The sequence below is a fragment of the Nocardia sp. NPDC127606 genome (assembly GCF_042671725.1).
GTDB lineage: Bacteria > Actinomycetota > Actinomycetes > Mycobacteriales > Mycobacteriaceae > Nocardia.
Window position 1 is genome coordinate 225,001 of sequence record NZ_JBHXWQ010000003.1, and the last position, 56,824, is coordinate 281,824.

At 68.3% G+C, this 56,824-nt stretch carries 51 protein-coding genes, 1 tRNA gene and 1 pseudogene (2 of these 53 running past the window's edge); 28 read left to right on the forward strand and 25 right to left on the reverse strand.

What is annotated here, in order from left to right; all coding sequences use genetic code 11:
- On the forward strand, positions 1-619 hold the 3' portion of the coding sequence (locus ACFVJ5_RS16725; protein ID WP_379220997.1) for a fatty acid desaturase family protein. Its footprint begins 398 nt before the window's first position; 619 of the gene's 1,017 nt are visible here — the last part of the coding sequence; its start codon lies off the left edge, out of view; the stop codon is at positions 617-619.
- Between the two features lie 3 nt (positions 620-622).
- On the opposite strand, the gene ACFVJ5_RS16730 is transcribed toward ACFVJ5_RS16725, so the two are convergent.
- Positions 623-1,141, reverse strand: coding sequence for a winged helix-turn-helix transcriptional regulator (locus ACFVJ5_RS16730; RefSeq protein ID WP_379220999.1), 519 nt, complete (start codon positions 1,139-1,141; stop codon positions 623-625).
- Between the two features lie 60 nt (positions 1,142-1,201).
- Here ACFVJ5_RS16730 and ACFVJ5_RS16735 point away from each other — a divergent pair, with 60 nt between their 5' ends.
- Complete coding sequence (locus ACFVJ5_RS16735) at positions 1,202-1,846, forward strand: dihydrofolate reductase family protein (protein WP_379221001.1); 645 nt, start codon at positions 1,202-1,204, stop codon at positions 1,844-1,846.
- A 37-nt stretch (positions 1,847-1,883) separates the two neighbouring features.
- Positions 1,884-2,579, forward strand: coding sequence for a class I SAM-dependent methyltransferase (locus ACFVJ5_RS16740; RefSeq protein ID WP_379221003.1), 696 nt, complete (start codon positions 1,884-1,886; stop codon positions 2,577-2,579).
- 89 nt (positions 2,580-2,668) lie between these two features.
- On the opposite strand, the gene ACFVJ5_RS16745 is transcribed toward ACFVJ5_RS16740, so the two are convergent.
- The 5 genes from ACFVJ5_RS16745 to ACFVJ5_RS16765 all read right to left on the reverse strand — a co-directional run bounded on the left by ACFVJ5_RS16745 (position 2,669) and on the right by ACFVJ5_RS16765 (position 9,893).
- Complete coding sequence (locus ACFVJ5_RS16745) at positions 2,669-4,159, reverse strand: DUF4246 domain-containing protein (RefSeq protein ID WP_379221005.1); 1,491 nt, start codon at positions 4,157-4,159, stop codon at positions 2,669-2,671.
- A gap of 77 nt (positions 4,160-4,236) precedes the next feature.
- Positions 4,237-6,756 carry a polynucleotide kinase-phosphatase gene (locus ACFVJ5_RS16750; RefSeq protein WP_379221007.1) on the reverse strand — a complete coding sequence of 840 codons (2,520 nt, stop codon included), beginning with the start codon at positions 6,754-6,756 and terminating at the stop codon, positions 4,237-4,239.
- Positions 6,757-8,154 carry a 3' terminal RNA ribose 2'-O-methyltransferase Hen1 gene (locus tag ACFVJ5_RS16755; protein ID WP_379221009.1) on the reverse strand — a complete coding sequence of 466 codons (1,398 nt, stop codon included), beginning with the start codon at positions 8,152-8,154 and terminating at the stop codon, positions 6,757-6,759.
- Positions 8,155-8,202: 48 nt separating this feature from the next.
- Positions 8,203-9,546 carry a permease prefix domain 1-containing protein gene (locus ACFVJ5_RS16760; protein WP_379221011.1) on the reverse strand — a complete coding sequence of 448 codons (1,344 nt, stop codon included), beginning with the start codon at positions 9,544-9,546 and terminating at the stop codon, positions 8,203-8,205.
- The gene (locus ACFVJ5_RS16765; protein WP_378651747.1) at positions 9,537-9,893 is read right to left on the reverse strand and encodes a PadR family transcriptional regulator; all 357 of its coding nucleotides are present in this window, start codon (positions 9,891-9,893) and stop codon (positions 9,537-9,539) included. The genes ACFVJ5_RS16760 and ACFVJ5_RS16765 overlap by 10 nt, the downstream gene beginning before the upstream one ends.
- A 175-nt stretch (positions 9,894-10,068) precedes the next feature.
- On the opposite strand from ACFVJ5_RS16765, the gene ACFVJ5_RS16770 reads away from it, so the two are divergent.
- On the forward strand, positions 10,069-10,776 hold the full coding sequence (locus ACFVJ5_RS16770; protein ID WP_379221013.1) for an LppP/LprE family lipoprotein: 708 nt from the start codon (positions 10,069-10,071) through the stop codon (positions 10,774-10,776).
- 30 nt (positions 10,777-10,806) lie between these two features.
- Here the strand turns inward: ACFVJ5_RS16770 and ACFVJ5_RS16775 are convergent, their stop codons facing one another.
- Positions 10,807-11,979, reverse strand: a complete 1,173-nt coding sequence (locus ACFVJ5_RS16775) for a metallophosphoesterase (protein WP_379221015.1) — start codon at positions 11,977-11,979, stop codon at positions 10,807-10,809.
- A gap of 258 nt (positions 11,980-12,237) precedes the next feature.
- On the opposite strand from ACFVJ5_RS16775, the gene ACFVJ5_RS16780 reads away from it, so the two are divergent.
- Positions 12,238-13,326, forward strand: coding sequence for an alpha/beta hydrolase (locus tag ACFVJ5_RS16780; RefSeq protein ID WP_379221016.1), 1,089 nt, complete (start codon positions 12,238-12,240; stop codon positions 13,324-13,326).
- A 63-nt stretch (positions 13,327-13,389) separates the two neighbouring features.
- Here the strand turns inward: ACFVJ5_RS16780 and ACFVJ5_RS16785 are convergent, their stop codons facing one another.
- Genes ACFVJ5_RS16785 through ACFVJ5_RS16795 form a run of 3 tightly spaced genes read right to left on the reverse strand, consistent with a single transcriptional unit; the run spans position 13,390 to position 19,171 of the window.
- The gene (locus ACFVJ5_RS16785) at positions 13,390-17,379 is read right to left on the reverse strand and encodes an arabinosyltransferase domain-containing protein (RefSeq protein ID WP_379221018.1); all 3,990 of its coding nucleotides are present in this window, start codon (positions 17,377-17,379) and stop codon (positions 13,390-13,392) included.
- Between the two features lie 11 nt (positions 17,380-17,390).
- Positions 17,391-18,299 carry a serine hydrolase gene (locus ACFVJ5_RS16790; protein ID WP_379221020.1) on the reverse strand — a complete coding sequence of 303 codons (909 nt, stop codon included), beginning with the start codon at positions 18,297-18,299 and terminating at the stop codon, positions 17,391-17,393.
- Entirely contained in the window at positions 18,296-19,171 is an 876-nt protein-coding gene (locus ACFVJ5_RS16795; RefSeq protein WP_379221021.1) for a LysR family transcriptional regulator, read from the reverse strand. The genes ACFVJ5_RS16790 and ACFVJ5_RS16795 overlap by 4 nt, the downstream gene beginning before the upstream one ends.
- 168 nt (positions 19,172-19,339) lie before the next feature.
- On the opposite strand from ACFVJ5_RS16795, the gene bla reads away from it, so the two are divergent.
- Positions 19,340-20,257, forward strand: coding sequence for a class A beta-lactamase (gene bla / locus ACFVJ5_RS16800; RefSeq protein WP_379221023.1), 918 nt, complete (start codon positions 19,340-19,342; stop codon positions 20,255-20,257).
- On the opposite strand, the gene ACFVJ5_RS16805 is transcribed toward bla, so the two are convergent.
- Complete coding sequence (locus tag ACFVJ5_RS16805) at positions 20,250-20,858, reverse strand: TetR/AcrR family transcriptional regulator (RefSeq protein WP_379221025.1); 609 nt, start codon at positions 20,856-20,858, stop codon at positions 20,250-20,252. The two genes, bla and ACFVJ5_RS16805, sit on opposite strands and share 8 nt — an antisense overlap.
- Positions 20,859-20,893: 35 nt before the next feature.
- On the opposite strand from ACFVJ5_RS16805, the gene ACFVJ5_RS16810 reads away from it, so the two are divergent.
- Positions 20,894-21,301, forward strand: a complete 408-nt coding sequence (locus ACFVJ5_RS16810; protein WP_056812467.1) for a RidA family protein — start codon at positions 20,894-20,896, stop codon at positions 21,299-21,301.
- 3 nt (positions 21,302-21,304) lie between these two features.
- Here ACFVJ5_RS16810 and ACFVJ5_RS16815 read toward each other — a convergent pair whose 3' ends face one another.
- Positions 21,305-22,219, reverse strand: a complete 915-nt coding sequence (locus tag ACFVJ5_RS16815; protein ID WP_379221027.1) for an AraC family transcriptional regulator — start codon at positions 22,217-22,219, stop codon at positions 21,305-21,307.
- A 118-nt stretch (positions 22,220-22,337) separates the two neighbouring features.
- Between ACFVJ5_RS16815 and ACFVJ5_RS16820 the strand changes: the two genes are divergently transcribed.
- The 8 genes from ACFVJ5_RS16820 to ACFVJ5_RS16855 all read left to right on the forward strand — a co-directional run bounded on the left by ACFVJ5_RS16820 (position 22,338) and on the right by ACFVJ5_RS16855 (position 29,947).
- Positions 22,338-23,336 carry a saccharopine dehydrogenase NADP-binding domain-containing protein gene (locus tag ACFVJ5_RS16820; RefSeq protein WP_379221029.1) on the forward strand — a complete coding sequence of 333 codons (999 nt, stop codon included), beginning with the start codon at positions 22,338-22,340 and terminating at the stop codon, positions 23,334-23,336.
- 2 nt (positions 23,337-23,338) lie between these two features.
- Complete coding sequence (locus ACFVJ5_RS16825) at positions 23,339-24,544, forward strand: SGNH/GDSL hydrolase family protein (RefSeq protein ID WP_379221882.1); 1,206 nt, start codon at positions 23,339-23,341, stop codon at positions 24,542-24,544.
- 198 nt (positions 24,545-24,742) lie between these two features.
- Positions 24,743-26,137, forward strand: coding sequence for a sensor histidine kinase (locus tag ACFVJ5_RS16830; RefSeq protein WP_379221031.1), 1,395 nt, complete (start codon positions 24,743-24,745; stop codon positions 26,135-26,137).
- A complete protein-coding gene (locus ACFVJ5_RS16835) occupies positions 26,134-26,544 on the forward strand; it encodes a roadblock/LC7 domain-containing protein (RefSeq protein ID WP_378633077.1) in 411 nt (136 codons plus the stop codon). The genes ACFVJ5_RS16830 and ACFVJ5_RS16835 overlap by 4 nt, the downstream gene beginning before the upstream one ends.
- Entirely contained in the window at positions 26,541-26,885 is a 345-nt protein-coding gene (locus ACFVJ5_RS16840) for a DUF742 domain-containing protein (protein ID WP_378633080.1), read from the forward strand. The genes ACFVJ5_RS16835 and ACFVJ5_RS16840 overlap by 4 nt, the downstream gene beginning before the upstream one ends.
- A gap of 4 nt (positions 26,886-26,889) precedes the next feature.
- A complete protein-coding gene (locus tag ACFVJ5_RS16845; protein ID WP_379221033.1) occupies positions 26,890-27,477 on the forward strand; it encodes an ATP/GTP-binding protein in 588 nt (195 codons plus the stop codon).
- Entirely contained in the window at positions 27,477-28,730 is a 1,254-nt protein-coding gene (locus tag ACFVJ5_RS16850; RefSeq protein ID WP_379221035.1) for a cytochrome P450, read from the forward strand. The genes ACFVJ5_RS16845 and ACFVJ5_RS16850 overlap by 1 nt, the downstream gene beginning before the upstream one ends.
- Positions 28,727-29,947, forward strand: coding sequence for a cytochrome P450 (locus tag ACFVJ5_RS16855; RefSeq protein WP_379221037.1), 1,221 nt, complete (start codon positions 28,727-28,729; stop codon positions 29,945-29,947). Before ACFVJ5_RS16850 ends, ACFVJ5_RS16855 begins: the two co-directional genes overlap by 4 nt.
- Positions 29,948-30,001: 54 nt before the next feature.
- Here ACFVJ5_RS16855 and ACFVJ5_RS16860 read toward each other — a convergent pair whose 3' ends face one another.
- From ACFVJ5_RS16860 to ACFVJ5_RS16870, 3 genes are all read right to left on the reverse strand, one after another.
- The gene (locus ACFVJ5_RS16860; protein WP_379221039.1) at positions 30,002-31,147 is read right to left on the reverse strand and encodes an acyl-CoA dehydrogenase family protein; all 1,146 of its coding nucleotides are present in this window, start codon (positions 31,145-31,147) and stop codon (positions 30,002-30,004) included.
- 17 nt (positions 31,148-31,164) lie between these two features.
- Positions 31,165-31,770: a QsdR family transcriptional regulator gene (locus ACFVJ5_RS16865; RefSeq protein WP_379221040.1), complete on the reverse strand. Its 606-nt coding sequence runs from the start codon at positions 31,768-31,770 to the stop codon at positions 31,165-31,167.
- A gap of 125 nt (positions 31,771-31,895) precedes the next feature.
- Positions 31,896-31,968: transfer RNA gene (locus ACFVJ5_RS16870), tRNA-Glu, on the reverse strand.
- A gap of 114 nt (positions 31,969-32,082) precedes the next feature.
- Here ACFVJ5_RS16870 and ACFVJ5_RS16875 point away from each other — a divergent pair.
- A complete protein-coding gene (locus tag ACFVJ5_RS16875) occupies positions 32,083-33,036 on the forward strand; it encodes a DNA polymerase domain-containing protein (RefSeq protein WP_379221042.1) in 954 nt (317 codons plus the stop codon).
- A gap of 50 nt (positions 33,037-33,086) precedes the next feature.
- On the opposite strand, the gene ACFVJ5_RS16880 is transcribed toward ACFVJ5_RS16875, so the two are convergent.
- A complete protein-coding gene (locus ACFVJ5_RS16880) occupies positions 33,087-33,647 on the reverse strand; it encodes a heme-binding protein (protein WP_379221044.1) in 561 nt (186 codons plus the stop codon).
- Positions 33,648-33,901: 254 nt separating this feature from the next.
- On the opposite strand from ACFVJ5_RS16880, the gene ACFVJ5_RS16885 reads away from it, so the two are divergent.
- The gene (locus ACFVJ5_RS16885; protein ID WP_379221045.1) at positions 33,902-35,068 is read left to right on the forward strand and encodes a sensor histidine kinase; all 1,167 of its coding nucleotides are present in this window, start codon (positions 33,902-33,904) and stop codon (positions 35,066-35,068) included.
- Positions 35,069-35,113: 45 nt separating this feature from the next.
- Entirely contained in the window at positions 35,114-35,746 is a 633-nt protein-coding gene (locus ACFVJ5_RS16890; RefSeq protein ID WP_379221047.1) for a response regulator, read from the forward strand.
- A 26-nt stretch (positions 35,747-35,772) separates the two neighbouring features.
- On the opposite strand, the gene ACFVJ5_RS16895 is transcribed toward ACFVJ5_RS16890, so the two are convergent.
- Positions 35,773-36,267 carry a DM13 domain-containing protein gene (locus tag ACFVJ5_RS16895; RefSeq protein ID WP_379221049.1) on the reverse strand — a complete coding sequence of 165 codons (495 nt, stop codon included), beginning with the start codon at positions 36,265-36,267 and terminating at the stop codon, positions 35,773-35,775.
- A 396-nt stretch (positions 36,268-36,663) separates the two neighbouring features.
- On the opposite strand from ACFVJ5_RS16895, the pseudogene ACFVJ5_RS16900 reads away from it, so the two are divergent.
- A pseudogene (locus ACFVJ5_RS16900) lies at positions 36,664-36,990 on the forward strand (transglycosylase family protein); the annotation flags it as partial.
- A 43-nt stretch (positions 36,991-37,033) separates the two neighbouring features.
- Here ACFVJ5_RS16900 and ACFVJ5_RS16905 read toward each other — a convergent pair.
- Entirely contained in the window at positions 37,034-38,308 is a 1,275-nt protein-coding gene (locus ACFVJ5_RS16905) for a PucR family transcriptional regulator (RefSeq protein ID WP_379221051.1), read from the reverse strand.
- Between the two features lie 192 nt (positions 38,309-38,500).
- On the opposite strand from ACFVJ5_RS16905, the gene ACFVJ5_RS16910 reads away from it, so the two are divergent.
- Together ACFVJ5_RS16910 and ACFVJ5_RS16915 are read left to right on the forward strand one after the other, a co-directional pair.
- Positions 38,501-39,649 (forward strand): esterase/lipase family protein, encoded by a 1,149-nt coding sequence (locus tag ACFVJ5_RS16910; RefSeq protein WP_379221053.1) that lies wholly within the window; start codon positions 38,501-38,503, stop codon positions 39,647-39,649.
- Positions 39,646-40,998 carry a lipase family protein gene (locus ACFVJ5_RS16915; protein ID WP_379221055.1) on the forward strand — a complete coding sequence of 451 codons (1,353 nt, stop codon included), beginning with the start codon at positions 39,646-39,648 and terminating at the stop codon, positions 40,996-40,998. The genes ACFVJ5_RS16910 and ACFVJ5_RS16915 overlap by 4 nt, the downstream gene beginning before the upstream one ends.
- Positions 40,999-41,529: 531 nt before the next feature.
- Here the strand turns inward: ACFVJ5_RS16915 and ACFVJ5_RS16920 are convergent.
- The 3 genes from ACFVJ5_RS16920 to ACFVJ5_RS16930 form a co-directional block, all read right to left on the reverse strand.
- Positions 41,530-42,210, reverse strand: a complete 681-nt coding sequence (locus tag ACFVJ5_RS16920; RefSeq protein ID WP_379221056.1) for a hypothetical protein — start codon at positions 42,208-42,210, stop codon at positions 41,530-41,532.
- Positions 42,210-42,860, reverse strand: a complete 651-nt coding sequence (locus tag ACFVJ5_RS16925; protein ID WP_379221058.1) for a hypothetical protein — start codon at positions 42,858-42,860, stop codon at positions 42,210-42,212. The genes ACFVJ5_RS16920 and ACFVJ5_RS16925 overlap by 1 nt, the downstream gene beginning before the upstream one ends.
- A gap of 214 nt (positions 42,861-43,074) precedes the next feature.
- The gene (locus ACFVJ5_RS16930; protein WP_379221059.1) at positions 43,075-43,572 is read right to left on the reverse strand and encodes a hypothetical protein; all 498 of its coding nucleotides are present in this window, start codon (positions 43,570-43,572) and stop codon (positions 43,075-43,077) included.
- Positions 43,573-43,670: 98 nt separating this feature from the next.
- On the opposite strand from ACFVJ5_RS16930, the gene ACFVJ5_RS16935 reads away from it, so the two are divergent.
- Positions 43,671-47,030: a WD40 repeat domain-containing protein gene (locus ACFVJ5_RS16935; protein WP_379221061.1), complete on the forward strand. Its 3,360-nt coding sequence runs from the start codon at positions 43,671-43,673 to the stop codon at positions 47,028-47,030.
- A gap of 511 nt (positions 47,031-47,541) precedes the next feature.
- Here the strand turns inward: ACFVJ5_RS16935 and ACFVJ5_RS16940 are convergent.
- Entirely contained in the window at positions 47,542-48,510 is a 969-nt protein-coding gene (locus tag ACFVJ5_RS16940) for a cation diffusion facilitator family transporter (protein ID WP_379221063.1), read from the reverse strand.
- A gap of 215 nt (positions 48,511-48,725) precedes the next feature.
- Between ACFVJ5_RS16940 and ACFVJ5_RS16945 the strand changes: the two genes are divergently transcribed.
- The 3 genes from ACFVJ5_RS16945 to ACFVJ5_RS16955 all read left to right on the forward strand — a co-directional run bounded on the left by ACFVJ5_RS16945 (position 48,726) and on the right by ACFVJ5_RS16955 (position 52,079).
- Positions 48,726-49,820, forward strand: a complete 1,095-nt coding sequence (locus ACFVJ5_RS16945) for a sensor histidine kinase (protein WP_379221065.1) — start codon at positions 48,726-48,728, stop codon at positions 49,818-49,820.
- A complete protein-coding gene (locus ACFVJ5_RS16950) occupies positions 49,817-50,497 on the forward strand; it encodes a response regulator (RefSeq protein ID WP_379221067.1) in 681 nt (226 codons plus the stop codon). Before ACFVJ5_RS16945 ends, ACFVJ5_RS16950 begins: the two co-directional genes overlap by 4 nt.
- 76 nt (positions 50,498-50,573) lie before the next feature.
- Positions 50,574-52,079 (forward strand): nitrilase-related carbon-nitrogen hydrolase, encoded by a 1,506-nt coding sequence (locus ACFVJ5_RS16955; RefSeq protein ID WP_379221068.1) that lies wholly within the window; start codon positions 50,574-50,576, stop codon positions 52,077-52,079.
- On the opposite strand, the gene ACFVJ5_RS16960 is transcribed toward ACFVJ5_RS16955, so the two are convergent.
- Positions 52,070-52,405: a hypothetical protein gene (locus tag ACFVJ5_RS16960; protein WP_379221070.1), complete on the reverse strand. Its 336-nt coding sequence runs from the start codon at positions 52,403-52,405 to the stop codon at positions 52,070-52,072. The genes ACFVJ5_RS16955 and ACFVJ5_RS16960 overlap by 10 nt on opposite strands.
- 244 nt (positions 52,406-52,649) lie before the next feature.
- Between ACFVJ5_RS16960 and ACFVJ5_RS16965 the strand changes: the two genes are divergently transcribed.
- From ACFVJ5_RS16965 to ACFVJ5_RS16975, 3 genes are all read left to right on the forward strand, one after another.
- Positions 52,650-53,186: an RNA polymerase sigma factor gene (locus tag ACFVJ5_RS16965; RefSeq protein ID WP_379221072.1), complete on the forward strand. Its 537-nt coding sequence runs from the start codon at positions 52,650-52,652 to the stop codon at positions 53,184-53,186.
- 187 nt (positions 53,187-53,373) lie between these two features.
- Positions 53,374-55,026 (forward strand): N-acetylmuramoyl-L-alanine amidase, encoded by a 1,653-nt coding sequence (locus ACFVJ5_RS16970; RefSeq protein WP_379221074.1) that lies wholly within the window; start codon positions 53,374-53,376, stop codon positions 55,024-55,026.
- Positions 55,027-55,154: 128 nt separating this feature from the next.
- The gene (locus tag ACFVJ5_RS16975) at positions 55,155-56,186 is read left to right on the forward strand and encodes a CobW family GTP-binding protein (protein ID WP_379221076.1); all 1,032 of its coding nucleotides are present in this window, start codon (positions 55,155-55,157) and stop codon (positions 56,184-56,186) included.
- A 2-nt stretch (positions 56,187-56,188) separates the two neighbouring features.
- On the opposite strand, the gene ACFVJ5_RS16980 is transcribed toward ACFVJ5_RS16975, so the two are convergent.
- Together ACFVJ5_RS16980 and moaCB are read right to left on the reverse strand one after the other, a co-directional pair.
- Entirely contained in the window at positions 56,189-56,620 is a 432-nt protein-coding gene (locus tag ACFVJ5_RS16980; protein WP_379221078.1) for a molybdenum cofactor biosynthesis protein MoaE, read from the reverse strand.
- Positions 56,613-56,824, reverse strand: the final stretch of a protein-coding gene (moaCB, locus tag ACFVJ5_RS16985; protein ID WP_379221080.1) for a bifunctional molybdenum cofactor biosynthesis protein MoaC/MoaB. It continues 802 nt past the right edge of the window; only the last 212 of its 1,014 coding nucleotides appear in the window; its start codon lies beyond the right edge, outside the window — the gene reads right to left on this strand; the stop codon is at positions 56,613-56,615. The genes ACFVJ5_RS16980 and moaCB overlap by 8 nt, the downstream gene beginning before the upstream one ends.

The following is a 56,824-nucleotide window of genomic DNA, read 5'->3' on the forward strand; positions in this document are numbered from 1 at the left end:
CGCGATGGGTGTGCTCGCGTTCTCCGGTGACCGTGCGCGGGCCGGAAAGGGTTGGCGGCGCTTCATTTTCCGCTACCAGGCGTGGCTGTTCTTCCCGCTGCTGCTGCTGGAAGGCGGCAGCCTGCACTGGAAGAGCATCGTCGCGGTGTTCCGCTGGCCGATCCCGAACCGGGTCTGGGAGGGTGCGCTGCTGGCCGCCCACTTCATCGGCTTGCTCTCGGCGGCGTTTCTGGTGTTGTCGCCGGGTAAGGCGTTGGTGTTCATCGCCGTTCAGCAGGGTCTGTTCGGTTTGTACATGGGCTCCACCTTCGCGCCCAACCACAAGGGCATGGAAGTTCTGCCGGATGGCGACAACACCGACTTCCTGCGTCGCCAGGTGCTCACCTCGCGCAATGTGCGCGGCAGCTTCCTCGTCGACACCGCGATGGGTGGGCTGAACTATCAGATCGAGCACCACCTGTTCCCGTCGATGCCGCGCGCCAACCTGCGCCACGCTCAGCCGATGGTCGCCCAGTTCTGCGCCGAGATCGACGTTCCCTACTGCGAGACCGGCTTGTTCGAGTCGTACCGCCAGGCGATGGCTCACCTGAACGAAGTCGGCCGCCAGGCGGCCCGCTGACGCTTACTCGCCGGCCGCCGCGAGGTAGGCGGCGGTGAGTTCTGCGAGCACCCCGTCGTCGGGGAGCGGCGCGCCATGGAGATGGGTGGCGCGCAGTTCATCCATGAATCGCTCCCACATCGGGGGCCCGCCTTCGGCGAGTAACTCCGCGCGCACCGTCAGTTCGGGCGCCGTGTGCAACCATCGCGCGCCCCACGCGCCCAGTGCGGCCAGCACCGGAACGAGCTGAACCGCGGCCTCGGTGAGGTGGTATTCGACCTTCTGCCGGTGACTGGGGTCGTCGTCGCGAGTAAGCAGACCCGCGGCGACGAGTTTGGCGAGCCGCGCGGCCAGGATGTTCGAGGCGATGCCCTCGATGGATCCGGTGAGTAGTTCCCGGAAGTGCGTGTGCCCGCCGAACATGATGTCGCGCAGGATGATCAGGCTCCAGCGGTCGCCGAGGAGCTCGACCGTCAGGTTGATGGGGCAGCCCGACTTGCCGGGCGGCACCGGCAATTTCTCCTGGGCAACTGGTTGCGACATAGGATCAGTCTAGGATACGTTCATCACTGCTTGCACATTGCAATCAGAAAGGGCACCTCGATGGCTCAGATGGTCCGCGTTCAGAACTTCAGCATTTCCAGCGACGGGTACGGAGCGGGGGAGGGGCAGAGTCTGGCACGCCCCTTCGGTCACGCCGACCCCTCTGACTTCATGTTCTGGGCCGGCGCCACCGCGCACTGGCCCAACCGCACCGATCCCGGCGGCACCTACGGCCTCGACGACTACATCACCCGCGACTACGCCTTCAACATCGGCGCGGAAATCATGGGCCGCAACAAGTTCGGTCCACAGCGCGGACCGTGGGAGAACTACGACTGGCAGGGTTGGTGGGGCGACAACCCGCCGTTCCGCACTCCGGTCTTCGTTCTCACCCACCACGAGCGCCCGTCGTTCACCCTGGCCGACACCACTTTCCACTTCATCGACGCCACCCCGAAGGACGCGCTCGCCCAGGCTCTGGACGCCGCCGACGGCAAGGATGTACGCATCGGCGGCGGCGTCGCCACAGTCCGCGAATTCCTCGCCGCCGACCTCATCGACGCGATGCACATCGTTGTCGCACCGGTGGAAATCGGTGCGGGCGAACGACTGTGGGAAAGCCCCGACGAATACGACGACCGCTTCCACCACGAGCAGGTCCTCAGCCCCAGCGGAGTCGTCCACCACTTCTTCTGGCGTCGCTGAAGTATCGCGTGACCTGCGCGGCAGGGATAATTGTGTGGTGCCAACAGATCCCGTCCTGCTCGACGATCTGACGCTGGAACAGTCCTCGGTAGTCGCGAACAACGCGATGAACCGCGGCCGAGGACTGTCCGGGGTGAACAGCTATGCCCGCGAACTCGGATTCGACCCCTACGAGGTACTCGCCGAGCGCTTGCGCGCCGATCCCACTGCCAGGGTCACCTGGATCGACGTCTGCTGCGGCTCCGGCCGCGCCCTGCTCGAAGCAGAGGAACGATTCGACCGAGAATTCCCGACCGCCGACGTGGCCATCATCGGCCTCGACCTCGTCGACTTCTTCCTGAACAAACCCCGCACCCCACGCCTGCGCCTGCTCACCACCTCGGCGACAGCGTGGCGTCCACCACGCGAGGCCGACCTCGTCACCTGCGTCCACGGCCTGCACTACATCGGCGACAAACTAGCGCTGATCGAGTCGATGACATCCTGGATGACGCCCTCCGGCCACTTCGCCGCCGACTTCGACCCCTCCGAAATCCGCTGTCCGGACGGTTCCCCGGCGACGACCGCCGTAGTCGACGCGGTGCGCGCGGCAGGACTGACCTACCACCGCCGCCGTCACCAGGTGCGTGGACACGGCCGCCCGACCTTCGCCGCCACCTTCCTCGGCGCCGACCCGACCGCGGGTCCCGGGTATACCGGTCAGCCGGCGGTGGTGTCGTACTACGAGTGGTGAACCGGGATCGTCAGTTCTGGCACACCGGAATGGCGGTCAGGTGGCGGACGTCGGTGGGCCCCGCTACCGGGAAGTACAGCGCATCGAGATCAATGCTCGCAGAGGGAGAATTCGCGCTCGTAGAGCTCGTTGTTGTGTTCGTCGACGAAGAACTTGCGCTCTCGCATCAGTTCCGCGCGGAAGGCGTCGGCCTGTGCCGCTGTCATCGTCGACGTCGGGGACCAGGGTTGTTGGGGTGGGATGTCGGAGGTCGAGACGATGGTCATCGAAGGGTCGACCAGGAAGAAGGCCAGGATCTTGCGGTGACCGGTTCGGGTCGGGTCCTGGAGCCGGAACGGTGCGACGCGATGCTGGAGGATGTTCGGGAACGCCACGCAGCGACCAGCTTTGGCCTGGACCGATCCCAGGTCTTGGTTGAGTGCGTCCTCGTCGGCGAGACCGAAGACCTCGCGCATCCCGGTTTCGTCGTTCTGGTCGTATTCCGGGTCGTCGATCGCCGCACGGAAACCGAGCCGGCTGTCGGTGATGTTCTCGTTGTCCCAGTAGTAGATTCCGGTGGCGACGATGCGTTCGTTGAGCATTGCTTCGACATGCCACGAACCGCCCGGATATTCCGGCTTCTCGGGTGTGAGGTAAATGGTGGCGAGTTTCACGATGACCTGCAACCTGCGCCCGGTGAGGTCGACGCGATCGCTGTCGTCGACAGGTGTGGGCGGCTGAAAAGCGGGAGCGTCGGGGATGGTCGGTCGGCGGTTTTCCCACCATTCGTCCCAGGCGGCGTCGAAGGCTTCCTGCGCTTCGTCGCTCTCATCGGTCGGCTCGGTGGGTTCGGAGTCTTCGTACCAGGCGAAGGGGTTGACCTCTATCCGCACCGGTCGTGGACGGCGCAGGTCGGTCAGCACATTGGCCAGCAGCGGGAGCATGCGGGCGAACAGTTCCGGCAAGACGGATTCGAGTGCGTGATGGCGAGCCGGGTCGACGTTGTTGACATAAGAACGGAAGGCGACGTCGCCGGCGTCGGTGACGTCGACATCGGTGGGCAGCCATTGAAACTTCTGCGAGTACGCGTACCTGGCATCGTTGTTCGCTGGGCTGGGCCATGGTGCGTCATCGGGCCGGCTGACGCCGCGGACCAGGCAGTACAGCGAGGGATGGACGAGATTGCGTACCTGACCGTTCGACCCGGGATGCCAATCGTGTTCTGCCGCTGGAACATCCTCGTACGCCCGAGCCGCCGCGCGCAGGCGAGCCCGTAGCGCGTCGTCGATCAGGGTGTCCGATTGCCACACGCCATCGACAGTGGACACCTCGATTCCGGTCTCCTCGTCGCGCAATCCGGCGTAGTACGCGAGTTCATCGAGCACATAGCGGATTTGCGCTTCCGTCATTCCGGACTCGGCGGCTTCCCGGGTCCATCGGGCGACGATGTCGGAGTCCAGCATCTTCTGATGCCACTGTGATTTCTCCCGAACAGCGGCGCTCAATCGCATCATCTCCAGCTCGCGCACCGTTCTGACCGGTGCGACAGCCACCAGATGAGCGGCACGAAAGGGCAACGGAAACGGGGCGAGCTGGGTCAATTCTCTATTCTCTCAACAGTTCTGGCGAGCCACACGGTGCGAATACCGGAGACGACACTATTGGACGCCGAAAAGGTTCAGAGGCGAGGGTCGGTCGGTACGGATTCCATGGCCAGGATGGCGAAGACCAATTCGTGGACGCGCCACAGCGGTTCGCCCGCGGCGACGGCGTCCAGGGCGGCCAGGCCGAGCGTGTGTTCGCGGAGGGCGAGGGTGCGTTTGCGGCTGAGGGTGCGGTCGCGCAGACGGGTGAGGTGTTCCGGGGTGGTGTAGTCGGGGCCGTAGATGATGCGGAGGTATTCGCGGCCTCGGCATTTGATGCCGGGCTGGACGAGTTTGCCTTTGCCGCGGTGGGTGAGGCCGGCATAGGGCTTGATGACCATGCCTTCACCACCTGCCGCGGTCATCTCGAGCCACCAGGTGGTGGCTTCGGCTTCGGCGGCAGGGTCGGACAGGTCGACGATTCGGCGGCCGGTAGGGCGGAAGGTCACGGGGTCGGCCGCGACCAAGCGGTCGCTGATGTCGAGGTGCCAGCCGTGGTCGCGGTCGGCGTAGCAGGCGCCTTCGGAGGCGAGGAGGGCGAACGGGGCGATCTGGACGCCGTCGAGTCCTGTTGTCGGCCAGCAGTATCGGCGGTAGGCGTGGGTGAAACCGGCCGCGTTCTCGGCGCGGGCGGCGGTGCGGGCACGCAGTTCGCCGAGGTCGAGTCCACGGGCCAGTCCGGCGTCGAGTGCCGCGACCGCGGCGGGCAGCGCCGACCGTGCGGCGGCGCCCGCGGCCGCGTACTGGGTGCGGATCAGCCCGGCGGCCTTGGCGGACCAGGGCAGCAGTTCGCAGTCCAGGAGCAGCCACTCCGAGTCGAGTTCGTCGAAAAGCGGTGCGGCCGCGGCACGGACGCGGTCCAGGAGGGCCTCGGTGAGGGTCGGATCGTTGAAGAACGACCGGCCGGTGCGGGTGTAGATCGCACCGGAGCATCTGTCGCCGACTCCGAAACGAGCCGCTGCCCGGTCACGGCACACGAGCACCACGGCCCGCGACCCCATGTGCTTCTCCTCGCACACCACCTTGTCCACGCCCGCCGCGCGATAGTCGGCGAACGCCTCGGTGGGATATTCGAGATACCCCTCGACCGTCGATGTCGAGGGCGGGGACATGGTCGGCGGCAACCACAGCAACAGCCGAGGATCGATCGCGAACCGGCTCATCACCTCCAGCGCGGCCGCCGAGTTCTCGGCATCGACGATCACCGTGCCGTGCTCGGTGCGGATGTGCCTGCGCCCGGTGACATCGGCGAGGTCGAGCGTCTCGTTGTCGCGCGCGGATTCGGCATCGGCGAGCGGCCGGATCGGCTCGTAATACATCCGCTCGGCCTGCACCGCGACGAATGTCTTCTCGGGGTAGCGCAGCGCCGTCAGCTCGCCGCCGAACACCGCGCCCGTGTCGAGGCACACGGTGTTGTTGATCCATTCCACCTTCGGCGTCGGTACGTGCCCGTAGACGACCATTGCCGCACCGCGATAGTCCCGCGCCCACGGATAGCGCACCGGCAAGCCGTATTCGTCTGTCTCGCCGGTGGATTCGCCGTAGAGACAGAAGTCGCGAACGCGCCCGGACGCGCGTCCGTGGTATGCCTCTTTGAGTCCGGCGTGCGCGACCACCAGCCGCCCACCGTCCAGCCGCAGGTGACTCACGAGGTCGTGGATCCACTGCGTCGCGGACTCGATGAACTCCGGTGTCTCGCTGTCCAATTGCTCGAGCGTCTCGGCGAGGCCGTGGGACACCGTGACGTTCTTGCCCCGCAACTTCTTGAGCAGCTTCTGCTCGTGATTGCCCGGCACGCACAGCGCGTTTCCGCTCGCGGTCATGCCCATCACCAACCGCAGCACGCCCGGTGAATCGGGCCCGCGGTCGACGAGGTCGCCGACGAAGACCGCCTGACGTCCCTCCGGGTGGGTGGCATCGACAGCACGTCCGGCCTCGTCGCGAACCAGCGTCCACCCGAGTTCGCCCAGCAGCGTTTCCAATTCGGCCCGGCAGCCGTGCACATCGCCGATGATGTCGAACGGCCCCGTGAGCTCACGCCGGTCGTTCCACGCCTTCTCGTAGGTGATCGTCACCTCGGCCGGATCACTGACGACGTGCACCTTGCGAAAACCCTCGCGACCGAGCTCGCGTAGGGAACGCCGCAGGTCCTGACTCTGCCGCTTCAGCACGTTGCGCCCGAAGTCGCGATCGGTGCGGCCCTGAGTACGTTCCCACGCCACAGCTTCGGGCGTATCGATGACGATCGCGACCGGCAGCACATCGAAAGACCGTGCCAGCGCGACCAATTCGGCCCGCGCGTGCTTCTGCACATTGGTGGCGTCGATGACGACGCGTCGACCGGCGCGCAGCCGGATCCCGGCGATGTGGCCGAGCGCGTCGAAGGCGTCCTTCGTCGCGGACTGATCGTTCTCGTCGTCGGCCACCATGCCGCGGAAGAAGTCCGACGACAGCACCTCGGTGGGCTTGAAGTGCTCACGGGCGAAGGTGGATTTGCCGGAACCGGAGATGCCGACCAGGGCGATGAGCGACAGCTCGGGGAGGTCGATGTTCATTTACGCGGCCTTCCGGAACAGCGCGAGCTGGGTGGGGGAGCCGGTCTGCGGGTCGTGGTCGCCGACCGGGCGGATATCGACGGTGTAGCCGAAGGTCTCGGCGACGCGGGCGCACCAGGCGGCGAATTCCGCACGGGTCCACTCGAATCGGTGATCGTCGTGGCGGTGACCGTCGAGGGTCTCGTAGTGCACGTTGTATTCCACGTTCGGCGTCGTCACAATCACCGCGCCGGGCGCGGCATGCCCGAAGACGGCGCGTTCGAGCGCGGGCAACCGGGACTCGTCGACGTGTTCGATCACCTCCATGAGCACCGCCGCGTCGAAACCGCGCAGCCGGTTGTCGTGGTAGGTCAGCGCCGACTGGATCAGCGTGATCCTGGCCCGCTGCCGATCCGACATCCGATCGAACTTCAAGCGCCGCTCCGCCATGGACAGCGCGGCGCTGGAGACATCGGCACCGACGATCTCGGTGAACCGGGCCTCGGCTTGCAGCGCGAGCAGCAAAGCGCCCGGACCACAACCGAGATCGAGGACGCGTGATGCTCCGGTCTCGGCGAGCGCGGCGAGGACCGCCTCCTTGCGGAGCTTCACCAAGGGTGTGCGGCGCTCGGCGGCTTCGACGCGTTCGATCGCATCCCCGGGGATTTCGGTATCGTCGACCACCTCGTCCGCCGAGCGCAGGCGTTCCAGCGCGGACAACATGAGTGTTCGCCGTCCGGCCAGATAGCGTCGTGCGATCAGTTCGCGATCGGGGTGGGCGCCGAGCCAGCCCTCGCCCGCGCGCAACAGCTTGTCGACCTCGTCGGCGTCCACCCAGTAGTGCTTGGCGTCGTCGAGCACCGGCAACAGCACGTAGAGGTGGTTCAGGGCCTCTGCCAGCCGCAGCGTCCCGGTCAAGCGCAGGTGGGTGTAGGGCGAGGGTCCCCAGTCCGGGAACTCCGGATCGAGGAGCGCCGACGTGGTCGACACCGTCCAGCCCAGCGGCGCGAACAGCCTCTCGACGATCTCGGTCCCACCACGGCACGGCACGGCCGGAACTTCGATCTCCAACGGAATCGCCGTCTCCGCCAGCTCTTTACGGTCCCGGCTCGTGCCGTTCAGTGCCGACCGGAACACCTTGCCCAGCGCCACCGACAGCAGGCTCGACGCCACATACGGACGGTCGTTCACATAGCGTTTGAGCGCGGACCCGTTGTGCCCCTTGGACGGTCGCGCCAACTCCACCGGGTCGACCTCCAGCAGCAGGGCGACGGTGCAGCGGTCGGCATCGGCCTGTGGATAGAAGACGTGTGCCGTGCCGCCGGTGGTCGTGAACGACTGCACGCGGTCGGGATGTTTGACCACGAGGTATCCGAGGTCTGTCGCCGGCGTGTGAGTCGTGGAGATCGTCAAGAGCACTTGATGATCCTGTCACGGACCGCCAGCGATTTTCCCCGTGTGCGCAGATCATCGGAAGTCGAACGACGGCGGGATGACGACGATCACGGCGGCCGCCCACACGCCGAATACGGGCAGGTAGTCGGTCTGCCAGCGCTCGAGCGCGGCGAAGGTCTTCCTGCCGCGCACGAAGCCGAGCCCGAGGTGGCCCGACCACACGAGGTTCACCAGCAGCACCACGTTCAGTCCGAGCGCGACCACCTTGTTCGGGGTGGAGCCGAACTCGGCGATCCGGGTGAGCATGGCGGCCAGCATCAGCACGTCGACGACCAGCGCGGTGACCACCAGCACCAGCTGCAGGCGGTCGAAGAAGCCGGGTGGGGTCAGTGGATCGCGGGCGGAGATCGTGTAGAGGAGCAGGCCGAGGACCAGGACGAGGATCAGGTCCATCAGGATGAGCAGATCGCGGTCGATCGCGGTCAGGCTGCGGGTGGTCGCGAGGGCGACGAGCAGCGCGAACAGCATGACGATGGTGAGCGGGGTGAAGACCCGGGTGAGCACCGGGGCGATGTTCTCCACGACATTCTGTTTGGCTTCGACCAGCCACGCGGCGACGATCACCGCGCCCGCGGCGCCGAAGGGCAGCACCCAGTCCTCGATCACCGGCTCGATGTCGAAATCGAGGGTCCCGAACGCGCCGACCGTCAGGCCGATCAGCACGCCGCCGCCGAGCGCCAGCAAGGTCAGGTAGACGAACCACTCCCCGGTGAACCGGATGAAGTCCATCCGCCGCCGCCCGCTGCGCCAGTCACCGCCCGCGTAGGCGAAGCCGACCACCAGCCACAGCAGGATCGGCGCGTGGATCGCGGCGATGATCTCGGTCGCCCCTTCGGGCTCGAACGGATACAGGTTCAGCACGAGTGCGGTGAGCACGACGGGCACGAGCAGCACGGCGGCCACTCGCGCGGAAACCTGGCGCTTCCACGCGAAATATCCTGCGAGGAACGGCAAGACGAGCAGGCTGATGTCGAGACCCAACGCGGGGCCCTCCAGCCAGGTGAAGCCCGCCTTCATCGTGAACGCCGCACCTACGGCGAGTGCGAGAACAACCATCAGCTCTCGATTGCCCGCACCGCCCTCGGACTCCTCCGGCACCAGAACGAGCTGCTTCCACAGTCTTTCGGAATGCTCGAGCGCGAACTCCCGGGAGATCGCGTCCATGCTGCCCATCCGTTTCACGGCGACGAGGAAGGCCTCGTCGCCGGACAAGCCCGCGGTTCGCAGGTTCGAGATCTGTTCGCGCAGATGGTCTTCCATCTCGTCGATGTCGGCGACCGAAATCGCACGATGACGCTGGACGTACCCGCGCCACTGGTCGATGTGGGCCTGCAACTCGGTCGCCATCACGCCCATCCCTTCTCCACCGGCTGGGTGGCGCTGCGCCAGACCTGGTCCAGCGCCTCGGCGACCACGCTCCACTGGGCTTGTCGTTCGGCGAGTGCCGCCCGGCCCGAATCGGTGATCAGGTAGTGCTTGCGTCGACGTCCGCCCTCGGAGACGCGCCACGTCGACGACACGTGTCCGAGCCGTTCCAACCGGTGTAGCAGCGGGTACAGCATCCCGTCGGTCCACTGCATCCGCCCGCGGGAGAGCTGGTTGACCTGCTCGAGGATGGCGTAGCCGTACGACTCGCCTTCGGCCAGAATTCCGAGCACCAGCGGCGTCGCCGAGGCCGCCACCAGGTCTTTGTCTATACGCATCGCACTCCTATACCTAGAAGATCTAGGTAATAACCTAGCAGATCTAGGTATATGGGTGTGGATGTCGCACCCTAGGGTGAGGATTTCGTTGAATCGCCTAACGACCGTGTCGAGGGCCCCGATGAAGTCTGCATGTACGCGCCACAGCGCGTAGGGGACACAGAATCGAGGAACCATGAAGAACGTAGTTCGGATGGGCGCGCTGATCGCCGTCGCCGCGGCACTGGTCACAGGCTGCACCGACGAGAGTGGTTCAGGGACAACCACATCGACCTCCCGCGCGACGGCCGCCTCGTCGACCACCCGCGCACCCGCGCCGGGTACCCAGACCCCGGGGAACCCCGCGCCCGAGGAGACCGCCGCGCCCCAGCCCGGCGCCACCATCGCGCCGGAGCCCGAAACACCGCCGGTCACACAAGCTCCCACGCTGATCCCGGCCCCCGACACCACCTCTCCCGCCCCCGCTGACGACATCAGTGGACCGGGCCGCTGCATAGACCCGGCCTCGACCGGTGTGCAGAACGCCCTCGCGAGCCTTCAGGGAAGCTGGGTCGCCGGACAGGCTTCGACTGATCAGCCGGGGAGCTGTGGTCAGCTGTTGTATGTGCGCGCCATCGGCGGTAACTCCGCGGGTGCGCCGATCCACATCTTGTTCTTCCGCAACGGAAAGTACCTGGGCACGGGCACTTCCGAGCCGTACGCCTTCACCACCGTTGTCGGGTCGAGCAACAACGCGGTCACCGTCGACTACCGCTGGCTGGCCGGTGACGAACCCTTTGCCGCACCGCAGGGCGGCCCCGCGACGATCACCTATTCGTGGAACGGTTCGAAGGTGGTGATGGGCGGCACGCTGCCGACCGAAGTCACCCAGCCGCACCGCTGATCCGCTCTCGGATTCCCCGAGGGGCGGGTGTCAGCGCTCGGGATGCAGCACCAGCACCGTGATCTCGCTGGGGGCGAAAACCCGTAGCTGCGGACCCCAGAAGCCGGTGCCGCGGCTGGTGTAGAGCTGAGTGTTGTTCGCGTGCCTGCTCAGGCCCGCGACCACCGGCTGGTCGAGCCGGACGAGGTAGTGGAACGGCCAGATCTGCCCGCCGTGGGTGTGACCGGAGATCTGCAGTGCGACGCCCGCCGCGGCGCTGTCGGCGATCTGTTTGGGCTGGTGGGCCAGCAGAACGACCGGCAGCGAGGGGTCGGCGCCCGCGAGCGCGGCGGGCAGATCAGGGCCGTGACCTGGCAGGCCGACGCCGGTCGGGTCATCGATGCCGGCGATGACGAGCCGATCGCCGTCGCGGGTGAGGACGCTGTGCTGGTTGTGCAGCGGCTGCCAGCCGAGCGAGGCCATATAGTCGATCCAGCCCTGCGCGTCACCGAAGTACTCGTGATTGCCGGTGATGTAGAACCGGCCCAGCGGTGCCTCGACCTTGCCGAGCGGGTCGACCTGCGCCTGGCGTTTCACGACCGAACCGTCGGCGAGATCACCGGCGTGGCACGCGATATCGGGCCGCTGCGCGTTGACCACCTCGACCACGCGCTCCGACCAGCGCCGCCGATTCAGCGCGGCGTAATGGGTGTCGGTGACGACCACTACGCGCAACCCGTCCAGTCCCCGCGCCAGCCCACGAATCGCGACGTCGACCGTGCGCACCCGCGGCACCCGACGCGCCTCGGACACGCCCCACCCGATCAGCACCGCCGAGGTCACCAGCACCCCTGCCGCCACGATCCGGGCACCGTCGACCCCGTCGACCCCGCCGACGGCCAGCGCGCCCCGCACGAGCAGCCCGATCACCGACCAGGAGAACACCACCCACAACACCCCGAGCAGGGTGTCGCCGACGATCACCGCCGGGTCGGACTGCGCGGGCCCGTGCCCGAGGAACATCGTGAGCGGCAGGCACACGAGGGCGGCCGCGGCGATCGCCGTCCCGATCCAGAACAGCGTCCCGCTGCCACCGGTCGGCGCCGAGACCAACGTCCACCACGGGACCCCGAACAGCAGGGCGAGGACCAGCGACAACATCATCAGGCGTACGGCGAGCTTCACGGCGGTCCCGTTCTGGGCAGGGCGGCCGGGCACGGCCACGAATCGACCTCCCAGGGTAGCGCTCCGCCAGCTCCGCCCCTCGCCGAGAATCCGCAGTTCGGAGCGGGCGCACGAAGCAGGCTGCCCCACTGCACAATTCGATATACCCCTGGGATCGGGTGCGCGCTATGCTGCCCGACAGGGCCCCGCGCGCAGGTGTAGTACCGCGGCGGGTCGAGTGGGGACGCGGCGAGGCCGCACAACGGGAAGGTCAGAACACCGATCATGCGTGGGGTAAATAGAGTTCTTCGGCGAGTGATGGCGGGCGCCGTCGTGGCGGTGGTGCCGTTGGGCGCCGCTGTCGCGCCTGCCGCCGCCGATGCCGACCCGTCCGCGATCGACTTCCGGGTGGACACGTCGATGGGGGAGATCAACACCAGGATCATCCGCGCGGCCGACGGCAACACCGATCGGGTGGTCTACCTGCTCGACGGCGAACGCGCCGAGGACGACCTGAACGGCTGGGAGAAGCACACCACCATCCCGGCGCAGATGGCGAAGTTCAACATCAACGTGGTGATGCCGGTCGGCGGGCAGTCCAGCTTCTACGCCGACTGGGAGCAGCCGAGCAACTTCTTCGGCGTCAACCCCGACGGGTCGATGCTGCCCAGCGCCGACTCCGGTTCGGCGATCGGCGGCTGGGAGGACACCCAGGGCAAGGTCAACACCTACCAGTGGGAAACCTTCATCACCAAGACCCTGCCGGAGGCGATGAAGTCCCGGCTGGGCTTCAGCGCGACCCGCAACGGTGTGGTCGGCCTGTCCAGCGGCGGTAGCGCGGCGATGCTGATGGCGGCCTACCACCCCGAGCAGTTCACCTACGCCGGGTCGCTGTCGGGCTACCTGCACATGTCGATGCCCGGCATGCGCGAGGCGCTCGGCGGGGCGATGATCGCCAGCGGTGGATACAACATCGAGGCGATGGCGCCCGCGGGCAGTGAGAAGTGGAAGCGGATGGACCCGTACGGGTTCGCCGAGAAGCTGATCGCCAACAACACCCGCCTCTATGTCTCCGCCGGTAGCGCCAAGCCCGCCGATCAGGACCTGTCCTCGGTCGACGCGATCACCCAGGGCATGCCACTGGAAGCGATCGCCCTCGCCAACACCCGCTCGTTCGAAAAGCGTTTGACCGCACTGGGTTACGAGAACGTCAGCTACGACTTCCCCGACATCGGCATCCACAACTGGGGCACCTGGGAACAGGTCGCCATCCGCCTGATGCCCGACATGGCGCGCAACATCGGCAAGCCGCTGCCTGCGGGCGCGACCCCGCCCGCCGGTGGCGCACCGCCCGTCGACGGGCCGCCGGCGGGTGGTCCGCCCGCCGGTGGCGAACCGCCGAAGTAGCCTCTGCCGCAACCGAAACCGCCGCTACCCCTGTTCGGGGTGGCGGCGGTTCGTGTTTGTCGGTCAGCTGGTTTTGATCGGGGGTTCGTTCGTCAGGCCCCAGCGGGTCTCGGTGTGGACGGTGATGTCGGCCGGCGGTGCGGCGACGGTGCGGGTGAGGCGTTGGAGCTCGCCCCAGTCGCGGGTCCAGTCGTCGGCCAGGTAGGCGGGGACGGTGCGTGACTGCATGAGCATGCCGGTCCAGCCGAGGGGGCCGCCGCCGGCGTCGCCCTGCCAGGTCTCGGAGACCTGGGCGTTGAGCTTGTCGGGCTGGATTCGCCAGATCGGCATCTCCGCGACACCGTTGTGGTGGTCGAACGGGCGCTGGCACGGGAAGGCGAGTCCCACATGCCAATCCGCGAGAACCGGGTCGGCGCTGCCGACCACGGTGTTCAGGCTCGACAGTTTCGGCAGGCGCGGTGGGGTGATCGCGAGCCACTGCAGGGGGTCGGGCTCCGCCGCGTCGGCGACCAGCCGAACGGCAGTGGTGCCCAGGGGAATTCGATCGAGTGCGATCGGCAGGTTTCGCCAGCCCGGAGCGCCACCGACCGTGGGCGGGATGGCCTCGCCCAGGGCGGTGGTGGTTCCGTCCTCGGCACGCCGCGCGAACTCCACGCGCAAGCGTTGCCCTGGCATGCGTGAGCCGTCGGGCGCCGTGGACTCGATCCGACCGGCCACTGTCAGGATCACCACCCGATACGCCGGATTCTGCTGTGTGGCGGCCAGATCCAGCCGATACCACTGCGTGGTCAACTGTGTCCGCTGTGGCTCGCCGGTCGAGTAACTGCCGAGCACCGGCGTTCGTTCCGGGGCGAGCCCGAACGGCAATGCCGCCGTGCTGCCGTTCACACCGGTCACGGCGGGACCGGACGCACTTGGTGCTCCCGGTGGTCCGGCATTCGGACCGCTCGGCGGTGAGCCGGTAGGGCCGCCGGGGCCTGAGCCGCCTGGTCCGCTTCCGCCGGGACCTGGGCTGGGGCCCGAACCCGAAGGCGGGGCGGAGGATTGGCCGGGTCCGGGATCGGGGGCGAGGCTTCCGACACCGTTCGGGGTGAAGCCGGAGTTCTCGGCGGCCAGCCCGTCGGCGACGGTGCCGCTGTACGGGGCGAGCAGTGAGTCCGCGGTATTCGTCTCGACGAGAACGTCATCGGCCATCGCGCATCGGTCACCCGTCAGCGCGCGCAGATTCGACAGCCCGACCGAATACGCCGGGTACTGCGAAACAGCCGCTACGGCAAGCGATCCCACCTCGAACAGGACCATGGCCGCTGCGGCAACGGTCAGTGGTGCGACAACCGGGACCTTGCGATCGGGCCGACTGCGGCGACCGACATAGCCGCCGGACTTCAGCTGTCCGCCGCCGGCGCGTTCGAGTACGTGACTCGTGTCGGAACCGGCTGGACCTGCGGCATCGCCATTGGTGCCGTCATCACCGTGGCCACCGTCGTCAGCGCTCGGGTCTCGGACGTCATCGGCATCGTCGCCTACCGCCGCGGCCTCGATGCCTGCACGGTAGTACTGGAACAGCGCCGTGAGCAGGGTTGCGGCCGTTGCGGCGAGGAAGAGCGGCGACACCTCGATGCCGCCGAGCGTGGGAGCGCGGTCGGGCCACGGGACTCCGTAGCCGGAGACGTACCACCAGCCGTTGGAGCCGGTGAAGCTCACGGCGAGCAGGAACAGCACCGCGGCGGCGAACAGCGTTCGGAGATAGTTCCGGCGGACCCGGATCAGCGCCACCGCCGTGATCGCGGCGAGTGCGGCCGCCAGGCCCCCGTAGACGCCGAAGTGGTGGGTCCACTTGGTGGGGGTGAACATCATCAGCAGCAGGGCCATGAAGACGACGGCGAGGATTCGGGTCACCGGACCACGGGCGGTCGCCGGGATGCGACCGCGACGCAAGGTCGCGACGATGCCGACCGCCAGACACAGGAGCATGGCGAGGACGCCGAAGCGACGGGCCAGGGAGCCGTCGGGGTTGACCGACAGCAGGGAATCCCAGCGGGTGCGTTCCTCGAACCAGGACATGTCGGGGCCGACCAGCTGGCGCACGCGGGTGGCTTCGAGGACGGTCGCGAAGGTTTGGTCGGCGAACACGACGACCAGGACGAGAGTGCCCGCGGCGACGATCGGGGCGACGAGTGCGGCGTATCGGAGGACTACGGCTCCGCGAGGGGTCACTTCGGCGCGCGAATCCGCTGTGGCGCGGGCGATGATCGTGCGCAGTACCGGTCGCGAACCGGCCAACAGCGCTGCCACGCAGATCAATCCGGTGGGACCGGCCGCCAGGGAGAACGCGGCGATCAGCACCGCGACGGCGGCGGGCAGCAGGCGGCGGGTGGCGATCGCCCGTTCCATCGAGCACCAGGTGAGCAGCGCGCCGACCGCGATCAGGGGTTCGGGCCGTAGGCCGTTGTTGAAGGGCAGCCAGATGGACAGGAACACCAGGGCCGCTGTCCAGCGCGCCACCCGGCTCGCGCTCACGCCGGAACCCAGGCGCGGCAACACCTCCCGGCTGAGCACCAGCCAGCACACGAACCCGGCGAGCAACGCGGGCAACCGCATCCACAACCCGATCTCGCTGACCCGGGTCATCTGGGCGAGCACCTCGTACGGCCATCCGAACGGGGCCTCGGCGACCTGGAACCACCGGTAGTAATTGGCGGTGTAGCCCGCTTCCTTCGACGCGCGCGCCATCGTGAGGATGTAGCCGTCGTCAGAACTGTTGGCGCCGATCACATGCCACACGACCAATGTGCCCGCGACCACCGCGTCGAGACCGGTGAACCGCCACCAGCGCGCGGGTAGGGTGCGGCGCGTACGGCGGCCGTCACGAGTGTCGCCGCGGTGCAGGCAGATCAACGCGAGCAGCGCACACAACACCGCCCCGATGATCGCGGCCAGCTTCCAGCCGGTCGGACTCGACGAGAACCGCGCATCGATCTCGGCATGCAGCCGTGCGTCACCCATCCGTCCACGATCCAATTCGGTGAAGACCCCGACCACTTGCGGCCGCACATCAGTGTCGACGGTCGTCTTCATCGGCGACCCGTCGGCCCGGGCCATGCCGGTTAGCTCGGCGGTCGTGCTCGTCGCCGTGGACACCACCGTCAGCGCACCGCATCGAGCATCCGGTGCACTCTCGGGAACGGCTGCTCCCGGCGCGCCGGGCCCGCCATTCGCACCGGTCGGTGGCTTCGCAGCCGATGGTGGTGCGCTGCTCGGCCCGTTCGGCGGAACCGCGCCCGAAGGGGGAGCGCTGCCGGGATCGCGCGATCCCGGCGGCTGGCCGCTACCCGGTGCCCCCGTAGCGGGCAGTGGCTGGCCGGCACCCGGTGTCCCCGTAGCGGGCGTGCCCGGTGGTGACTCGTCACCCCTGGGCGCGGGGTTTCCAGCAGGAAGACGGACGCTCGGAGGCATGCCTCCATCAGCGGCAGCACCGTTGGGTGAGGTGCTGCCTCGGGGGGGTGCGCCGGTGGGTGGGGTGCTGCCGGGGGACGGCGCGCCGTTGGGGGGAGTGCTGTCGGGAGATTGTGCGCCAGCGGGGGCAGGTGGCCGGTTCGCGTCGGTAGGCGGAGGTTGTGTGCCATCGCGATCGTCGGCGACCGAGCCCTCTTTCGCGGGAGCATTCCCCGCGATATCCGCGATCGGCGCGCTCAACAGCAGCTTGTCGCGCAGCACCACCGACAACGTGCGCCCGGCTCCCGGCCGGTCCTCGATTCGCGCGACCAAGCCTTTCGACCCTGCTCGCGGCGCCTGGGCGGGAACCGTGGACAGGACGGTCCCGCCGGTCATGTCACGCAAGGCCGTGCACGGAATGCTCACATCGAGCGACAGCGGCACATAGTCCACGAGTGGCGCGCTGAGTTGCATCGACTGCGGCTGCGGCCAATCCAGGCTCGCCTGCTGCTGCTGAACCGGCAGCAACGGAGTCGCCACCGCCAGCACCACACTCAGCGCCCCCGCCGCGATCCCGATTTTCTGCACTCGGCCGAAGCCGGAAGAATCTCCACCCACAAACGACGATGCTAGCCCCGTGGGCGGCGCAGTTCGGTGACGGCGATCCTCGCCGCCTCGCCGATCGCGGCGTCGACCACTGGCAGCATCGGATCCGCGCGGGCGGCACGGGTGAAAACCGCAACCGCTACCGGTGTTTCGCCGCGGAACTCGATGACGGCGACCTCGTTGCGGATCACCCCGATGGTGCCGGTCTTTCCTGCGACGAGCACCCCGCGATGGGGGAATCCGGCGGCGATGCGGTGTGGCCAGATCTGCTTGCTCATCACCGTGCGCGCGAATTCGGTGCTCGCGGTGGACAATATGTCGCCCACCCACAGCTTCCACAGGAACCGGGTCATCTCCTCGGGCGTGGTCGCGCTGGCGTAGGAGGGGTCGTAGGCGGAGACGGTCCACGCCTCGTCGTTGTCCGCCAGTACCGCGAAAGCCTCTGCGGTGCTGTGGGTATCGGTGTCGCGGACCAGGCTGCGGTGCTGGTCGGCCGTGCCGCCGACGATGCGGGTATCCGTGAGGTCGAGTTCTAGCAGGAGCTCGCCCACCGCGGCAAGGCCGACCTCGCCGAGCAGGACATCGGCGGCGGCATTGTCGGACACGGTCATCATCGATGTCGCCAGATCGCGACGGCTCAGGGTGACCGGATCATGCAGTGCCGCAAGGCCTGTAGGGCCAGGAGTGCAGTCGACGGGATCGATGGTGAGCCGACCCGCGGGGTCGATCAGGCCGTGGTCGACCTGTCGCAAGAACGCTGCCAACAGCAGCAGTTTGTAGACCGACGCGACCACCACGCGGTCGTGCCCACCGACGGAAACCTCGCCGGTGGACCCATCGCAGCGCCGGGCGTGCAACCAGCCGACGCAGCCCGCGTCGGCGAACACGGCACGGATCCGGGCACTCGCCGATTCCGCGTCGAACACGCTCATCGCAGCCGCTCCCGGTACAGCACCCGATCCAACGCATCGGCATGCGTACCCGCGTCCGCTCGGCGAATCACCCTGACCCGCAGGGCGATCGACTGCGGCGCCAGCGTGAGCCATGCCACCCCCGGTGTCGGCGTCGGCGAGGTGGCGGAGACGCCGAAGCTCGTGCCCGCGGCCACGGCGGCCAGCACCGCTCGATCGTCGGGAGCCGCGAGCGGCGGTGCGTCCAGTCCACGTTCCCGCAGCAGATCGATGATGCTGTCGAAGGCAGGCGGATTCGCGGCGCGCGGTGGATGGGCGAAGTTCAGTCCGGCGAGCATCGGGAAGGTCGGTCGTTCGGCGGTGGTGGTGCGGTGTTCGGCGGGGACCACCAACCAGCGCGGTATCTTCACCACCGGTCCGGCCTCCACCCCGTCGACCAGCGCCGGATGTTCGATCACCGCCACATCGCACACACCCGCGCGCACCTCGGCGACGAGATCGGCGGTCGTGGCCAGTGTCGTCGCCACGCTGCCACCGGCGGCGCGCAAGCCCGTGACACACGCGGTGACCAGGCGATCGGGCAGCGCGGTCGTCGCGGCGAATCGCACGGTCCCGCTGAGCTGCGCGATCCGCTGTGACTCGGCGAGCAATCGGTCGGCGTCGTCGACGAGCAGCCGGGCACGCGGCAGCAGGTGCTTGCCCGCGGTGGTGAGCAGCGCGCCCTGGCTGGTGCGGTGGATGAGTTCGACGTCGAGATGTTGTTCGAGGCGGCGCAACCCCTGCGACAGGGGAGGTTGGGTCATGTCGAGTGCCGCTGCTGCCCGCCCGAAGTGGCCCTCGTCCGCGACAGAGACGAAGAACCGGAGGTGGCGGATCAGATCCATATCGGCCATTGAACCAGCGCTCTTGCCACGACTCGGTCGATCCGCGGTGACGAGCTGGTGGGTATCCGGCTTCCACGTCGCCTTACCGCTGTCCACCTGCGGTGATATCGGGTGCGACTCGTCCAGCCCGCTGTCCGATATTGGCTTCGAGCCGGTCCGCGATGATTGCGTGCACCGGTGACTTCCTCCACACTGACGCCCCGCCTCCGCACCCGGATCGCCGCCGTCGCGCTGGCGATCTCGGCCGTGACGTTCACCGCCTGCTCGAGCAACGACGCCGAACCGGCAACGAGTACGCCGGCCACCGTGCCCGCCACCGCGACGTTCGCCGATATGGAGGCGAAATACGGTGCCCGGCTCGGTCTCTCGGTGGTCGACACCGGAAGCGGAGCGACCGTCGGCTACCGGGAAGGTGAGCGCTTCCCGATGGCCTCGACTTTCAAGGGTCTGGCCTGCGGCGCTCTCCTGCAGACGCATCCGCTGTCCACCGGCTATTTCGACCAGGTCGTCCGCTACACCGCGGCCGACATCGTCGTGAACTCGCCGGAGACGGAAAAACACATCGACACCGGCATGACCGTCACCGCGCTCTGCGACGCCGCGATCACCCGGTCCGACAACACCGCGGGCAACATGCTGCTCCGATTGCTCGGCGGCCCAGAAGGTTTCACCGCCTTCCTGCGTACCCTCGGCGACACCGTGTCCCGCCTCGATCGCTGGGAGCCCGAGCTCAACACCGCGATCCCCGGCGACGAACGCGACACCACGACCGCCGCCGCGCTGGTCGCGAACTACCGCGCCCTCGTCGTCGGCACCGCCCTCCCGGAACCCGAACGCGACCAACTCGCCACGTGGCTGAAGGCGAGCAAGACCGGCGCCAAACGCATCAAGGCAGGTCTGCCCACGGACTGGATCGTCGGCGACAAAACCGGCAGCCCCGCCTACGGCTCCGCCCTCGACGTAGCCATCGCCTGGCCCCCCAACCGGGCCCCGCTCGTCCTCGCCGTCCTCACCACCAAGCCGGATCAGAACGCGGAACCCTCCAACGACCTCGTCGCGGAGGCGGCGAAAGCTGCTGTAGCCCAGCTCAACTGATCCGCCAACCCGACGCCACCGACCGCGCGCACCGCCGCGGATCGTCACCGGCTCCCACGAACAATGCTGTGAGCAGGGGAATTCCGTGGCCGAGAGCGGCCGGTGGCAGCGGCCCGGTCGCGACCAGGCCCGCCAGCCCGTGTCCGATGGTCCAGCTCTGCGTGGCCAGATCGAGCGGATCGATATCGGCCTCGAACCGTCCGATCGATCGGGCCGAGTCGGCCGCCCGTACCAGGCGGTCGAGGGTGGCGTCGGCGGCTCCGGCGTCCTCGAGCGCGAAACCTGCGTCGAACATCACCCGGTAGAGATCGGGATTGGCCAGGGCATTGGCGAGGTAGGCGCTGCCGAGCGCGGCCAGATCGTGCACCGGATCCTCGGTGACCGGCACCTGCGCCAGCCGCGCCGCCAGCCGGGTGAACCCCTCCTGCCTGACCGCGCGCCACAGGCCGTCCATCCCGTCGAAGTAGGTGTAGACGGCCATCGTCGACACCGCGGTACCCGCGACGAGGCCGCGCAGTGTGACCGGCTGTCGTTCGCGCAGCAGCTGCGCCGCCCGGTCGATCAGCATCGACCGCACCGCGGGATTCTTCGTCCTTGCCATGGCCTCAGATTACATATCAATGTTATGTTATTACCATGACGGTGGAACTGGTGAATCCGGACGGGCTGCCCAAGCCCGAGGTGTATCGGCAACTCTCGATCGCGACCGGGTCGCGGCTGGTCTTTCTGGCGGGGCAGGTCGCTCGGGACGGTGCGGGGAATCCGGTCGGCGCCGGGGACTTCGCGGCGCAGGTGGAGCAGGCGTACCTCAATATCGGTACCGCGCTGGCGGCGATCGGTGGCTCGTTCGACGATGTCGCGAAGCTGACGATCTATGTCGTCGACTGGAGTGCGGAGAAGTATCCGCTGCTCGGCGAAGGTGTCGCCAGGGCGGCGGCGAAGCTCGGTGTGGATCCGGTCAAGCCGATCACGTTGATCGGGGTGGCCGCGCTCGGTGAGCCGGATCTGCTCGTCGAGGTGGAGGCTACGGCCGTGCTCGACTGAGGATTACCGCATGCCCGCCATCAGGACCTCGGTCGGCGTCGAGCGGTAACGGCCCGGTGCCGTGCCGAATTCGCGTTTGAAGGCCTTGCTGAAGGCGTACTCGGAGCTGTATCCGGTGTGTCTCGCGACGGTCGAGAGTGGGTGGTCGGTGTCGCGGAGCAGGCGGGCGGCGGTGAGCATGCGCCAGCGGGTGAGGTAGGTCAGTGGGGGTTCGCCGACCAGCGTCGTGAAACGTTTGGCGAAGGCGGCCCGGCTGAGACCTGCTCGGGCGCCCAGTGATTCGACTGTCCAGCCGTGGGCGGGGTCGTCGTGGACGGCGCGCAGGGACCGGGAGATATCCGGGTCGGCGACGGCGGCGGCCCACCCGGTCGTCTCGGCGGAGTCCGCGAGCCGGGCGCGCAGGAGATAGAGGAGCAGCAGGTCCAGCAGCGGGGGTATCGCCGCGTCGGCGCCGGGGTGGGTGTCGGTGAGTTCGTCGGCCAGCAGGTCGACCGCGGCGCGCAGCGACGGGTGCGTGCCGAGCCGGGCCGGAATGTGCACCACCTCGGGCAGTTCCGTCAGCAGCGGATGGGTTCGGTCGGCGGCGAGCTGGTAGGAACCGCACAGCAGGGTTGCGGGAGCGCCCGGTCCCGCCACGATCCGGACATCCTCGGGGCCCGCGGTTTCGGTCACCGGGCTCTCGAGCTGGTCGCGCAGATCGTGGGCGACCCCGCGCGGCATGAAGACCGCGTCACCGGCGCCCAATGCCAGCGGCTCCGCATCGGGTCGCGTCAGCCAGCACGAACCCTGCAGAACCACATGGAATCCCGCGCTCTCGATGCGCGGATATGCCCGACCCCACGGCGCGTGCCGCACGAACATCCCGGAGGCCGGGCTGCCGGTCTTCGCGGTGGCCAGGACATCGCTCAGCAGATCCATGTTCGAAACGATACTCGCAGAGACGATTGGATATCTAGGCAAGATTCTGGATGATTTCTTGTCTCATCGATGGCTCATACGCTGTGTTCATCAGCCCGATGAGAACAAGGAGCACGACATGAAGATCGCCGTCTACGGAGCCAGTGGCCACGTCGGAACATTCGCGGTGCGGGAACTGCGCGAGCGCGGTATCGAGACCGTGGTCGTAGGCCGCAACGCCGCGCGACTCGCCGGACTCGACGCCGAGGTCCGCGTTGCCGAGGCCGACGATCACGCCGCGCTCGTCGCCGCGTTCGCCGACGTCGACGCCGTGATCAGTACGCTGCCCGACTACACCGGTCGCGGCGAGGGAGTGCTGCGCGCCGCCATCGCCGCCGGCGTCCACTACGTCGACGTCGCGGGCGAACAGCTCTTCGTCGAGAAGGTCTTCGCCGAATTCGGCCCGCTCGCGGCAGAAGCCGGGGTGACGCTCTCGACCGCGACCACCGAAGCGGGGATCTTCGGCGACCTGCTCGCCCACCTCGGCGCCGAGCGACTCGGCGGCGCCGACGAGATCGTCCTGAGCCATGTCGCCACGCCCGGCGGCGAGGGCTCGCGCGGAAGTATGCGCACCGTCTTCCAGAATCTAGATGTCTTCACCAGTGGCGGCCTGTCGTGGTCCGACGGCGAATTCCACACCGGTCCCCAGCCCCGCCGGACCACCTTCCTACTTCCTGACGAGACGGAACCCATTGCAGTGATGAAGTTTCCGCAACCCTCCGTGGTGACGATTCCGCGCCACACCACGGCGCGTTCGGTGGAGGGCGTACTCGCGAAGACGATCTTCGACATCGTCGGCACCGTCACCGAAGCCGATCTGGACGCGGCGCCCGAAACACCGTCGGCCCCGGCCGCGTACTCGATGGTCGTCGACATCCACCGCGACGGCCGGACTCTGCGTGGTATCGGCAGCGGCCCCGACGCCTATCGCAACAGCGCCCAGCTCGCGGTGGAGGTCGCGACGCGAATCGCCGCGGGTGTGGGCAAGCCGGGCGCGCAGTCGCCCGCGGAGCTGTTCGAGCCGCTCGAATTCCTCGACGCCCTCGCGCCGTTCGGCATGACATGGTCGCTGCGTTGACGGTGCGCCTACGGTGGATCGCCGCGCCCGTCGCCGCCGTGGCCGCGCTGGTCCTGGTGGCGTTCGGTGCTCGCGACACCGAAACCACATGGTCGAGTGCCTGGACGACCGCGGTGCAGTACCCGGTCTACCAGAACTGGTCGGCGATGGGTTTCGCCGACCAGACTGTGCGACAGGTGTTTCGCCTGTCGCAAGAAGGGCCGCAGGTCAGGATTCGGTTGTCGAACCGCTTCGGCGAGTACCCCCTGCCCGTGTCGGCGGCGACGGTGGCCGCCAGTGCGGGGGGAGCGGCGATCGTCCCGGAATCGGTACGGGGGTTGAGGGTTGGTGGGCAGTCCACCTTCGTGATCGCGCCGGGGGCCGAGGTGATCAGCGACGCGGTACACACCGTGGGGGCATCGGTCGCGGTCACTCTCTACTTCGACCGACCCACCGGCCCCGCGACCCAGCACGGCCAGTCGCTGGCCACCAGCTACCGGGCGCAGGGCGATCACGCCGCCGACCCGTCGGCGGCACCGTTCACCGATACCTCGCAGTCCTGGTACTACGTGGCAGGCATCGAGACGCTGCGGTCGAGCACCGGCGACGTCACCGTGGCCTTCGGCGATTCGATCACCGACGGCTACCGCTCCACACTCGACGCCGACCTGCGCTACCCCGACCAACTCGCGGCGGTAGGCCACCACGGGCCGGTGGTCAATGCCGGAATCAGTGGCAACAGGCTGCTCACCGACTCGACCGTGCTCGGCGACAGCGCGCTGGCGCGGTTCCGTCGCGACGTTCTCGACCAACCGGGCGTCGGCACCGCCGTCGTCCTGATCGGGATCAACGACATCGGCCTGTCCGACAGCGCGGGACCGGACGGGGTTGTGTTCCCACCGGTTTCGGCCGACCAGCTCGTCACCGGATATCGCGCGTTGATCGCGCAGGCGCGCGCGGCGGGTGTGCGCATCGTCGGCGCGACCATTCTGCCGTTCGCCGGGTCGGCGTACTACTCGCCCGAGCGGGAGCGGTTGCGCACCGAGGTGAACACTTGGATTCGGGAGTCGGGCGCCTTCGACACGGTGGTCGATCTCGAACAAGCGTTGGCCACTCCCGGTGATCGCACCCGTCTGGCCGACGGTTTCGACAGCGGTGATCACCTGCATCCCAATGATTCCGGCTATCGGGCCATGGCCACGGTCATCGCACCTGCTCTCGCCACGTGATCACCGTCTCGCCCCACCTGTCGTGACCAGGCCCGATACTGACCCGTACCCCAACGGCCGGTGAACCCTGGTCGGTCGACTGGCAGGTAGGGCGGGGGCTCGATATGCTCGACTCCGACTTCGAAACAGGCTGCCTTGCTGCGTGTTTGATCGACCACTGATGGCAGGGGGCCTGTGAGTACTGCGGAAGTACTGCCGATGGCACAGACAGTAGCTGCGCCGAAGGCGTCCGGCGACTACGCCGGATCTGTGGTGCTCGGCGCCGGCGTGGCGGTGGTGGCGATCGCCGCCGTGACCGCGGTGTTCACGCCACCGGCCATCGGCATCCCGGTGCTCGCCGCGGCGGTGGCCGCGGCACTGATCGGCTGCCCGGCGGTGTGGTTCGCACTGCGTCAGCGCGCGCAGGCCCGCGCGAGCCTGGCCACTGCCGAGCAGGCCGAGCAGCAACTGGCCGCCACCGTGGCCGAGGCGAGCGCGCGCCTGACCCAGGCCGACGAGCACACCGCCGCGTACGCGTGGGAAGCCCAGGAGAACTCTCGCCGGGGTGCGGCGGCACTGGCCGCCTTCGCCGGTGCGGCGGGCCGCATCCAGGCGATGACCACCTCGATGCTGGCCGAACTGCGGGAGATGGAACACCGGCACGCCGACCCCCGAGTGCTCACCGACCTGCTCCACATCGACCATCGCACCGCCCAGGCGGGACGCCTGGCCGACAGCATCGCGGTCCTGTCCGGTGCGCGCACCGGCCGCCGCTGGGCGAAACCGATTGCGATGGAATCGATTCTGCGCGGCGCGATGGGCCGTGTCGCCGGGTATCAGCGCGTACGACTGCGGGCGATCGCCGAGGTCGGCATCGCCGGGCACGCCGCCGAAGGCGTGATGCACACACTGGCCGAACTCCTCGACAATGCCTGCAACTTCTCGCCGCCGACCACCGAGGTGCACGTCTACGCCGCGGAAGTGCCCGCGGGCGTGGTGATCACGATCGAGGACAGCGGCCTGATCATGAGCGATTCCGCGCTGCGCCGCGCCGAAGCCGCTGTCACCGGGCGTGATCACAAGGGCAAGGGCGTAGACCTCGCCTCGCTGTCGGGAACCCGGCTCGGGCTCGCGGTGGTCGGGCATCTGGCGCGCAAACACGAACTCACCGTGTCGTATCGGCCGTCGGCGATCGGCGGCACCGCGGTCGTCGTTGTCATCCCGCGCGAGCTCACCGCCCGCGCCGAACGCCGCAGTCGCAATGCGGTGGCGGCGCCGCGCTTCGCCGAACCTGCCACGCTGAGCCAGTTCGACACTCCGATCCCGCGCAGAACCGACACCGGCACCATGGATTTCAGCGAGCCCGTCGGCCAGCACGCGCGACCGGAGACCGACGGCGCGGTCCCGACCTCGCCCTCGCTGCCGAAACGACGCCGGGGCGACACCCTGGCCCAGGTCCACCCCGAAGGTCTCACCGCCGCACCCGCCGCCAAGGCGGCACCGGCCAAGCCCACCGCCCTCGGTGCCTTCCAGCGCTCCGCGCCGGGCCGCACCAACGCAAGCCACGAACCGGGCAGCGCCGCCGCGGCTCCCGACCCCATGGAGGACCGATGACCACCACCGCCCCCGCCCACCTCGGCTGGCTGCTCGAGAAGCTGCTCGCCCGCACCCCGCGCGCCAGGCACGCCCTGCTGCTGTCCGGCGACGGGCTCAAGATCTGCCATACGCCGGAACTCGATGTGGACCGCGCCGATCAGCTGGCCGCCATCGCCGCCGGATTCCAGAGCCTGTCGCACGGGGCTTCCGTCGAATTCGGTGACGGGCGTGGCGGAGTTCGCCAGTCGATGACCGAGTTCTACGGCGGCATCCTGTTCGTGGTCGAGGCGGGGCGCGGCGCGCACTTGGCGGTGGTCGCCGCCGAGGACGCCGACGCCGGCCTGGTCGGCCACACGATGCACGAGCTCGTCGAACAGCTCGGCGAGCATCTGGCTGCCCAACCCAGACGCGGAGCGATCGAGTGACCAGGGCAGGTCGCGACGACGATCCCGACCGCTTCTATACGCTGACCGGCGGCCGCGCCCCCGCGACCGAGGACTTCGACCTGGTCACCCTGGTAGTCAGCGAGTCCGCGCCCACCGCGGGCATGTCCTCGGAGCAAGCCGCGATCCTCGACATGTGCCGGGCGCCGACCGCCGTGGTGGAAATCGCCGCCGAGCTGCGCCTGCCCGTCGGGGTGGCCACGGTCGTGCTCTCGGACCTGCTGGCCTCGGGCAAGATCACGGTGCGCCCACCGCTGTCGGCGGCGATGTCGCTGGACGCTTCCACCCTCGAGAAGGTGCTCGTTGGACTTCGCAAGCTCTGAGAACGTGCCCGAGCGGGCTCGAGCGCCGCTGCACAGCACGGCAAAGCACGGGTTGAAGATCGTGGTGATCGGCGGATTCGGTGTCGGTAAAACGACATTGGTGCGCTCGGTGAGCGAGATCCGGCCCCTCGACACCGAAGCCACCATGACCGACGTCGGGCAAGGTGTCGACGACACCAGCGGTGTGCCCGGCAAGTCGACCACCACCGTCGCCTTCGACTTCGGCCGCATCACCCTCGACGAAGAACACGTGCTGTATCTGTTCGGAGCTCCAGGGCAGCAGCGGTTCTGGTTCCTGTGGGACCGGCTGTTCGCCGGTGCGCTCGGCGCGATCGTGCTGGTCGACCAGCGCCGGATCAGCGACTCCTGGTACGCGATCGACCGGCTCGAACATCAGGGCACCCCGTTCGTGGTCGCCTGCAACGACTTCGGTGATTCCCATACGCCCGGGGCTGTGCGTGACGCACTCGATCTCGATCCGGCCGTGCCGCTGGTGATGTGTGACGCGCGCTCGCGCGAATCGAGCAAGCAGGTACTGATCACATTGGTCGAGCACCTGTATTCCGCTGTCCCGCAGGGAGAAACCGTCTGATGAGCACACCGACCGGCGCCTGCCCGATCACCGGCGCGGTGCCGTTGAGCGGGCCCGAGTTCCATATCGAACCGCACGAGGTCTACCGGCGGATGCGCCGCGACCACGGCCCGGTCGTCGAGGTCGAGCTGCCCGGCGGGTTTCCGGCGTGGCTGATCATCGGCTATCGCGAACTGCACCAGGTAACCAGCGATCCGCTGCTGTTCCCGCGCGATGTGTCGCTGTGGAATCAGTGGGGCCGGGTACCGGAGGACTGGCCGCTGCTGCCGATGATCGGGCACCCGATGCCCTCGATCTACTTCACCGCGGGCGCCGAACACCGCAGGCACCTGGCGATGGTGGAGCCGGCACTGGACGCGGTGGATCACTTCGAATTGCGCAGAGCCTGTGAGGAACTGGCCGATCGCCTCGTCGACGGGTTCTGTGGTCGCGGCAGCGCCGACCTGATCGCCGAGTTCGCGGTGCCGCTGCCCGCTCTCGCTCTGGCGCGCATCCTCGGTCTGCCCGACATCGATGCGGCAGACCTCGCCCTGGCGATGAAGCAGCTCGCCGACGGCGGCGCCGACGCCCAGTCCGGGCACGCCCGCTTCGCCGAACACATGGCACGCCTGGTCGCGGCGAAAAGAGCGCGTCCCGCTGGGGATCTGGCCTCGATGATGCTGGCCGACCCCGAGCCGTTCACCGACGAGGAATACATGAACGACCTGATGGCGATCGCCGCCGCGGGTCACCTCACCACCGCGGACTGGCTCGGCAGTTCGATGCGGTTGATGCTCACCGACGACCGGTTCGCGAACGCGCTCGGCGGTGGCAGGCGCAGTGTCGGCGAGGCCATGAACGAGGTGCTCTGGGAAGAGGGGCCCACCTCGATTCTGGCGGGCCGGTGGGCGGCGCGCGACACCCGTCTCGCCGACAAAACGATTCGGTCGGGCGACCTGCTGCTGCTCGGCCTCGCGGCCGCCAATCTCGATCCGCATGTGCGTCAATCGTTTACCGAGGGCGGCTCCGTACCCACCGGCAACAACGCCCACTTCGCGTTCAGCTACGGCGAATATCGCTGTCCTTTCCCGGCGCAGCAGATCGCGGAGATCATCGCCAGGACCGGGATCGAGGTGCTGCTCGACCGGCTTCCCGATGTCGACCTCGGGGTGCCCGTCGACCAGCTCACCCGGCGACCTTCGGCTTTCCTTCGGGGCATGACCGCACTGCCCGTTCGTTTCACACCAGTTCGACCCGTCGGAGGTTTCTCGTGAGCTCGCCATGCCCTTTCGCCATCGACCCCATGGTCGGTGACCTCAACGGGGAAACCGCCCGACTCCGAGCACTCGGTCCGATCACCCGGATCGACCTGCTCGGTGTGCCCGCCTGGACCGTCACCGATCACGCCGTCGCACGTCAGCTGACCACCGACACCCGGCTGGTCAAGGACATCAACGCGTGGTCGCTGTACGCCGACGGCGTGGTGACCACCCAGTGGCCGCTGATCGGGATGGTCCTCGTCGACCGTTCGATGTTCAGCGTCGACGGTGCCGAGCACCGCCGGTTGCGGCTCAAGACCGCCCAGGCACTGGCCCCGCGGCGGCTCGAAGAGCTCCGTCCGGTGATCGAACAGCTGACCGCCGACCTGCTCGACGACCTCGAGGCCGCCGGTGCCGATGGCGCTCCAGTGGACCTCAAGGAGGTCTTCGCCTATCCGCTGCCGATGCGCGTGGTCGGCGACCTGATGGGCGTCGCGCGCGAAGACCACGCGCAGCTGCTCGAGTGGTACAAGAAGTTCTTCTCGGTGATGACCCCGCAGGACGAGCGCCTCGCGGTGATGAGCGGCCTCGATGTGTACTTCACCGACCTGGTCCGGCAGAAGATCGCGGACCCGGCCGATGATCTGACGTCGGCGTTCGTCACCGCCGACGAGGGCGGCGAGCCGCTCACCGAGGAAGAGGCGATCGGCAACATCAAGGCCCTCGTCGCCGCCGGCCACGAGACCACCGTCAGCCTGATCATCAACACCGTGCGCGCGCTGCTCGCCGAACCCGAGCAGTTGGCGAAAGTCCTTGCCGGGGACGTGGAGTGGAAGCAGGTCATCGAGGAATCGCTGCGCTGGGACGGCCCGGTCTCGCACCTGCTGATGCGTTTCGCCACCGAGGACATCGTTGTCGGCGACACCGTGATCGCCAAGGGTGAGGGTGTGGTGATGTCCTACCGTGCCGTCGGCCGCGACACCGCGGTGCACGGCGAGACCGCCGACGAGTTCGACGTGACGCGCCCGACCGCCAACCGCCACTTGGCCTTCGGCTACGGCCCGCACATCTGCCCCGGCGCCGCGCTGTCGCGTCTGGAAGCCGCGATCGCGCTGCCCGCGCTGTTCGCCCGCTTCCCGAAGCTGCGCCTTGCCGTGCCCGACAGTGAGATCGGCAACCTGCCGGTGCTCACGCAGAACGATCTGGCCGCGCTGCCGATCATCCTGAGCTGACCGGCGACGCGTCGCGCCCGGTGGCTCCTACGCCGGGCGCGACGCTATCCGTTGCTACAGACCCAGATCGCGGCCGATCAGTTCCTTCATGATCTCGTTGGAGCCCGCCCAGATCTTGGTGACCCTGGCGTCCATCCACGCCCGCGCGACCCGGTATTCACGCATGTAGCCGTAGCCGCCGTGCAACTGCACACACGCGTCGAGCACGTCGTTCTGCACCTGCGCCGACCACCACTTGGCCTTCGCCGCGTCGACCGCGGACAGCTCACCGGCAGCGTGGGCGACGATGCCCTGATCGACGAACGCCTGTGTCACTTCGATTTTGGTGACCAGTTCGGCGAACAGGAACTTGTTGTACTGGAAGCTGCCGATCTGCTGCCCGAATGCCTTGCGCTCCTTGGCATACTGCAGCGTCTCGTCCAGGATCGCCGCGGCATGGGCGAGGTTGGAGATCGCCGCGCCGATGCGTTCCTGCGGCAGCCGCTCCATCATGGCGATGAAGCCACGGTCGACCTCGCCGAGCCGGTTGGCGTCGGGGACACGCACATTGTCGAAGAACAGTTCGGCGGTATCGGATTCGGGCTGACCGACCTTGTCGAGCTTGCGCCCGCGGGTGAAGCCGTCCATCCCGGTCTCGATGACGAACAGCGTGATGCCCTTGGCCTTCTTCTCCGGGCTGGTGCGGGCGGCGACGATCACCAGATCGGCGTTGAAACCGTTGGTGATGAACGTCTTCGAGCCGTTGACGATCCAGTCGTCGCCGTCGCGCACGGCGGTGGTCTTCAGCGCGGCCAGGTCGGAACCGCCCGACGGCTCGGTCATGCCGATGGCCGTGATGATCTCGCCGGTGCAGAACTTCGGGAGCCAGCGCTGCTTCTGTTCATCGTTGGTGAGCTCGACCATGTAGGGCGCGCACACGTCGTAGTGGATGCCGAACGACGACGCGATCGCGGCGCCCGCTTTCGACAGCTCCTCGCCGAACACCGCGTTGAACCGGTAGTCGCCCGCGTCGCTGCCACCGAACTCCTCGGGCACGCCGAGGCCGAGGTAGCCCAGTTCGCCTGCCGCGAGCCAGGTTTCACGGTCGATCGCCCGTTCTTCGACGAAGCGTTCGGCATTCGGCGCGATCGAGCGCTTGACGAACTCGGCGACCGACGCGCGGAAGGCGTCGTGGTCCTCGGTAAAGATGGAGCGCTTCATGGTGTCCTTTCGCTGACTTACTGTTCGGGCCGTTCGCCCAGCAGAACCAATGACGCCCGGACAACTCTGGCCGCGTCGGGTTCCTCACCGCTGATCACATCGGTGTAGATGAAGGTCTCGGTGATCCGCACCAGCAGCAGCGCCAACTCCGGCACCGGCAGCAGCGGATCGAGATTTTTGGCCGAAATCTCTTCGGCGAGTAGTTCTTCCACGATCGCGACGACGCGGTGCTGCACCGATCCCGCGCGCGTGGTGAGCAGTCGCAGTGACCGTTCGGGTTCGCGCAGCAGGAACTGGCGGAAGGCGTAGGAGGTGTTGGTGGCCTGCGCGAAATCGCCGAGGGTCGTCGCGATGCGGTACGCGCCGTGACCGGGAGCGGCGGCGGCCGCGCGCCGCAATGTCGGCTCGGCGACCGACCAGATCACCTCGGCGAGCAGTTCGTCGCGCCCGCCGACCCACCGGAACAGCGTCGCCCGGTTCACCCCGAGCGCGACGGCCAGTTCCTTCATCTCGAGGCGGTGCCCGGCCAGGAATACGGCCCTGGCGGCGCGGAACGCGCTCACGGCATCGGGACGCGCCGCCGCGTCCCGGAGTCGCTTCTCCAGCGCCGTCTGCTCGATCACGTCACCTCCTGCACCGTTTCCTACAGTGTATGAATCGTGCAACGTCTGTCAATATGTTGCACGTGGGGAACAAGGCGTGGGCACAAAAAAACTCCCCGGTCACCATGACCGAGGAGTTCTCGTTGTAGCCCCGACGGGATTCGAACCCGCGCTACCGCCTTGAGAGGGCGGCGTCCTAGGCCGCTAGACGACGGGGCCAGAACCACAGCTCACCGGGGTGAGCCGCGCGGAACATACGATAGCCGACGACCTGGTGATCGACCAAAACGGGTGGTGGTTGACCACCTCCTGGCAGCGGGGCAAGGTGGGGCGATGACCAGCAAAGAGCTGCGCGGTGGGGTGGAGATGAGCAATCTCGATCAGCCGTTGTTCGACGGGGCCGAGGCGACCAAGCGGGATCTGGTCGACTATCTCGAGTTCGTGGGGGAGCGGCTCGTTCGGGTGTTGCGGGGGCGGGCGCTGTCGGTGGTGCGGGTGCGGCCGGGGCAGGAGCCGTTCATGCAGAAGAACCTGCCGAAATACACCCCGGACTGGGTTCCGCGCGCGACGGTGTGGGCGGAGAGTTCGCATCGCGAGGTCACCTACGCGCTCGGCGACGACGTGCGCACGCTGCTGTGGTTCGGAAACCAGCGCGCGGTGGAGTACCACCCGCTGCTGCTGCCGGTCGACCACAGCGCGGGACCGACGCACCTGGTGCTGGATCTGGATCCCTCACCGGGGCAGACGTTTCGCGACGCGGCCGCGGGTGCGCATCTGATCCGGGCCGCGCTGGCGGCCGACGGGCTCGCCGGTGCGGTGAAGACCAGCGGCGCCAAGGGATTACACGTCTACGTGCCGATCGAGCCCGGCGTCGCGATCGAGGACGCCGCGGCGGCGACACGGGCCGTCGCGGCCAGGGCCGAGCGCATCGACCCCACCGTCGGAACCACCGCGTTCATCCGCGAGGACCGTGCGGGCAAGGTCTTTCTCGACTCCACACGAGCCGGTGGCGCGACGGTGATCGCGGCATACAGCCCGCGCATCCGCCCGGGAGTACCGGTGTCCTTTCCCTTGCGCTGGAACGACATCGACTCGGTGACCCCCGCCGACTTCACCCTGCGCACGGCGCCGAACCTGCTCGGCGACGCCGACCCCTGGGCCACGGAAATGCCCGCACCACAAGCACTTCCGGCCGACTTGATCGCCGAGGGCCACACCATTCCGATCGCCCGAGTCCAGGCGATGCACGAGGGCAAACGCCGAGCCCGCGCTCGCCGCACCGAATGAACACTGTCGCCCTGCCGAATTCGACAGGGCGACAGCAATTCAGATCCTGATCAGCTCCCGAGCGAGGCGACGCCCGCCTGGGCGAACTTCTCGTCGAGGTCACCGCTCGGGGCGCCTGCCACGCCGATGCCCGCGATCGGGGCGTTGTTGGATTTCACCGGGGCGCCGCCACCGAGGAAGAGGGTGCCGTCGATGTCGGCCAGATGGGGAGCCGACTCGAGGCGCTTGGCCAGTTCGGTGGTGGGGGCGTTCCAGGAGACCGCGGTGAAGGCCTTCTGCTGGGCGGCGTCGTAGGACTGCGGGCCCGCGCCGTCGCCGCGCAGGGTGACGATGACATTGCCGTTGCGGTCGACCACCGCGACGCTCACCCGCTGGTTCTCCTTGGCGGCGGCGTCGAGGGCGGTCTGCGCGGCCTTGGTGGCGGCGGCGATCGACAGGTGAGTCGACTGGGCCAGGTTGGCGTCGGCGGCGTTGACCACGACGGGGGTGCGGGTGGCCGGGTCCTGATCCTGGGCCTGGACAGTCACGACGCCCACCACACCGGCAGCGACGACACCGGCGGTGGCGCCGGCGATGATGAGACGGTTGCGGGTGGTGGACTTGGCGGTCATGACTGCTCCTGTGCGGATCTCGGCCGGCCGGCGGTTTGCCGTGGCCTGTTGATATCCATCCTGTTCGCTTCGGGGCCCGTGCGGATCGGCGTACCGGCTGCACTCCGGGGCCGGATCGGTCGACACCCGGGTCAACCGATCGGATGACCCACTGCGGGCGATCGCCGGGGGAGAATCGGAGTTTGCCCAGGCCCCGGACACGTTCGTGGGCGAGAACCCGCGGCCGTAGCCGCCGAGAGATGCAGGTGGACGACATGACTCAGTTGCTCGGCGCCCAGCGGGACGACACGCGACTGCTTGCCGTCATCGTGCACAGTGCCTTTTATGTCCTGCTGGCCGCTTCGCTGATGCGATGGTTGATCCGGCACAGCGAGACCCGGTCGACGCCGTTGATCGTCGTCCTTTCCGTGGTGATCGCGGTGCTGTACGCGCTGAGCGAGCTGCGGCAGTCGGGTCGGCTGGCGTGGTTCGCGCTGTTGGTGCTCACCTGGTCGGTGCTGGTGGTGCTCGCGCCGAGTTTCGCCTGGTGCGCGGTGCCGCTGGTGTACACGGGGTTGCGGATTCTGTCGGAGCGGGTCGCGGTGATCCTGGTCGTCGCGCTCACGGCGCTGGTGGTGGTGAGCCAGGTACGCATCGCCGGATGGCTCGATCCGAATCTGGTGCTCGCCCCACCCGCGGTGGCGGCGGTCACCACGGCGCTGTTCGTCGGAATGCGCCGTCAGGCCGAACGCCAGGCCGCGCTGATCGACGACCTGGTGCGGACCAGGCAGGAACTGGCAGCCACCGAACGCAGGGAGGGCACCCTGGCCGAACGGCAACGGCTGGCCATGGAGATCCACGACACCCTCGCCCAGGGTCTGTCGAGCCAGCGCATGCTCCTGCAAGCCGCCGACCTGGTGTGGGACAGCGATCCGCACCTCGCGCACACGCATCTGCGCTCGGCGGCCGCCATCGCCGAACGCGACCTGACCGAGGCGCGCCGCTTCGTCCACGACCTGGCACCGGCCGACCTCGCCGCGGGCGGATCGCTGCCCGCCGCGCTGGCCGCACTCGCCGAACGGGAGACGACCGGCACCCTGACCGTGCGCTGCCATATAGAAGGGACGCCGGGACCGTTGCCGCAGCGGGTCGAAGCCACACTGCTGCGCATCGCCCAGGGCGCGCTGGCCAATGTGCGTGAACACGCGGCGGCCACCACCGCCACGATCACGTTGACCAGCCTCGACGACCAGATCGTGCTCGACGTCGCCGACGACGGACGCGGCTTCGACCCCGACACGCACGCCGATCCGGCAGAACATCGCGGCCACGGCCTGCCCGCGATCCGTGCGCGGGTGCGCCAACTCGGGGGCACCTGCACGATCGAGTCCGCGCCTGGCGACGGCACCGTGCTCTCCGCCGCCATTCCGCTCGTCCCCTGACCGAACGCGCGGCGGTAGGTGCCGATCGCATTACCATCGGCACCTGTGACCACCACCGTGCGCCTGTTGATCTGTGACGATCACGCTGTCGTCCGCGCCGGACTGCACGCGCTGCTGACGAGCGCGCCGGATATCGAGGTCATCGGGGAGGCCGCCGACGGGCCGACCGCTGTCACGCTGGCCGCGAACCTGAACCCGGACGTGGTGTTGATGGACCTCCAGCTCGGTAGCGACATGGACGGCGTCGAAGCGACCCGCCGGATCACCGCCCAGCCCGCGCCGACCCCGCACGTCCTGGTGCTCACCACCTACGACACCGACGCCGACATCACCCGCGCGATCGAGGCGGGCGCCACCGGATATCTGCTCAAGGCCGAGCGGCCGGAGGAACTGTTCGCCGCCATCCACGCCGCGGCCAGTGGGCAGACCGCCCTGTCCGCCCCGGTCGCCGCCAAGGTGATGGCCAAGATGCGCAATCCAGGGCCCACGCTCACCGCCCGTGAGCGTGACATCCTCGGCCAACTCGCCCACGGCCTCGGCAACCGCGAGATCGCCCGCGCCCTGCATATCAGCGAGGCCACGGTGAAAACGCATCTGGGCCGCATCTACGACAAACTCGGCGTCGACACCCGCGCGGCGGCGGTCGCTGTCGCCACCGAGCGTCGCTTGCTCGCCTGACCGGTCGTTACCCGCCCGGCCGTTCGCTACGCCGGAACGAGGGTGGCGGCGCCGAAGGACACGTGGAAGCGCTCGCACCAGATACTGACCGACTTCACCGTGGACAGATCGGTGCCGGCGGGCAGCTCGTAGTTCTGGTTGCCCTCGTTTCCCTTCAGGGAGCCGAGATCGATGTGGTTGCCGTCGTCGAAGTTGTGCCAGTCGTCGACGATCACCGGCTGATCGGTGAGCCAGACGTGCAGGGCAGGCCCGTCGGAGGTGTTCAGGTCGACGATTCGGAGCACGACCGTGCCCTCCGACGTGCGCTGGAGCTGGGCGGTGCCGGAGGTGTCGTGCTCATGGGAGACGAAGGCGCCCTCGGCGATCACCGGTGGTGGTGCGCCGTCCACCGCGACGATCGGCGCCTCGTCGACGGTGACCGTGGTGAACAGTCGCCACGGCTGGAACAGGTAGAGGCCTACGCTCACGGCCGCGACCAAGCCCAGGGCGATGACGGTGAACAGGGTCCGGCGGGTGCTCATGTGCGCCTCCTTTCACCCATCATCCCCCGGCTCGGCGTGGGCCGCTTGCCCGAATTGCCGGGAAAGAAACGTGACGGGGGTCTCTTGTTCCGCATGAGCCCCGTCACATTACGGTGCTATAACAACAGTGGTGTGATTACGGATTTATTACGGTCGACCAGGGGTGAACGGTGTTCGTTTGGACAATGGTCGCTACAAATAGCGTCGTGATCGGTACGTGATCTCAGGTCGCAAACCGGCTACATTCGATCACGGCTTGAACAACAACCCGAGCCGAATCGAATCGCAGAACGCCGGAAAGCCTGCCCCGTGATTCGAGGATCCCCGACATGACTGAGGGGCAGGGACGCGGAAGTTTTCATCACCGAGTCGGTGGGCGCAGGCAGGAAATACTTTATGTCTTTCAATCGCAAGTTCACCACCCGTGCCCTTGGTCTTGCCGCTGTTGCCGGCGCGATGATCGCCGTTCCGGCCGGTCTGACCACCGCAACCGCCTCGGCGAACAACTGGGACGCCGTGGCGCAGTGCGAGAGCACAGGCAACTGGAACATCAACACCGGTAACGGCTACTACGGCGGCCTGCAGTTCTCGCAGAGCACCTGGGAAGCCTACGGTGGCGCCGGCACCGCCGACAACGCCAGCCGTGAAGAGCAGATCCGCGTGGCCGAGAACGTGCTGGCCGCCCAGGGTCCCGGCGCCTGGCCGGTGTGCAGCGCCTACCTGTAAAGAGCGCTGACAAGTAAGACTTTCCTTGTCGGGAAACGAATTACCCGCTATTCGGAGCACACGCCGAATAGCGGGTTTTTTCGTTCTCCAGAGAATCGAGTCGATACACCGTGAGCGACGCGGCGAGCATGCGTGAATCTTTCGGATCGGCTGGGTCGAGACCGGTGAGTTCGGCAATCCTGCGCAGGCGATAGGTAAACGTATTCGGGTGCACGTGAATAAGTCGTGACGCAGTTTTGCGGTCGGCTCCGTGCACGAGATGCGCTTCCAGCGCGTCGATCAGGTGCGGACTGCTCAAGAGCGGAATCACCCGCTGCGCCAGGCGTTCTCGGGCCGGGCCGGGTCGGGTGAGCTGATATTCGAGCAGCAGATCGTCGAGCCGATAGCAGCCGCCGGGCTTGCCGCGTAGTCGCGCCAGTTCGGTCAGTTCGGTCGCGTCCTTCGCCGCGGCCGGAATAGCGTCACGACTGACACCGGAGAATTCGGCCAGATACACCGGTACGCCGAACTGGGCGCGCAGCCGGTCGGCGAGTTCGTCGAACTTCGCCGGGTCGAGGACGTCGGTTTCGGAACTGTGACTCAGCAACGCGATGCCGTGAGCGCCGTCGAAGGTGGCCGGGGTGGTGGTGCCGGTGAGTTCGTCCAATGCGCGCTGCAACACCCGGATCCGTCGCCTGGTCACCAGGTTGGCCGCGGTGCCCACGCGCGGCGGCTCGCTCAGATGGACTGCCAGCACCGTGTACTGGTCGGCCAGGATCGTGTCGGCGCGGGCCGCGAGCTCCTCGGCGGGCAGGCCGCGCACCAGTGCCGAACACAGCTCCCGGCGCGCCTCGCGTTCGGCGTGATAGATCGACTGCTCGACCTCGGTGTAGGTCTCCACGACCGTCATGTTGATGTGGCGCAGCAGGTCGAGCAGGCGGTTGCCCACCCGCGCCATCTCCGCGGTCTCGGTGGGCAGGGCCAGCGACAACGCCTCCGCGAACACCGACTGCGCCGAGCCGTGGATCGCGCCGATCAGCATCGGCAAGGGCAGCCGGTCCTCGGCGTGACGCTCGGCGACCGGGGCGACGAAGGCCGCGACCTCGGCGTAGGTGAACTCCCGGTCGGCGCCGATCGCCTCGAGCACGGCTCGACCGCACGCGTAGATGGTAGGGAGCACTTCCGCGGTGAAGTGGCCGTCGGGCAGTTCGGCGGGCGCGTTGGCGCCGAGACCAGCGGCGAGCATGCGTTCGGAGATCTGTGGCCAGCGCGTCAGCAGACGCGCGGTCAGCGCGGGCAGAGCGGGGAGTTCGGAAACGGGGTGTTCGGCGAGCATGACTCGATTGTGTCCGACGACAGCCCGGTAGTGGACCATCCGATCGAAAACGAACAGAACTTGGCTCCCACGCCAATCCCGTCCAGAGTTTCTCGTTACCCGGTGCAGTGACATCACTGTGGCCTGGGTCATAGATTCGCAGAGCGCGTCCGAGCTACCTGTTCGTCGACGCGGATCTACGGAAGTGAAACCATGATTGCAACGACGCATTCCCTTCGCCGCGCGCTGTGCGGAATCGGCATCGCCGCGGCGCTGACCGCGGCCTCCGGCCCGGCCGGCGCGGCACCCGCACTGGAGCCGACGATCGCCTCGCTGGCCGAATACGTGAACGCGGGCACGGTGGCCGCCGCCGACGGTCGCATCCCCACCGCCATCGCCGACACCGGCAGCGCCTCGGGCAGCAGTTCGGGTTCGGCGGGCAGCCGCGCCTCCGACGCGGTCGGCGAGGGCCCCGAGATGTCGGCCTACCTGCCCGCCTTCGCCTACGGCCTGCTCCACCCCGACGCCGCGCCGCCCGGCGCCAACCGCTGGGACTGCAAGCCCTCGGCGCAGCACCCGCGCCCGGTGGTGCTGCTGCACGGCACCTGGCTCAACGCCTACGACACCTTCTCCTATCTCTCGCCCCGCCTCGCCAAGGCCGGGTACTGCGTGTTCGCCCTGAACTTCGGCAAATCCGGGCTGTTGGAGGCCGGCGGGCTCGGCGCCGTGCTGCCGGGGCGCTACGGGGTGGGCCCGATGGCCGACTCCTCCCGTCAGGTCGCCGATTTCATCGAACGAGTACGTACCGCGACCGGGGCGGACCAGGTCGACATCGTCGGCCATTCCCAGGGCGGCACCATCGCGAATCACTACCTGAAGTTCGAAGGCGGCCAGGGCAAGGTGGGCAAGCTCGTCAGTTTCGGCGCCACCCACCACGGCACCTCGCTGCTCGGGATCGCCACCCTCGGCCGCATGATCAACAACGCCGGCATCGACATCATGGGCTTCTACCGGCCGATCATCGGCGCGTCCAATGTCGAACAGGCCATCGGCTCGTCGTTCTACACCACCCTCAACGCCACCGGTGACACCGTGCCCGGCGTCGCCTACACCGTGGTCGGTTCCCGCTACGACGAGGTGATGAATCCCCTCGACCTCGCCTTCCTACGGGCCGGACCGGACGCGACCGTCGACAACATCGCCCTGCAGAACGGCTGCGAGCAGGACATCTCCGACCACCTGACCATGATGTATTCCCCGCGCGCCGCCTCGATCGCGCTGCGTGCCCTCGATCCGGAAGGCAGTCCCACCTTGACCTGCGCGTTCAACCCCTGGTTCTTCGGTGGCGGCGGCAGCCTATGACCGTCGAAGCCCCGGCGCCGACCCGGCACGACGCACCGCTGCTCCCGCCCGACGACCCGTTCTACGACGCTCCACCCGGTTTCGAGGTGCTCGCGCCGGGGACGGTGGTGCGGTCGCGGCCGGTGGACGTCGCGTTGTTCGGGGTGATCCGGCAGCGGATCACGGCCTGGCAAGTGCTGTACCGCACCTGCGATCTCGACGGTGCGCCGGAAGTGTCGGTGACGACAGTGCTGCTGCCGTGGGGCGCCGCCGCGCGGCCCCGGCCGCTGGTGTCGTTCCAGTGCGCGATCGATGCTGTTGCCCCGCAGTGCTTTCCGTCGTACGCGTTGCGGAGCGGCGCGTGGACGATCGGTTCGATCGCACCGCTCGAGCTGCCGATCATCGCAATGGCCCTGGAGCAGGGCTGGGCGGTGTCGGTACCCGATCACGAAGGGACGGATGGCCGGTTCGGGGCGGCACGTGAACCCGGATATCGTGCGCTGGACGGGATTCGGGCCGCGCTCGACTTCGCCCCGATGGCATTGACGCCCACCACGCCGGTTGCCCTGTGGGGCTATTCGGGTGGCGGGTTGGCGACGGCGTGGGCCGCGGAACTGGCCGCCGAGTACGCGCCCGAGCTGAATATCGTCGGTGCGGCGGCGGGTTCACCGGTGGGTGACCCGGCCGCCGCGTTCGTTCGTCTCAACGGCGGGTGGTTCGCCGGGTTCCCCGCGGCGTTCGTCGCGGGATTGCGGCAGGCCTATCCGGAACTCGATCCGGTACTGCGCGATCACCTCGACGCGCGATACCGCGGTCTCCTCGGCGAGGCCGAGGAGCGCAGCACCTTCGCGTTGCTGCTGCGGTTCGCCCGTCGCGATGTGACCCGGCATCTGCGCGCCGGCATGGGGGAGTTGCTCGCCGAACCCGTCCTGCGCCGCATCCTCGCCGACATCGAACCCGGCACGCGCGCGCCCGCCGCGCCGCTGCTCATCGTCCAGGGGGTGAACGACGAGGTGATCGCCGTCGCCGATATCGACGCCCACGTGCGGCGCTACGAGCAGGCCGGCGCGACGGTGCGCTACCTGCGCGTGCGCCGAGGCTCGCACCTGCCACTCGAATTCCTCATCGTCCCAGCGATTCTCGATTGGCTCACCGACAGATTCGCTGGAGTTCCCGCACCGACCGGTACGTGCACCGTTGCCTCCGTTGCCCGTTCACCGCGGGCTCTGCGGACGCACTTCGCGTTCGTGCGGTTGGCGCTGCGCATGCTGGCAGGGATGCCGATCGGCGGGGTGTCACCGGAACGAACCAGCCTGCGTCACAGCGATGCCGAACATCCGCACGTGGTCGGTGATGCCTCGATCGCCTGAGTCGGTGCTCTCCGTGAGACGGGTGCTCGATTGTGGTGGTGTGTCAGGAGCGGTGAACTGAGCATCGCCGCGCAGCGGCCGGAGCGCGACGAACTCAGCGGTGTCGCGCCGTGTTCGGCTGTCGGTGTCTCGTTGTCGCCGCGCCGCCTCGAGATCGGCCGACGCGGCGAGCTGCCGCGCCGTGTCGTTCCTCGAAGGTGTCATTTCCGTGTTCCTCACTACCGGCACCAGCACCGGCCGTCGGAACATAGATGCGTCATGCCCCGGCGGCGGTTCGCCGCGAACCGTTTGCCCCTCGTACGGCATCAGTGTCGGTGAGGGGTTTCACCGACGTTGTCGCCACCACAGCGTCGACGTCGGTGAAGTACTACTGCCCTGGGAGTGACGGCCGCGCCGCCGCTCGCCGAGTGGAGCCGCAGGGGGGTTCCACCCGGCCGGTCGGCGCGCCCTCCCGGGGCGTATCCGAACCCGGTTGCCGGACGAACATCTCCGGCAGCCGGGTTCCGTGCCTTGCACGACAACCCGCGACGATCAGCTCAAACCGGCGACGATCGCTGCCCGCACCGGATCACCGGCGGGTAGGCCCTTGGCCACCCGGCGCCAGGCGTTGCGCCCGGCCGTCAGCGAGCAGCGCACCGCATCGGTCACCGCCGATGCGTGCGTGCTGTCGAGTGCCGCGCCCGGCAACAGCGAGATCTCGAGATCCTCGGACATGGTGAGCGCCCTGGTGACGGCCTGCCCGGTGAGCGTGCCGTCGTCACCGGCGTAAAGGACGACGAGCAGTTCGGTCCGCTCGGCGCCGAGGCGCACCGAGACCCGCACGATGTCGCCCGCCTCGGCCCGAGCGCCGAACGAGTGCACCGAGATTCGCGTCTGCTCCGCACCCGCGGGCGAGCGGGTGAATTCGATACCCAACTCCCGGTCGCGCTGCTTCTGCACGGTGCGCGTCGCTGTCTGCTCGCTGTCCGACGACGCGGCGAGCGGCTGCACGGACCAGCCGGGCACCGCCATCACGGCCCGGCGCGCGCCGAGGTCGGCGACCGCGGCTGAGCCGCCCGCCACCGCGCCACCGCGCAACAGGCGCTCGGCGATCCGTGCCCCCGCGGCGGCGGACTCCGCGTCGACGTCCGGACCGTCGGACGCGGCGAAGGCGATCAACACGTCGATGTCGACAGGCAGACTCAACCGGTCCGCGTCATGATCCGGCGCCATCACGATGTCTCCTCGTTGTCCCGGTCGTCGAGCTGCGCGCGCACGGCCTCGCGCAGCAACTTGGCGCCTGCCGCGCGTAATCGCTTGACCTTCTCCTGGCTGAACCGCAGGTCGCCGGCCACCTCGCCGGTGGTCTGCACATCGGTATAGCTGCCGTCCGCGGCGATCACGAAGGTCGCGCGGAGCACGGCCGCGGTCTCCGCGTGCGTGATCGAGGCCAGTGCGTCGCGCAGGACAGCGCGGTCGGCGAGCCGGTTCTCGGCGTCGCCGCACCGGTGATCCTCGAGCACCAGGACTGCCGACTCGTAGTCGACCCGCTGGCCGGGGTGGCGCTTCTCGGCTGTGCGACTGCGCCGGTCCTGGAGCACCTGCCACTGGAGCTTCTTGAGCACCAACGCTTTCCAGTGCCGGATCCGCTCGGTGGGCAGCGTCGCGGTGAGTTCGACCATGGTGTCCTGGGCGACATCTTCGAAGTCGCTGCGCATGTCCGGGTCGAGCCGATCCAGGACATAGCGTGCCTTGGTCGCCGCATAGATCGACATGGTGACCAGATCGGCGCCGAAGATGTGATCGACCACCGCCGGGCGCAGGGGTTCGGGGACCTCGCTCCACGCTGCGCCGAGCCACTTGTCCAGGGGCTCAGTGCTCACCCGGCACCCCCGCTCGGCCGAGGCCGGGCATACTACGGCTCGGTTTCTCGATGCGACTCGCGCCGTGGGCCGGGCCGAGATGAGACAGTGGCCCGCGGTACGGGGTCGAGCATGTCGCATCGCGGAGCCTCCTGTCGGGTCGATCGGCTCCTACACAGATGCGGTTGCGGCCCGCAGCGGTTCGTTCGGTCGGCATCGACGGTGTCCGCGCGGATCAGGTCGGGCACGCCGGGGAGGCGACCATGAACGAGAACGCGATCTGGCAGTACCAGGCCTTTTCGACCTTCCACTTGCCGTCCTCGGCGACGAAGTTCACGATGAGCGGCTGCGGCGGGCTGTTGTTGATGGAGGCGGTGCCGTCGGCGATCATGCCGGGGGGTGCGGTGCGGGTACCCGTGATGGTGAGCGTGATGGTGGCGCCGCCCTGACGGGGCGCGTCGGCGACCCGGTTCGGCAGTTCGGGGTCGCTCCCGATGCCCTGGATCAGCTCGAGCTTCTCGGCGTTGGACACGGTCGTGTCGAGCAGCCGGTGCATCAGTTGCCCGACCTCGTCGGCGCTGGGCAGCGGCGGCGGTGCGGAAATCTCTTGCGCTACCACCGCTGTCGGCTTCGCACCGGTGTCCGCGTCGTCGGCGCAGCTCGCCGATACCGGGATCGTGACGAGCAGGGCCGCGGCGGTCAGGGTGCGTCCGGCGATGTGTCGTCTCGACAACGTGGTCCCCTGGGTCGATCGTTGGTGTGCTGGAATTCCATCGTATCGGGGCATCTCGGCAGGGTCGCCGGTGATGCCCGGCGGGAGATGGGGGAGACATGGCGGTCGAATCGACCGATCAGCCGACGGACGCGCTGTTGTCCGACGATGCGGTGCTGATCGAGCTGACCGGTGCGTCGCAACGCTGGCTCGCGCTGTGCCGTGCCGCCGTCGCGACCGGGCCCGATGCCGCGCGCCGATTGCTGGAACATCGGCGGGAGACGGGTGTGCTGGCGCGGCAGTCGCTGGCCCGCTGGAAGGATCTCGCCGCGGACGATCTGCTCGAGGAAGAAGCCGAAGATCCCGACGCGCAGGACCGCCGGATCACCGCGGATCTGTCCGCGGCACGCGCGATGGCGGTGCTGGCGCGGGCACTGACCGGTTCGATCGACACCGACGACGCGTGTGCGGCCTTCCTCGATCACGCCGAACGCGCCGGTCTGATCTCGGTGGGTACCCAGTTGCTGCCCGCGGGCATTCCGATCACCAGTGCGAACGCCCCGCTCGGCGATATCGTGCGCCATCTCCTCGGCCAGGGTGGTCGCGCGGCACGCGGGTACGCCATCATGGCCGCGCTGGAATTGTCCGGGCATACCCTCCCGGTCGTGCGCAGCAGCCGGATCAGCGTGCTGTTCGCGAGCTTCGGCGGTGGTGGCGAGGTGGGCGTGCTGCGCCTCGACCAGGTTCGGGGCGGACCGAGCGGCCTGCACCCCGACCCGGCGCGGATGGGCTTCCTGCAGGCCGATCGTGCCTTCACCGACAGTCTCGAAAAGGCCTGGCGCATCAGCAGACTGGCCGGCACCGACGCGTGTGTGCGGTGGTCGGTCTCGACGCACGGCAGCGCCCCGGCCAACGACATCAACGGCGCATCGATGGGCGCGGCGTTCGCGGTCGCCCTCGACGATCTCGCGCCGCGGCACGCCCTGCTGCGAAAACTGCGGCCCCGTCGACTCGATCCCGAGTGCGCGGTCACCGCGGGTCTGTCCGGTGCGAATCTGACAGCAGTCGGTGGCTACGCGGGCAAACTGACTGCCGCGCAGCGCTCGTCGCTGCGCGTGGTGGTCGCGTCGGAGGCATTTCGGGAAGCCGCCGACGTGGCGCCACAGAATTACGCCGACCGGATCTCGGCCGCCCGCACGGTGACCGAAGCGATCGCCAGGACCCGTACACGGGCCAACCTCGCGCTGTGGATCGTTTCTGTCGCGGCCGGGCTGGCCGTGTTGCTGGCGGTGGTGTCGGTGACCAACGTGGTCCAGCTGCGCATCGAGAACGCGGCCGCGCGCGCGGAGTCGAATTCGCGCCTGTTCGCCGGTGTCGCCCGCGGTGGCGGCAACCTCAATCCCGCGCTGTCCCAGCAGATCGCACTCGCCGCCTATCGCACCGCCCCGACCGAGGAGGCGCGGTCCGCGCTGCTGGACAACACCGCGACGAACGCGCCGATCCGGATCAGCCCCGGCGTCGTGCTCGGCCGCGGGGTGGTCTTCGATCCCGACGCACCGCGCATCGCGACCACCGCGCAGGGCGACGTGATCGCGATCGGCGAAGGCGACAGCTCCGTGGAATTGGTGCGGGTGACCGAGTCCGGCGTCGATCGGTGGCCACGGTTCGCCACCGGGAGCGGGCACATCCGCGGTCTCGCGCTGAGCGCCGACCACGAGTGGTTGGTGGTCGCGGGCGACCTGCGGTCGGCGTTGTGGAACATCGCCGACCCCGGCGCACCGCGCCTGGTGACCGAGCTCCCGCTCGCCGGCCGATTGCCTTCGTCGGCGGCGCTGAGTCCCGACCTCGGGTTCGTCGCCATCGGCACCCACAGCGCGACGATCGAGAGCTGGCGCCTCGGCGACGATCCCGCGCACCCGGTCGCCCTGCCGACGATGTCCGCCTCGGGCCAGCGTGCGGAGGTCGCCCTGAGCGATCGCACGCTCGTCGCGGCGGTGCCGTCGTTGTTCGGCGGAATCTGGACCACCACGGTGCGCGCCTGGAGCATCGAGACCCTCGACCGCGACCAGACACCGGCGTTCGATCGCCGCCTCGAACGGCCCGGCGGCGCGGAGGCGAGGTCGGTCGAGTTCAACGGCGACGGCACCGTGCTGGCCGTCGGTCTCAATCCGGGCGAGGTCGCGCGCTGGCGAGTCGGCGCGGGCGGCTTCGACCCGATGCCCGCCGTGTCGCGGGGCGCCAACGAATACCTCGACGTATCACTGACCGGGGACGGTCGATCCGCCGTGATCGTCGGCGGCGACACCCGGGCGCGCATTCGCGATCTGGACACCGGCGAGGAGCTGGTCACGTTCCCGATCGACACGGTCGCGCGGGCACGCTTCCTGCGCGGTGGAAAGTCGCTGGTGACAACGAGTTTCGACCATGCCGTGCATGTGTTCGAGCTGCCGGGTCCGGTCGTGTCGACCAGCTCGCTGACGCTGTTCCGGTTTCCGCTCGACCAGCCCGCCCTCCCACCGGACCTGTTCCCCCACCTGCGAAGCCTGGCCAGAACGCCCTACGCCACTGATCGAGCGCTGCTGGACGGCGACCCCGCCGGGCTGATCGACGTCGTCGCGATCGCCCCGAACGCGGCCAGGGCGGTCACCAGAACCGAATCCACGATCCAGGTGTGGGACATCACCGACCCGGTGACTCCGCGTCGTCTCGGCGCGCCGCTCAGCGCCGCGGGCGTCGACATCCGCGCCATCACGTTCAGCCCCGACGGCGCCTTGGCCATCGGCCGCAGCATGACCCAGACCGTCGACATCTTCGACGTCACCGGCGAACCCCGACTGCGGTCGAGTATCCGATTCGGTCGTGGCTACCCGACCTCGCTCGCGTTCAGCCCGGACGGCGGCCTGCTCGCCGTGGGCAGCCACCGCACCGGCAATGTCAGCGTCTTCTCGACCACCTCCACCGCGCAGCCGATCGCCGAACTGTCCGATCTGCGAACCCCGGGACAGGCCATGGCGCTGGCATTGAGTTCGCGCAACACGCTCGCGGTAGGCACTCTCTCCGGCGCCTTCGTCTACCGACTCGGCACGCCGGGTACGCCGCCGCGTGCCCTCGCCGCCCCGGTGGGTGCCAACGGGTCGGCGGGTTCGGTGGCGTTCGATCCGGACGGCACCCTGCTCGCCATCGACGACATCGTCAGCGGCACCATCCTGCTCTGGGACTACTCCGACCCGGCGCACCCCACCGCCTACGCCACCATCGCCCGGGGGCAGCGCCACCGGCAACCCACCATGCTCGCCTTCGCCGCGGAGGGCGCTGTCCTCACCGAGTCCGCGGTCGACGGCACCCTGCGTCAATGGCGCACCGACGCCGCCGCCGAAGCCGATCGGATCTGCGCCAGCGGCACCACCCCGATCACCCGCGAGGAATGGCTGGTCGCCCTCCCCGGCCACGCCTATGTGAACACCTGCCCGGCTGGCTGACCGATAACCGCCTGACCGGCCTATTCGCATTTGTGTGTGACGCTGTGTAGCGGCGCCCCTATTTCTTGGGGCAATGGAAATGCGGCCTTATCGGATGTCGCAATACGAATCTCATAGAGTTCTCAGAATTAATTAAGGAACAGTGGGTATCGCGCGAAAATGCCAGGTGGGGGCGTCGTTGTGGCCGTACTGTTACCAGTGTCACTAAATCGGAAAATCCGTAACCCGTCGCGTTTGAGTGTCGATATGCCATTCGTAAGCCAGCTCCGGCTGGGCCTATGCGAGAAACAGAGGAATTACTATGATCCCCGTTATCATCGACACCGGTAGCGCTGCCCTGGGCGGCCTCTTCGACACCCTCGGCGCCGCACTGCACGGGCTGGTCGACACCCTGTGGACCGGTTCCTTCGGCGGCTGAATCAGCCCCATAGGTCGATGAAACGACCTGGTCCTCGCTAGCGCGTGACCGACGAGAAGGCCTCGCACCCGACGGGTGTGGGGCCTTCCCTCGTCAGTGGGTGTGCGGGGCCTGTTCGGACACGTGCTTGGGGCCGTGCGAGTCGGCGCACGGGTGGGAGTCGCGGTTGCCGATGTCGAGCAGTTTCGGGCTGGCGTGGTCGACCTGCAGGGTGACGTGCTCGATGTGGTGATCGTGGTCGAGCATGTGCGCGATGTCCTCGCGGACCGCATGGCAATCGTGGCCGGGCTGCACGAGAACGTGGGCCGACAGCGCGGGGGAGCCGGAGGTGATTTCCCAGATGTGCAGGTCGTGGACTTCGGTGACGCCGTCGCGTGCGGCCATGTCGCGGCCGATCTGCGCGGGGTCGAGGTGTTCGGGCGCGGCCTCGAGGAAGATCCGGCTCGACGCCTTGATCAGCCCGATCCCGGCCTTGATCATCAGCGCCACGACGATCAGCGTCGCGACGACGTCGGCCTGGACCCAGCCGGTGAGGATGATGATCAGACCGGCGACGGCGGTGGCGATGAACGCGAACAGGTCGTTGAGGATGTGCTGGTAGGCGCCCTCGACATTGAGGCTGGTGCGATCGGCGCGGCTGATCATCCAGGTCGCGAGCACGTTCACGACGACGCCGACCAGCGCGGTGATCAACACCAGCCAGCCGTGTACCTCCGGCGGCTCGAACAGCCGGCGAATCGCCTCGTAGCCGAGCCACAGTGCCAGCAGCAGTAGCGTCAGCCCGTTGGCCTGGGCCGACAGGATCTCGGCCCGCTTCCAGCCGAACGTCATCCGCCCGGTCGCCGGTCGCGCCGCCAGCCGGATCGCCCACAGTGCCAGCGCGATCGAGGCGGCGTCGGTGGTCATGTGTGCCGCGTCGGAGAGCAGTGCCAGCGAATCGGCGATGACGCCGACGATCACTTCGCCGATCAGGAAAGTGACGATCACCGCCAGCGCGCCGGCCAGCCAGCGTCGATCGCTGTCGGCCGATACCCCGTGGTCGTGCCCGTGTCCTGCGCCCATCGCGTTCCCCTTCTCCTGCGGTCCGATCGGTCGCAATCATATGCACACATCGCTATGTATGCAATTCGTTCTTGGTCGAGCATGATCGTCGCTGGTCACCGGATGTTGCCGCGTCGAATTCCACCCTATGCCTGAGCGTACGGTCGCGGTGCTGGACATCGAATCACTCTGGAGAGTGAGGTGCGGTGGACTGTTTCCGGACAGACTGGGACGTCGTGGGAGTACCTCGGGAACATCCGTCGCCGCTGGACGCACTGATCGCTGCTGTCGTGACGGTCGCGAGCGTCGTGCCCGCGCTCGTCGTCGGTGCGGCGTGGTGGGTTGTCGGGCTGTCGGTGCTCGCGTCGGCGCCGGTGTTGTGGCGGCGTCGGGCGCCGGTGGGTGTGCTGTGCGTGGTCGGACCGGCCATCACGGCGCTCGGCTGTGTGCACGCGTTGCCGGTGCTGCCGTTCGGCACGGTCGTCTGTGTTTACACGATCGCGGCGTACTGTTCCGCACGGCAGCGCCGGATGACCTTCGTGCTGGTCGCGGTAGGAATTCTGGTGTCGTTGCTGGTGCCACGCGAGCCCGCTGATTCGTACGCCTATGCCGCGATGTCGTTCATGACGGCCTGGGCACTCGGGTCGGGCGTCCGTGCGAAGCAGGCGAAGATCGACGCGCTCGCCGAACGCACACGACGTCTCGACGACGAGCGCGAGGCCGCTGTGGTCCGCGAGCGGTTGCGGATCGCTCGGGACATGCACGACGGTCTGGCCCACACGGTCGGCGCGATGATCGTGCGCGCCGAAACCGGTCCGCTGCTCGATCGGGCGGATGCCGATGCGGCCTTCGCGGCGATCGCCGACGGAGGGCGTGATGCCCTGCGGGAACTGCGCCACAGTATCGGTGTGCTCCGCGAGGACGATCCGCCGCATCAACCCGGGGTGGCGGCCATCGCCGATCTCGTGGCCCTCGCCGAACACGGGGGTCTGGCCGCGCGTTTCACCGAGCACGGAACCCGCCTGCCGATCTCACCGCAAGCCGACGCCGCCGCGTACCGGATCGTGCAGGAGGCGCTGACCAATACGGGCAAGCACGCGAAGGCGACGCGGGTCGACGTGGCGCTGAGCTGGTCGTCGGGTCGGCTCGGGGTGCGGATCGCCGATGACGGCATCGCCGTGGAACGCGCGCGGGGTGACACCGACGCGACGGGCTTCGGTCTGGTCGGGATGGCCGAACGGGTGCAGGCGTGCGGTGGCTTGCTGCGGGCGGAACCGACGCGTGCCGGGTTCGTGGTGTCGGCCGATCTGCCACTGGCACAGAGGAGTTGACGGTGCGGGTTCTCGTTGTCGACGACCAGGAATTGTTCCGCGCCGGGTTCCGCCTCATCCTGGAATCCGAACCCGACATCGAGGTGGTGGGGGAGGCCTGCGACGGGGTGGAAGCGGTGACGGCGGCCCGGCGGCTCGCCCCTGATGTGGTGGTGATGGATGTGCGGATGCCCCGGCTGGACGGGGTGGCGGCCACTGCTCGGATCTGCGCGGAGACCGCGGCAAAAGTGCTGGTGCTCACCATGTTCGATGTCGACGAGTACGTCTATGCCGCCTTGCGGGCGGGTGCGAGCGGGTTCCTGCTCAAAGACGCGCGCAGGGCCGAATTGATCGGCGGGGTCCGGGTCGTCGCAGCCGGCGACGCGCTGCTTGCCCCCTCGGTGACGCGGCGGCTGATCGCCGAGGTCGCCGGACGCGCGCGTGCTCACCCGGAGGCGTCCGCGCGGCTGGCCGCGCTGACGCCGCGGGAACGTGACATCCTGCGTGAACTCGCCGCCGGCCGATCGAACACGGAACTCGCGGCGCGGCTGGTCGTCACCGAGCACACCGTGAAAACCCATGTCAGCTCGGTTCTTTCGAAGCTGGGGCTGCGCGATCGGGCGCAGGCGGTGGTCTTCTCCTACGAATCCGGAATGGTGGCGCCGGGGGACAATCAATTGCCGGGTGGAGTGAGGTGATCTCACTCGCGAGAGGGAGGCGGGTCCGCTCGCACGGGCGATGTGCGAGGACCCTCTCCAGCGTGACGATTGTCGAGTGACATCTACTGAAGAGGCTGTGCGCGAAGAGTTCTCCGGGCGAACCGGCCGACGAATGCCCGGTCGGGAGCTGACGGCGTGGTCGGCCGCCACCGTGAGTTCGGCGGTGTTGTGGAGTATCGGCACCGGTTTGCACCCGGTCCCCGGAGTCGCCCTCCTCGCCCCGCTCCCGGTGCTGTGGCTGGCCCCACGGCGCTCGGCGCCGGCGGCGTACGCGGCGGCGGTGCTGTCCTGGCTCGGCGGCAACGCCGAATACTGGTCCTATTTCTCCGACACTCTGGAGCAACCCAGGGTGATCGCCGTCGCCCTGCTGGTCGGCAGCGCACTCACCTTCGGGGCCTGCGTGGCGCTGTTCCGAAAGCTGTTGATGCAGGACAGGTTCGGGTGGGCCGTGCTTGCGCTACCCGCCGCATGGACCGCCGCCGAGTTCCTGTTCGGTCTGGTCGGCGGGATCGGCGCGTGGTGGAGCATCGGCTACTCCCAGGCCGGGGTCGACCCGATCGTGCGTATCGCTTCGCTCGCCGGTGTGTGGGGGATCAGCTTCCTCGTGCTCGCGGTACCCGGTGCTGTCGGCACGATGACGGCACCCGGCATCCGAACGCCACGTCGGCTGGCGACAGCGGGCGTGACAGTCGTGGTCGTCACCCTCGCCATCGGCACAGGTCTGTGGTGTTCCGCGGCGGCGAGCGACGGTCCGGTGACGCGGGTAGGACTGGTCGCTCTCGCGCAGCCGCCGATGTACGTTCCTGTCGCGTCGCCCGATGGTGCGCGGATGATCGCCGAGGCGGTCACCGCCGTCGACCAACTCGCCGATCAGGGCGCCGAGGTCATCGTGTTCTCCGAAAAGGCATGGCATGCACGACGATCCGAACTCTTCCTGTTGCGCGACCCGCTCGCCGCAGTGGCCGCTCGCCGTGGCGTCCACGTGGTCGTCGGTCTGGAACTAGAGCAACCCGGCGGCACCGTCAACGCCGCCATCGCCTATCCGGACGAAACCATCTATGCCAAGCGATATCTCGTGCCCGGGCTCGAGTCCGGCCTACAACGCGGTGCGATCCCGGTCCGGATTCCCGGCCGCTCCTGGGCGCTCGCGATCTGCGCCGACCTCGACCACCCGGCCCTCGTTCGCCAGAACCGCGCCGACGGTGCGACGCTCCTGCTCGCACCCGCGCTGGATTTCAGCGTCGATCACTGGTTACACAGCCGGATGGCGGCGGTGCGGGCCGTCGAATCGGGCATCGCCATCGCCCGCCCCGCCCAACTCGGCGAGCTGACCGCCATCGACGCACAGGGCGTCGTTCGCGCCTCGGTCCGCACCGGCATCACCGAAACCCACACGGTGCTGGCCGACATCCGCACCGCCGGCGATCGCACCCCCTACGTCCGCTGGGGCGACTGGTTCGGCGCACTGTCGATCGCACTGACGATGGCCTGCGGGCTCGCCGCGCTGCGTCGCCCGGCCACTCGACCGAGGAGACCTCGTGAATTACTCGATCAGTCCTGATCAGGCCAGGAATCGGCGACGACCAGCTGTCCCGCCGCCAGGAGCAGCGCGTAGTGCGCGGCGATCACACCGGACGGATAAGTCGGCCAGAACGACACCGCCCCGGTCGCCTTGTCGATGACGTACACCGAGCCGCCGATCGGGATCGGCCGATCCGGTGGCGCGTGCAACGGCTGCACCGCGAAAACCGTGAAGCCGTCGGCGAATTCGATGATCTGTCGATCGTGACCCGGCAGGTCGGCTGGTAGGTGTTCGGCCGCCACGCGGGTGGCCTCGGCCCGGTCGACCGGCGTCTGCGCGTCGGTCGGATATGCATGGATGTCCACGTTGTTCGCTCCTCGCGGGCGATTGTCGTCGCCCCGGTCCGATCGTGCTGGACTTCGCTCGAATGCGCGAGCCCACGATGATCGGGCCCGGAAACGAAACGAGCCCGGCGTCCCTGCTCCCCCCTCCTGGAGCAGGCCCGGCCGGGCTCGCAAGAACTACCTTCCGGTACGACCCCAGCAGGATCCTGAAGAGTCGCTTAACGCGCGGCGTTGTCATCGGCGCGGTCCGCCGCGATAACCCCATATGACGGACAACTCCTGTGGTGCGCACTGCGCGCGCCTGTGTACCAGGGACGGGCTGGGCGAGGTGCTGGCCACCGATCGCGGTCTGCTGCACTGGCGGGCCATGCGCAGTCTCGGCGACGCGGGCCTGGCGGAGCACGCGGTGCAGGAGACGTTGCTGCGCGGCTGGCGTTCGTGTCACGACTTCGACGGTCGCAAGGGCAGCGTGCGGACCTGGCTGTTGGCGATCGAACACAACGTCATCATCGACATCGTGCGGGCCAGAGCCGTCCGCCCCGGTGATGTGGGCTGGGACGACATCACGGAGGTGTCCGTCTGCGGCAAACCGGATTTCGCCGACGGACTGGTCGACGGGTTGCTGGTCGATCAACTGCTGGCCCGACTCCCGGAACCGCAGCGGGCGGCCGTGACCGAGGTGATCTTGCACGACCGCGGCTACCGGGAAGTCGCCGCCGATTTCGGTGTTCCGATCGGGACCGTGAAGACCCGGGTCCACTACGCGCTGCGATCGCTGCGCCAATTGCCAGAAGTTGCCTGACGTAGCCCGCTGATGGCTCAGCTGGGCATCCGACCAGCGTCTTTTGATACTTCCATCCAGTTACATTTCGGTAACTGTGCTTGCCCTGTGGTTGCCATCGTTGCAAGAGTGAACCACTGGGTTTGGTGTTACCAGGTGTTACCAATGGGAAGGGAGGGGTGCTCCGGTCCCGGAGCACCGACCGAACATGCAACCAAACATCATCAAGGCCGGAATCTGCTCTACCGTCTCCGCCGCGGTGGTGGTGTCGCTGTCGGGATTGGTCCCCGTGACCGCCCACGCCGCCCCTGAACCAGCGACCAGCGAGCAGCTCGCCGGTAAGACGATCTTCCTCGACCCCGGTCACCAGGGGTCGGCGCATTCCGAGGACCTGAGCCGCCAGGTCGACAACGGTCGCGGCGGTACCAAGGACTGCCAGACCACCGGCATGACCTCGCTCAACGGCATCCCCGAACACACCATCAACTGGGATGTCGCCCAGCTCGTGCGCGCATCTCTGGAGGCGCTGGGCGCCGACGTGGTGCTGAGCCGCGCCGACGACACCGGGTGGGGCGGCTGCGTCGACGATCGCGCCCGCGCCGCCAACCAGTCCGGCGCCGACGTGGCGGTGAGCATTCACGCCGACAGCGCGGGCCCCGACCAGCACGGCTTCCACATGATCGTGCCGCAGCTCCCCATTCCCGACTCGATCGCCGACAAGGCGCAGTCCGGCGGTGGCCGACTCGTGTCGAGCGCGGTCCGCGACGCCTACCTGGCGGCCGGCTTCTCACCCGCGAACTACGCGGGCGTCAAGGCCGGCCTGCAGACCCGCGAGGACGTGGCAGGCCCGGCGCTGACGCAGGTGCCGCTGGTGTTCGTCGAGATGGGCAACGGCGCCAACGTCGACGACGCGGCCCGCCTGGAATCGCGCGAAGGCCAGCTCGAACACGCTGTCGCCATCGCGACCGGCGTCGTCGGGTTCCTGCTGAACAAGCCGATACCCGCCTACGCCGCCGCGCCGGGTCGGGTACCGGTCGCGACGACCGCTCAGGAACCGAAGCGCGCACCTGCCGCCGACCCGACCGAGGCCCCCTCGCCCAGCACCGTCGCACCCGCGCCCGGACCGGCAGGCAGCCAGAACGGAGCTTCCGCCCCGGCCGAGGATCCCAACGGCGCCGGAACTCCTGCCGAGGGTACGAACGGCGCGCCGGCGCCCACCACCGATCCGGCCGAACCCTCGCAGCCGTCGAAGAAGCCCAGCGGGACCGCCGCGCCGACGCCGGAGTCCGACACGACGACACCTGCACCGGCCCAGTCGCCCGCTTCGACGACTGCGACGCCGGGAGCGAAAGCGCCCGCCCACGCTCCCGCACCGGCACCGGCACCGGCACCGGCACCGGCACCCGCCCAGGCTCCCGCGCCCGACCGGGCACCGGCTGATTCACCCGCGCCTCCCAGTGGCTCGAGCGATCTGACGGCACCGTCCGAGGACCCGGCTCCCGCCGACGCCAACGCGCCTGCCACTGCTGCTCCGATCCCCGCACGGGTCCCGATCGCGAATCCGGTTCCGGTAGCCCCCGTCCGTACCGCGTCTCCCAACGCCCCGGCCCGCACCGCGTCACCCGAGGCTCCCGCCGCACCGTCCACCACCACCCCGAAGAACCGCGGCACCAGCCCCAAAAACGGGGCGACGCCCGACGAATCCGAGCTCGATCTGAGCACGCTCGGCGGCCCGATCACCACCGTCATGACACTGCTCGTGCCCCTGGCGCAAGCGCTCGGCATGGACGAATCAACCATCCCCGGCCAGCTGATCAATCTCGTGTACACCCTGGTAGGAATGGTCTTCGGCCCGTCCTGACACCAGTTCGCCGCACGTCGCACCGCCCACCTCTGATCGCAGAGGTGGGCGGTGTGCCGCATAGCGGCGGCCGGACGGTATCCGGCGTGGTGGACCGGTCGACTTCGCCGCGGTGAGGTGGTGGCAGCATGGGTGCGGTGATTCCTGTCGTGATCGTTGCTGGGTTTCTCGGTTCGGGGAAGACGACCCTGCTCAACTACCTGTTGCGCAACAATCGGGGGACCCGGATCGGGGTGGTGGTCAACGATTTCGGGGCGGTGAACATCGACGCGATGCTGGTGGCGGGGCAGGTCGACGCGATGGTGTCGCTCGGCAACGGGTGTGTGTGCTGCGCGGTGGACGTGTCCGAACTCGACGATCTGTTCGCACAGCTGGCGCAACCGCGCAGCGCGGTGGATGTGATCGTGGTGGAGGCCAGCGGACTGGCCGAGCCGCGCAATCTGATCCGGATGGTGATCGCCAACCCCAATCCGCGCATCGCCTACGGCGGTCTGGTCGAAGTGGTCGATGCCGAGCAGTTCACCGCCACCAGCGCGCGACATCCTGAGCTGGTGACGCATCTGCGGATGGCGGATCTGGTGCTGGTGAACAAGGCCGATCGGGTCGAGGCCGAGGCGCTGGCCGGTTTGCGCGCACAGCTGGCCGACTGGGTCGGGCAGGTGCCGGTCTACGCGACGACGCACGGCCGCATCGATCCCGGCCTGCTGTTCGACGATCGGGCGCCCGAGCAGCCGAAAGTAGCCGAGCAACTGAGCTTCGACACACTGCTCGACGACCATGACCACGACGACCCCGACCATCGTCATCTCCACGACGACTACGTCTCGGTGGCGTTCACCAGCGAGCACGCGTTGCATCCGCGTGCACTGGTGTCCTTTCTGGAAGATCCGCCGTCAGGTCTGTTCCGCGCCAAGGGATGTGTCGTGTTCGCGGTGGTGGGGGAGCGACGCAAATTCGAAGTCCACCTGGTCGGCAGGCACGTGGTCATCACCCCTGGAAGCTGGGCGCGCGGCGAGCGACGGGTCTCGAACCTGGTGCTGATCGGCGCCGGACTGGACGCGGACGCGGCGGTGAAACGCTTGCACGACACCGTCTTCGACGGTGAGACACCGTTGGACGAGCAGGAGATGCTCGGTGTGTGGCGGTACGCCACGCAGTAGTGTCAGCCGCAGGCGTTGACCCACTCGGAAAGCCCGTCGGCGAACAACTGCCGCTTCCAGATCGGCACCTCGTGCTTGATCCGGTCGACCAGCTCGGCGCAGACCGTGAACGCCTCGGCCCGATGCGGCGCGGCCACCGCCACCACGATCGCCAGCCCACCGATCGTGAGCGACCCGATGCGATGCGATGCCGCGACCGGAAGTCCGCTCGCCTGCGCCACTTCCGCGCAGATCGCGTGCAGGAAGCGCTCGGCCTGAGGATGCGCGGAGTACTCCAGCGAAGTCACTGCCTGCCCGCTGTCATGGTTGCGCACCTTGCCGGTGAAAACCACCACCGCGCCGAATTCCGGTCCTTCGACGGCCTTTTCGACGGCGAGGGGATCGAGGTCCTGATCGCTGATGGTCGCCAGCCGAACCGCACCGAAGTCACTCATGGTTGCCGCCTCCGGCTACTTGCGCGAGCAGATGATCCAACAGCGGTTCCAGCACCGCCATCCCGTCCTTCACCCCGCCGGGCGAACCGGGCAGGTTCACGACAACGGTCCGACCGGCCAGCCCGGCAACGCCGCGACTCAGCGCCGCGAGGGGGAACTTCGCGGTCCCCCGCTGCCGGATCGCATCGGCGACACCGGGTAGCT

Excerpts from the sequence above, each read along its gene's own strand:
- ACFVJ5_RS16730 (WP_379220999.1), bottom strand. The coding sequence starts at position 1,141 with ATGTCGCAACCAGTTGCCCAGGAGAAATTGCCGGTGCCGCCCGGCAAG.
- ACFVJ5_RS16735 (WP_379221001.1), top strand. The coding sequence starts at position 1,202 with ATGGCTCAGATGGTCCGCGTTCAGAACTTCAGCATTTCCAGCGACGGG.
- ACFVJ5_RS16750 (WP_379221007.1), bottom strand. The coding sequence starts at position 6,756 with ATGAACATCGACCTCCCCGAGCTGTCGCTCATCGCCCTGGTCGGCATC.
- ACFVJ5_RS16760 (WP_379221011.1), bottom strand. The coding sequence starts at position 9,546 with ATGGGCGTGATGGCGACCGAGTTGCAGGCCCACATCGACCAGTGGCGC.
- ACFVJ5_RS16765 (WP_378651747.1), bottom strand. The coding sequence starts at position 9,893 with ATGCGTATAGACAAAGACCTGGTGGCGGCCTCGGCGACGCCGCTGGTG.
- ACFVJ5_RS16770 (WP_379221013.1), top strand. The coding sequence starts at position 10,069 with ATGAAGAACGTAGTTCGGATGGGCGCGCTGATCGCCGTCGCCGCGGCA.
- ACFVJ5_RS16780 (WP_379221016.1), top strand. The coding sequence starts at position 12,238 with ATGGCGGGCGCCGTCGTGGCGGTGGTGCCGTTGGGCGCCGCTGTCGCG.
- ACFVJ5_RS16790 (WP_379221020.1), bottom strand. The coding sequence starts at position 18,299 with ATGAGCGTGTTCGACGCGGAATCGGCGAGTGCCCGGATCCGTGCCGTG.
- ACFVJ5_RS16795 (WP_379221021.1), bottom strand. The coding sequence starts at position 19,171 with ATGGCCGATATGGATCTGATCCGCCACCTCCGGTTCTTCGTCTCTGTC.
- ACFVJ5_RS16805 (WP_379221025.1), bottom strand. The coding sequence starts at position 20,858 with ATGGCAAGGACGAAGAATCCCGCGGTGCGGTCGATGCTGATCGACCGG.
- ACFVJ5_RS16810 (WP_056812467.1), top strand. The coding sequence starts at position 20,894 with ATGACGGTGGAACTGGTGAATCCGGACGGGCTGCCCAAGCCCGAGGTG.
- ACFVJ5_RS16815 (WP_379221027.1), bottom strand. The coding sequence starts at position 22,219 with ATGGATCTGCTGAGCGATGTCCTGGCCACCGCGAAGACCGGCAGCCCG.
- ACFVJ5_RS16820 (WP_379221029.1), top strand. The coding sequence starts at position 22,338 with ATGAAGATCGCCGTCTACGGAGCCAGTGGCCACGTCGGAACATTCGCG.
- ACFVJ5_RS16830 (WP_379221031.1), top strand. The coding sequence starts at position 24,743 with ATGGCACAGACAGTAGCTGCGCCGAAGGCGTCCGGCGACTACGCCGGA.
- ACFVJ5_RS16835 (WP_378633077.1), top strand. The coding sequence starts at position 26,134 with ATGACCACCACCGCCCCCGCCCACCTCGGCTGGCTGCTCGAGAAGCTG.
- ACFVJ5_RS16850 (WP_379221035.1), top strand. The coding sequence starts at position 27,477 with ATGAGCACACCGACCGGCGCCTGCCCGATCACCGGCGCGGTGCCGTTG.
- ACFVJ5_RS16860 (WP_379221039.1), bottom strand. The coding sequence starts at position 31,147 with ATGAAGCGCTCCATCTTTACCGAGGACCACGACGCCTTCCGCGCGTCG.
- ACFVJ5_RS16875 (WP_379221042.1), top strand. The coding sequence starts at position 32,083 with ATGACCAGCAAAGAGCTGCGCGGTGGGGTGGAGATGAGCAATCTCGAT.
- ACFVJ5_RS16880 (WP_379221044.1), bottom strand. The coding sequence starts at position 33,647 with ATGACCGCCAAGTCCACCACCCGCAACCGTCTCATCATCGCCGGCGCC.
- ACFVJ5_RS16885 (WP_379221045.1), top strand. The coding sequence starts at position 33,902 with ATGACTCAGTTGCTCGGCGCCCAGCGGGACGACACGCGACTGCTTGCC.
- ACFVJ5_RS16895 (WP_379221049.1), bottom strand. The coding sequence starts at position 36,267 with ATGAGCACCCGCCGGACCCTGTTCACCGTCATCGCCCTGGGCTTGGTC.
- ACFVJ5_RS16905 (WP_379221051.1), bottom strand. The coding sequence starts at position 38,308 with ATGCTCGCCGAACACCCCGTTTCCGAACTCCCCGCTCTGCCCGCGCTG.
- ACFVJ5_RS16910 (WP_379221053.1), top strand. The coding sequence starts at position 38,501 with ATGATTGCAACGACGCATTCCCTTCGCCGCGCGCTGTGCGGAATCGGC.
- ACFVJ5_RS16915 (WP_379221055.1), top strand. The coding sequence starts at position 39,646 with ATGACCGTCGAAGCCCCGGCGCCGACCCGGCACGACGCACCGCTGCTC.
- ACFVJ5_RS16920 (WP_379221056.1), bottom strand. The coding sequence starts at position 42,210 with ATGGCGCCGGATCATGACGCGGACCGGTTGAGTCTGCCTGTCGACATC.
- ACFVJ5_RS16935 (WP_379221061.1), top strand. The coding sequence starts at position 43,671 with ATGGCGGTCGAATCGACCGATCAGCCGACGGACGCGCTGTTGTCCGAC.
- ACFVJ5_RS16940 (WP_379221063.1), bottom strand. The coding sequence starts at position 48,510 with ATGGGCGCAGGACACGGGCACGACCACGGGGTATCGGCCGACAGCGAT.
- ACFVJ5_RS16965 (WP_379221072.1), top strand. The coding sequence starts at position 52,650 with ATGACGGACAACTCCTGTGGTGCGCACTGCGCGCGCCTGTGTACCAGG.
- ACFVJ5_RS16970 (WP_379221074.1), top strand. The coding sequence starts at position 53,374 with ATGCAACCAAACATCATCAAGGCCGGAATCTGCTCTACCGTCTCCGCC.
- ACFVJ5_RS16975 (WP_379221076.1), top strand. The coding sequence starts at position 55,155 with ATGGGTGCGGTGATTCCTGTCGTGATCGTTGCTGGGTTTCTCGGTTCG.
- ACFVJ5_RS16980 (WP_379221078.1), bottom strand. The coding sequence starts at position 56,620 with ATGAGTGACTTCGGTGCGGTTCGGCTGGCGACCATCAGCGATCAGGAC.